The organism is Streptomyces sp. NPDC048442, assembly GCF_040651475.1.
GTDB lineage: Bacteria > Actinomycetota > Actinomycetes > Streptomycetales > Streptomycetaceae > Streptomyces.
The window spans coordinates 1-49,263 of sequence record NZ_JBEZKB010000046.1; the positions used below are offsets into that span (position 1 = coordinate 1).

The window sequence follows — 49,263 nt, forward strand, 5'->3', positions numbered from 1 at the left end:
GCCGGCGCCCGGCCCCCCCCCACCCCCCCCACCACCGACCCTCCCCCTCAGCCGACCTCCGGGTCCTGGGCGGGCGCGCCGGCGCCCCGCCCCCCCGCCCCCCCGCCCCCCCCCGCCCTTCCCCCTGCCCGTTTCGATGCCCGTGTCGATCCGCGCCGTTACGGCTCCGTCGGGGCCGGCAGCGGCTGCCCCGCGTCGAAGCGCAGGGTCTGCCGTACGCTCTCGGGGCCGCGCACCCGCGAGGCGAAGGCGACCAGCTCGCAGGCCCCCCTGGGCCGGCAGTCGACGTCCCGGCCGCCCTGGGTGCGGAAGCCGACCCGTGCGGTGACCTGGCGCTGGAGGCGGCCCTTGTCGTCGGTGGCAGGCGGGCGCGAGCTGGTCCTGCAGTCGGCGTAGGCGAGCGCCCCGGCGACGCACTGGAGCACGGCGAAGTGGTACTGCGGTTCGTAGCCGCGCCCGGTGACGGTGACGGTCTGCTCGTGCAGCAGTTTCCGGTTCGGCGTGATCCTGAAGGTCGGCGCGGCCTCCAGGAGGGCATCCGCCTTGAATTTCATGGGTGTTGAGGTCAGCACCCGCGTGCCGCTGCTGTCTAGCATCGCCAGCTCGCACGGGCTGGCGGCGGTCCGGCAGTCGACCTTGCCCGACGGGGTCTCCAGCTGCGCGTAGAGCTTCTTCGGCGACTCGCGGTACGTGCCGTCCGGAAGCACCCGGAACTGCCGCCGGGTGTCGTCGTCACAGGTCGCCTCCGACGCCCCTGCGGCGCACATCATGACCCACACGTACTGCTTGGCGGGCCCGCCGGTGATCCGGAAGGTCGCGATGTCGCCGTCCCGCAGCCCGGTGGTCTTCTGTACGTTCAGCTGCGGCCCGGCATCGTGGACCTGAGCTGCCCCCGGCTGCGCTCCCGTCAGGGAGAGCACGAGCGCTCCGGCCGCGAGCCCCGCCCCCGCGACGGCTCTCCGCGATCTCCCCCACTGCTTCGTACGCATACAGGCCCCCCTGTGGTCACGCTCACCCCCTCGGGCGAGACGGCCCCATAGTGACAGCCGGGAACGCCCCAACGCCCCCGGCCGTGGAGTGAGTTGTGGGCATCCGCAGACTGTGTCCTGATTCAGGCGCTGTACGCCTCCGGTTCGGCCGACAGGTCCCTTGCTGCTCCACGGCACACGTGCGATAGGTTTTGCGTCTCCTTTAACACGCGTGCCCCCGAGGTACGCCTCACCACGGGGACTGACTTCGCAATGGAAGACATCGTCAACGGAATTGGCCGTGCCTCCGCCTACGGCGCCCTCGGCGTCGTCCTCCTGACCCTCGGCATTTTCCTGGTGGACGCGCTGACTCCGGGCAAGCTCGGCCGACAGATCTGGGAGCAGCGCAACCGCAACTGTGCGGTGCTGCTCAGCTCGGCGCTGCTGGGTATCGGCGGGATCGTCTTCACGTCGATCTGGACGACGTACAACGACTTCGGCAAGGGTCTGGCGTCGACGGCCGCGTTCGGTGTGCTCGGCCTGGTGATGATGGCGGTGGCGTTCTGGGTGGTCGACGTGGTGACGCCGGGCAAGCTGGGCAAGACACTGGTGGAGCAGGAGCCGCACCCGGCGGTGTGGGTGACGGCTTCCTGCAACATCGCGGTGGCGGCGATCATTTCGGCGTCGATCGCCTGATCCGGCGGCCTTCGGCCGAAGCTTCGGGAAGCGGGTCCGGGCCACCCGGGCCCGCTTCCGCGCGTGAGGAGTGCGGGGCGGGTCAGTCCGTGACGCATTCGTGGCCGGTCGGGTCGCGAGGCGTGCTGCGCGGGTCAGTCCGTGAGGCGTGCGGGGCGGGTCAGTCCGTGAGGCGTTCGAGGATGCGGTCCATGCCGCTGTTCCAGTTCTCCTTGAGTGCCCGCACCGCGTTCGGCACGTCGCCGCTCATCAGGTGTTCGGCGATCCGCTCGTGCTCCTCCGCCGACCGTTCCAGCACGTCCTGGTCGCCGAGGGCGACCTGTTCGTAGCGGTGCATGGTCAGTTTGAGCGAGGCGATCAGACCCATCAGCCTGTCATTGGGGCAGCCGGAGAGCAGCAGGGCGTGCCAGGCGTCGTCGTACCGCTCGATGACGTCGTGCGGTGCCTGCGGGGCCGAGAAGGCGCGGGCCTCTTCGAGCAACTTCGGTGCGAGTTCCGCCAGTTGGACCGGATCCGTGGATTCGAGGGCGAGGGACTCCAGGGTCGCGACGATGGTAGTGAGATCGCGGAACTCCTGGGCGCTCAGCGGTGCGAAGCGGAAGCCCTTGCCGCGTTCGCTGGTGATGATGCCCTCGCGTTCCAGCGAGATCAGGGCTTCGCGGAGCGGGGTGCGGCTGACGCCGAGTTCGGTGGCGAGGCGGCCCTCGTTGATGGATTCGTCGGTCGGGATCGTGCCGCGTCCGAGCCGTCTGATCAGCTCTTCCTTGACCTGCTCGCGCAGTGGGCGGTTCTCGATCGGCATGACGGCGGCCCTTCCCTCGTTCGGCTCAGATTATCGGTCGCCCGGGGTACGGCCGTACCCCGGGTGGCCTGCGCGTGGACCCCGGCTACGCCGCTATGCGGTGCCGCCGCCGTCGACCGGGATGATCGCGCCGCTGATGAACGCGGACGCGTCGGAGGCGAGGAAGGCGACGGTCTGGGCGATGTCGCGGGGCCGGCCTATCCGGCCGAGCGGGCGGTCGGCGGCGTCCTCATAGAACGCGTCGGCGCATTCGCCGAGTTGGCGTGCTTCCTCGGCGAGCATGCCGGTGGCGGTGTCGCCGGGGCAGACGCAGTTGACGCGGACGAGGTCGGGGCCGTGGTCGATGGCCATGGCGCGGGTCATGTTGACGACGGCCCCCTTGGACGCGCAGTACGAGACGGCGCGCGATCCACCCGAAATGCCCCACCCCGAGCCGGTGTTGATGATCGAGCCGCCGCCCCGGGCCGCCATGCCGGGGATGACGAGGCGCGACATCAGCAGGACGGAGCGGATGTTGACGGCCATGACGAGGTCCCAGTCGTCGTCGCTGATCTCGCAGACGGTGGACCTTCGGATGATGCCCGCGTTGTTGAACAGGACGTCCACGCCGCCGAGTTGGTCGCGCGCGGTCCGTACAACCTTCTCGCAGTCGGTACGTTGCGAGACGTCGCACCGTACGAAGATGCCGCCCGCCTCCCTGGCGGTGGACTCGCCCGCCTCGGTGTCGATGTCGGCGACGACGACGCGGGCGCCGAGCTCGGCGAGGAGCAGGGCGGTGGCGCGGCCGATGCCCGCACCGCCGCCAGTGACGAGGGCGCGCTTGTCCGTGAGGTCGATCATGGTGCTCCTTCGGGCGGGAGGGATCAGTGCGGGAGGGATCAGTGGGTGAGCCGGTACAAGGCGGTGCGGCCTCTTCCGGTGAGGACCGTGACGTAGCCCGCGAGGGCGGCGTCGAGGTCGTCGTCGCCGGTGTCGACGAGGAGGGGGCGGCCGTGCAGGGCCGCGAGTTTGGCCTCGGTGGCGAGAACGAGGAGCTTGTCGGGGCCGACGGCCCTCAGGAGCTCGGGGGAGATTTGCTGGTTGCCCCGACCGAGGAGAAAGCCTTGGCCTCCGATCGGCGACAGGGCGATGACGAGGGGGTGGCGGTGGGCGAGGGCGAGGAGGGCGGCGGAGTCGAGGTGGGTGGCGACGGGACGGTACGAGGGCGTGGTGCGGCCGGTGGCGGCCGAGGAGTGGTCCCGGCGCCCACGGGGGCTACGCAGCAGGGAGGAGGCTGCGGGGAACACCCCAGGGGCGCGGGGAACTGCGCGACCAGCCACGCCGCACCCGCACGAACCGGCCCGCGACCCAGACCCAGACCCCGGCCCCGGCCCCGTCTCCGGCCCCGCAGCCCGCGCAGCGGAACCCGGGCACCCCACCACCCCACACCCGCCCACCCGGCCGGAAAGACCCGCCGCGTCCACACGGGCCAGAGCGCTCACCCCCGCACAGGTCAGAGCACTCGCGTCCGCACAGGTCAGGGCACTCGCGTCCGCACGGGCCAGAGCGCTCACCTCCGCACAGGTCAGAGCACTCGCCCCCACACGGGCCAGAGCGCTCACCCCCGTCAGCGGAGTGTCCGCCCCCAGCGCCGCCGCCACCATCCGGGTGGTGGTCCCGGGCCCCAGGATCAGCAGGTCCTCCGGTGACAGGCGGGAGGCCAGTTCGGCGGCCATGCCTCCCACCGCTTCCGGGGAAGCAGCCGTGCTGCCCGCCTTGCGCTGCTGGACGCGTACGGGGACGTACGGGACCGGCAGCCAGCCGTAGAGGCGGGAGCTCAGCCGGCCCTTGCGGAGCTGTTCCTCGTCGCGGTCCATGACCTCGGCGCCCCGGAGCTCCGGGCGGCCGTGCGGGGCGAGCCAGGCGGCTGCGACCTCACCCGCCGCACGCGGGTTCACGGCGAAGACCGCCGAGTGCATCTTGACCCCCGTCGGGATGCCGAGCACGGGCTGCGTGCTCCCCTCGCCCAGTGCGGTGAGCACGTCGCGGGCCGTGCCGTCGCCTCCGGCGAAGAGGAGCAGATCGACGCCGTGTGCGGCCAGCGCACGTACGGCAGCGACGGTGTCACTCGCGCCGGTCCCGCCCGGTCGCCACACGCGTACAGGTGCGGGAACGGCACGGTCCACGACCCGGCTCCGCAGCCCCGCCCCACGCGCCGCCTCGTCCCCCATCGCCCCGGAGGCGGTGAGCAGCTCGAACTCACCGCCTCTTGCCGTGAGTTCACGGAGTGCGGCCGTCGCCCGCTCCCCCGCGTGCGGCACCGCGCCCAGTGTCAGGGCCCGGCACTGGGTGTCCCTGCCGTCGCTGCCGCCCAGGCCGACCCGGCCGCCGAGACCGGCGACCGGGTTGACCACGAGGCCGAGGCGGATCACGTGGCGTCCGCGGCGCCCAGCACCTTGCGCCGGTAGGTGCGCCAGCTCGGGGACCAGACGGCGGGGTCGTCCAGGGCTTCCGGGCGGACCCGGTGGATGGTGGAGCGGTGCGGGGCGGCGCGTACCGTCTCCGGGTCCTCGTACGCCTCGCGTGCCACTTCGGCGAGGATCGCCGCGTACTCGTCCAGATCAGCCATGGAGTACGACTCGGTGGGCTCCAGGGTCATGGGTTCGGGGACGACGTACGGGTGGTGGCTGGTCCAGTAGTGGGTGGCGAAGTCGGCCGCGCGGACGCCCAGTTGCTCGCTGTGGATGCCGGTGTCGGCGTGGAGCTGCTCCCAGCTGTAGCGGACTTGCTCGACGCGCGGGCGGCCGGCGGCGTACGGGACGGTGACGCCGCGGATCTGCTGCACCTTGTGCAGGAGGTAGTTGTTGTTGAGGACGGCGGTCTCGGCGACCTCGCGCAGGCCGTCCGCGCCCATCGACATGATCCAGGCGTACGCGCGGACGAGGTTGGGGACGACGCCGTGGTACGGGCGGATCTTGCCGACGGAGTGCGGGCGGTCCTCGTCCAGCCAGTAGCGCTCGCGCTCGGCGTCGAACTCGACGGTGGGGCGCGGGAGATACGGGGCGAGTGCCGCCGTCACCGCGCAGGCTCCCGCCGCCGGACCGCCGCAGGCGTGCGGGGTGGAGAACGTCTTGTGCAGGTTGAAGTGGCACAGGTCGAAGCCCGCCTCGCGGGCCCTGGTGATGCCGAGGATGCCGTTGGCGTTGGCCTGGTCGTACGCGGCGAGGCCGCCCGCCTCGTGGACGACGCGGACGAACTCCACGATGCGCGGGTTGTAGATCCCGGTGTCCTCGGGGTTGGTGATGAGGAGGGCGGCGGTGCGCGGGCCGACGGCGGCGCGCAGGGCCTCGATGTCGGGGTAGCCGTCGGCGTCCGGGTGGAGGGTGATGACCTTGAACCCGGCGGTCTTGGCGCAGGCCGCGTTGGAGGGGTGGGAGAAGATCGTGGTGATGATCTCGTCCCGGGTGTCCGCCTCGCCGCGGTCGGCGAAGTAGCCGCGGATCATGGTGACGTTGGTGTAGATGGCGGCGGAGCCCGCGCCTGGCTGGAGCGAGACCCTGTCCATGCCGGAGATCTCGGCGAGGAGGCCTTCGAGCCGGTGCAGGACCGCGAGGACCCCTTGCACGGTGGACTCGTCCTGGCGGGGGTGCAGGCCTGCGATGCGTTCGTCCGTCACGAAGCGGTCGTTGACCTTGGGGCTGTACTTCATGGTGCACGTGCCTTGCCCCACATCGACGTTGAGGTCGGCGCCGAGGGTTTCCTGGGAGAGCCTGAGGTAGTGGCGCAGGACCTGCTGCTGGCCGATCTCGGGGAGTGCGGGCGGGGTGCGGCGGCGCAGCGCGGCCGGGATGTCGACCGTACCGACGGCTTCGGTGATCTCCGGGTCGACGGCGGGCACGAGGATGCCGCGCTCGCCGGGGGAGCCGAGTTCGAAGATGAGCTTCTCGTCCCAGGAGGCCTGGTGGAAGCGGCGCAGTGCGGGTTTTTCGGCGATCCGGGCGTCCTCGGGGGCGACCGGTCCTGCGGCGGGGTGGGCGCTCACTTGACGATCTCCTCCAGGGCTTGGGCCAGTTCGTCGATGTCGGCCTTGGTGTGGACTTCGGTGACGCAGAACAGGGCTTGGGCGCCGCCGAGTTGGATGCCGCCGAAGATGCCGCGTTCCAGCAGGTCGGCGTGGATCTCGGAGACCGGACGGCCACCCGGGTAGCGGACCGGGAAGTCGGCGAAGTGAAGGCCGTCGGCGTGCGGGATCCGCACGCCGGGGATGCGGGCCAGGCGCTGTTTCGCGTACGCCGTGTGGGCGAGGATCGTCTCGCCGATGTCCTGCATGCCCTGGGGTCCCATGAGGGCGAGGTACACGCCCGCGCCGATGCCGTGCAGGGCGGCGGCGGTGCCGACCCACTCCTTGCCCTCCTCGCGCACGGCGAAGGAGGTGCGCGCGTACGCGACGTCGCCGAAGCCGTACTCGCCTTCGACGTCGGTGGGGACGAGCCCGAAGAGCCGGGTGGGGTACTCCGCGACGAGGCGTTCCTCGTCGTTCGCGCCGATGAAGCCCGCGTTGCCGCCGCCGTAGCTCATCCGGATGCCGAGCGGCTGGATGTCGCCGCAGGTGAGGTCGGCGCCGTACGAGGAGGGCGGGGCCAGCACCCCGAGGGTCATCGGGTTGCAGCCGACGACGTACAACGCGCCTGCGTCGTGGGCGAGTTGCGCCAGGTCGGGCAGGGACTCGTCGATCAGGCCGAGGCGGGTCGGGGACTCCGCGTACAGGGCCGCCACATCACCTCCGGCCAGGGCTGCCTGTACGGCGTCGAGGTCCGCGCGCCCGGTCGCCGGGTCGGCGGGGACCAGGACCACCTCGTGGTCGGGGCGGACGTAGTCACGGATCTTGGAGATCTTGTCGGGGTCGACGTCTCCGCTGATCAGCAGTCTGCGCAGGCCGGTGACGCGGCCCGCCATGCGCAGGGCGGTGCCCGCGGCCTGGAAGCCGTCGTAGACGGGGACGTTGACGACGTCGACGTCGAGAAGCTCGGCCATCAGCGACTGGTACTCCCACATCGTCTGGAAGCGGCCGTGGTCCTCGTACGGCTCACCGGCGTACGCGGTGAGGAATTCGGCTCGTCCCATCACCTCGTCGACGACGGCCGGTACGTGGTGCGGGTAGCAGCCGCCGCCGAGGAAGCTCAGCGTGCGCGATGCGGGGGTGTTGCGTCGCAGCAACTCCTCCATGTGGCGCACCAGTTGCGCTTCCGAACGCAGCGGCTCGGGCAGGTTCAGGGGGCGGCGGAGCCGTAGCTCCCCGGGGATGTCGGCGTAGAAGTCCTGGACGCCGTCGGCGCCGATGGCGTCCAGCATCGCCCGCCGCACGGCGGGGACGGAGTTCGGGATGTACGGGTGGACGGGTGACTGCTCGGGTGGGGTCATGCCGCGCCTTCCGCGTGCGGTGAAGAACCCGGACCGACTCCGGGTTTTTCAGGGGCAGTTGACGTACGACCTCTTGACGCAGCGAGGCGTCATTCAGTGTTCTGTATACAGCATTAGGCATTCCGACGGCAGGAGACAAGGGTGTCAACTCGACCTGGACGACGCGCAGTTCTGGCATCCACTCTGGCGGCGGGAGCCACGGCCGCACTCGGCGGCTGCGCCACCGGGGGTGCCGGGGGCAAGGGCGGACCGGCCCCGGAGGTGAAGAAGGGCGACGGCAAGGGGCTCAAGGGGTCGATCACCGTCTGGTCCTGGGACGTCGCGGCCAAGGCGATGCAGCGGCTGGCGAAGGGCTTCCAGCAGAAGCACCCGGGGACCACCGTCAAGGTCACCGACATCGGCTACGACAGCGCCTACGACAAGATCACCGTCGGCCTGAAGGGGGGCAGCGGGCTGGCGGACGTGCTGACCGTCGAGGGCCCGCGCATGGCCACGTACATGGGGACCTTCCCGCAGGGCTTCTACGATCTGACCAAGCCGGCCGGTGCGTACGAGAAGGACTTCGACAAGGCCGCGTGGAAGACCGTGGTGAACCCGCAGGGCAAAATCGTCGCCCTGCCGTGGGACATCGGCCCGTGCGGACTGTTCTACCGGCGGGACTACTTCCGACAGGCCGGGATCAGGGCCGAATCGCTCGCCACCTGGGACGACTTCGTGCAGGCGGGCGAGCAGCTGAAGAAGCGCACGGGGCACAAGATGCTGATCCTCGACCCGGTGGAGGACTCCACCTTCGCGATGCTGCTCCAGCAGCAGGGCCAGCACCTCTACAAGGACGGCAGGGTCGCCGTCGACACGCCCGAGGCGCTGCGGGCGGCCACGCTGCTCAAGACGCTCGCCGACAAGGGGCTGGTCGACTACCAGAAGCAGTGGGACGGGCTGGTCACCGGCACGAAGCAGGGCAAAGCCGCCACCACCCCGACCGCCGCCTGGTGGATGGGCACGCTCACCGCCGAGATGCCCGAGCTGAAGGGGAGGTTCGGGGTGCTGCCGCTGCCCGCGTTCGCCCCAGGCGGTGTGCGCACCTCGAACAGCGGCGGGTCGGTGCTCACCGTCCCCGCCCAGAGCAAGAACCCCGAACTCGCCTGGGCCTTCGTCGAGTTCCTTCTCGCGAGCGTTCCCCACCAGATCTCGATGCTGAAGCAGGAGGGCCTCTTCCCCGCGTACCGGCCCGCGCTCGCCGACCCGTACATGAGCGGCCCGCAGGAGTACTTCGGCGGGCAGAGCGCGCTCAAGGTGTTCGCCGATCTCGCGCCGACGACGCCTCCGGTCGAGTACACCAAGGACGGCGCCAAGGCGACCGAGATCATGAACTCGACGATCACCGGCATCCTGCTGCGCGGCAAGGACCCGAAGCAGGCGCTGGACTCCGCCGCCGCGCAGATCGCCGCGGGCACCGGCCGCCCGCGGATCGCGGGCTGAGCGGGCCATGGCCACACCCACCAGCACCCCGGGCACTGCGGGCACCCCGGGCACCCCAGGGGCCCCGGGTACGCTCCCGCCCGCCCGCGCCGTGGTACCCACACCCCCGCCCGTGAAACGAAGGCGTCGAAGGCAGCGCCACCGGATCGTCCCCTGGCTGTTCGCGGGCCCGGCCGCCGTCCTGTTCGCCGTCTTCTTCGCGTACCCGCTGGGCGCGAGCCTCTGGACGAGCTTCACCGCGGAACGCGACGGCACCCCGGTGTGGGTGGGGTTCCAGCAGTACCAACGGATGCTCGCCGACCCGGCGTTCCTGGAGTCCCTGCTCAACGTCGGGCTGATCCTCCTCGTCCAGGTCCCCGTGATGGTGGCGCTCGCGCTGGTCCTGGCGGGCATCCTCAACCAGTCCTGGCTGCGTCTGCGCGGCACCTGGCGGGCCGTCTACTTCCTGCCCGCCGTGACCACCCTCGTCGCGTACGCCGTCGTCTTCCAGGTGCTGCTGAAGACGGACGGCGGGCTGGCCAACCAGTTCCTTTCCGTGTTCGGCCTCACCCCTGTCGACTGGCTCAACGACCCCACCTGGGCCCGGATTTCGCTCATCGCCTCGCTCACCTGGCGGTGGACGGGCTACAACGCGGTGATCCTGCTCGCCGGACTCCAGGCCATCGGCAAGGAGCAGTACGAGGCGGCCTCGCTGGACGGCGCCGGGACCGTCGCCACGTACCGCAGGGTGATCGTGCCGCAGCTGCGGCCGGTGATCCTGTTCTGCGCGGTCACCTCCACCATCGGCACGCTGCAACTCTTCGACGAGAACTACGTGTTGACCCGGGGCGGCCCCGACAACGCGACCCTCTCCCCGGTGGTCTACCTCTACAAGACCGGCTTCGAGCAGCTCGACTTCGGTTACGCGGCGGCGATCGCCTGGGCCGTCGTAGTGATCATCGCGCTGCTTTCGACCGCCCAGTACTTCCTGTTCGGACGGGAGAAGCGCCGATGAGCACGGTCACCCTTCAGACTCCCCTGGTCGGACGCAAGAGCCCCGCGCGGCGGTTGGCCGGCATCGCCGTCGCTCTGGTCCTGGTGGTGGGCGCGGCGATCAGTCTGGTGCCGTTCCTGTGGATGGCGATCGCGTCCACCCACTCCACCTCGGACCTCTTCCGCTCCCCTCCACCCTTCCTGCCCGGAGGTCAACTCCGCGACAATCTGGCCCGGTTGGAGGAGACCATCGGCTTCAGTCGGGTCATGCTCAACAGCGTGGGCATCGCCCTGGTGCACACCGCTCTGAGCACGCTGGTCTCCGCGATGTGCGGGTACGGGCTGGCGAAGTTCCGGTTCCGCGGGCGGGGGCTGCTGCTCGGGGTGATCCTGGCGACGATGATGATCCCGTTCCAGGTGCTGCTGGTCCCGCTGTTCCAGATGATGGCGAGCCTGGGCTGGGTCAACTCCTACCAGGCGGTGGTCCTGCCGTTCCTGGCCGGCCCGTTCGGCATCCTGCTGATGCGGCAGGGCTTCCTCGACTTCCCCGACGAGCTCATCGAATCGGCGCGGATCGACGGATCCGGCGAGCTGCGCACCTTCTACACGGTCGTACTGCCGTGTGTGCGGCCGCAGTTGGGAGCACTGGTCATCTTCACCTTCATGAGTGCGTGGAACAGTTTCATCTGGCCGCTGCTCATGCTGAACTCGGAGGACAAGTACACCGTGCCCGTGGCGCTCAACACCCTGACGGGGCTCTCCCGTGTCGACCATTCCGGGCTGATGCTCGGCTCGCTGCTCGCGACACTGCCGCTGATGCTCCTCTTCCTGTGCTTCCAGCGGCAGTTCGTGTCCGGGCTGCTCGGCGGGGCGGTGAAGCAGTGACCCGTCCCTTTCCCGAAGGCATCCAGTACGGCGGGGACTACCACCCCGAGCAGTGGCCCGAGGAGACCTGGGCCGAGGACGTCAAGCTGATGCGGGAGGCCGGCGTCACCATGGTGACGGTCGGGGTCTTTTCGTGGGCGAAGCTGCAACCCGGCCTGGAGCGGTGGGAGTTCGAGTGGCTGGACCGGTTGCTCGATCTCCTCGCCTCCCAGGGGATCGCCGTCGACCTGGCCACCGCGACCGCGTCCCCGCCCGCCTGGCTGGTGCGCGCGGATCCGGAGGTCCTGCCCGTGACCGCCGACGGCGTACGTCTGGAATTCGGCTCGCGGCAGCACTACTGCCCGTCCTCGCCCACGTACCGTACGGCCGCTCTGCGTCTGGTCCGCAAACTGGCCGAGCGGTACGGCGACCATCGGGCACTCGCGCTCTGGCACATCCACAACGAGTACGGCGACCACATCACCGAGTGCTTCTGCCCGCGCTCGGCTGCCCACTTCCGGCAGTGGCTGCGGGACCGCTACACCACGCTCGAAGGCCTCAACCACGCCTGGGGCACGGCCTTCTGGTCCCAGCACTACACCTCCTTCGCCGAGATCGAGCCGCCGCGCACCGCGCCGGGTCCGGTGAATCCCACGCAGGTCCTGGACTGGCGGCGGTTCTGCTCGTACGCCCTGCTCAAGCTGCACCGCAGCGAGCGTTCCATCCTGCGCGAGCTGTCCCCCGACGTCCCCGCCACCACCAACTTCATGTCGATGATGGAGTCCCTGGACTACTGGGAATGGGCGCAGCACGAGGACATCGTCTCCGACGACGCCTACCCCGATCCCGCCGATCCGCTGTCCCATGTCACCGCCGCGATGAACTACGACCTGATGCGTTCCCTCAAGGGCGGCAGACCGTGGCTGCTGCTCGAACAGGCTCCTTCGGCGGTGAGCTGGCGGCCGGTCAACGTCCCCAAACCCCCTGGTCTGCAACGCCTTTGGTCGTTCCAGGCGCTGGCCAGGGGCGCCGACGGGGTCATGTACTTCCAGTGGCGGCAGTCGAGGGCGGGCGCGGAGAAGTTCCACAGTGCGATGCTGCCGCACCGGGGCACCGCCTCGCGCGGCTGGCAGGAGACCGTGCGTTTCGGGGCGGAACTGGGGCGGCTCGCCGAGGTGGCGGGCGCCCGGATCACCGCCCGGACCGGGATCGTCCTGGACTGGGAGTCCTGGTGGGCGCTGGAGGGCACCGACCACCCCTCGGAGCGGATGCGCTGGCCCGATCTGCTCCGCCCCTGGTACGCGGCCCTGCACGCGCGCGGCGTCACCGTGGACTTCGTACCGCCGCACGCCGATCTCTCCCCGTACCGCGTCGTCCTGGCCCCGAACCTCTATCTGCTGCGCACCGCGCACGCGGAGCGGATCGCGGCGTATGTGCACGCGGGCGGGCATCTGGTGTGCGGACCGTTCTCCGGGATCGTCGACGAGCACGACCAGCTGCACGACGGCGGCGCGCCGGGCCCGCTGCGGCAGGCGCTCGGGGTGGTCGTCGACGAGTTCTGGCCGGTACCGGACGGGGAGTCGGTGCGGGTCGAAGAGCCGGTGCGGGTCGGGGAATCGGTGCGGGTCGGGGAGTCCGTGCAGGTCGGGGCGGTCGCCGCCGAAGCCACGCTGTGGAGCGAGTGGGTGGTGCCCGAGGGGGCGGACACCCTCGCCTCGTACACATCTGGCGTACTGGCCGGTCGGCCCGCGGTCACCCGCCACCGGTACGGCAGGGGCAGCGCCCGGTACGTGAGCTGCCACCTGGGCGCGGGCATCGCCACCGTGCTCGACGGGGCGCTGACCGAGGCCGAGGTGCTGCCGGTGCTCGGCGGGCCGATGCCCGACGGCGTGGAGGCCGTGCAGCGTGGCCCGTACCTCTTCGTCCTCAACCACACCCAGCAGGAAACCGAGCTCTCGGCGCTGCCCGGCACGGACCTGCTCACGGGCGAGCGGGTCCGGGACCGGATCCGGCTCGGGCCGCTCGGCGCGGCCGTCGTCAGAACCGACAGCGCCCTGTCGGACGCCACAGAAAGGTGATCATGAATTCTCGTTCCCGCGCCCTCGCGGTGGCCCTGCTCTCCGGCACGCTCGTCGCCGGGCTCACCGCCGTCCCCGCCTCCTCGGCGCCACCCGGACCGGCCGCCGACCGTCCCGGCGCAGGGCACATCGACTACGCGGACGTGCTGGACCGGCACGGCTCCCCCACCGTCGCCCTGCCCGGTGTCGGCGGCGACAACAACCCGGTGAACGTCTTCGCGGACCGGGGCGCCTGGCACGCGTACGCGCTCCCGAAGGACGGGGACACGGCCGCGTACGGCGGTTTCACCGGTCCGCTGTACCTCGCGCAGGAGTACCCGTGGTGGTTGAGCAAGGCTTTCAGCCGGATCCGACTCACCGATTCGGGACGTCCGTTGGACCTGGCGGCGGGCGGCCCGCCGCGCTTCACCTCGCAGCCTGGACGGCTGCTCCAGTCGTACGATCTCGGGCGCGGCCTGCGCCTGACGCTGGAGCTCCGCTTCTCCTCGCAGCGCACGGCGCTGGTGCGGGCCCAGGTCCGCAACACCGGGCGGGAGAGCCGTACGCTCGGCGCGGGCTGGACCGGGTCGCTGCTGCGGCCGGCCGAGGCCCCGATGAAGGACGCGCCCGCGCTGAGGGCGACCGCGCGCGGCGTGGACGTCGACTTCGCCAAGGTCCGGGAGACCTGGGAGTACCTCACCGACGGCACCGAGCGCTTCGAGATCACCCACCGCGAGCCGGTCCGCACGACCGTCGACGGCGACACGTACCGGACGGAGGCCGCCGCGCCCGTCACCCTGCGGCCCGGAGGCAGTCACTCCTTCGACTGGTCCGAGTCGTACACCTTCACCGCCGCCGAGCGTGCACGGGACGCCGCCGCGGTACGGTCCGCTCTCACGCGCCCCGATGCGGCGGCCCGCTCCGGGGACGCCCGGTGGCGTCGTTATGTCGACTCGGTGACGCGCGGGGTGCCCAAGGAGCAGCGGCGCACGGCCGTGAAGTCACTCGAAACGCTGGTCACCAACTGGCGCGGTGCGGCGGGGAGCATCGAGCACGACGGCATCACGCCGTCCCTCTCGTACAAGTGGTTCGCGGGCGGGGTGTGGTCCTGGGACACCTGGAAGCAGGCGGTCGGCACGGCCCGCTTCGAGCCCGCGCTGGCACAGGAGCAGATCCGGTCGATGTTCGACCACCAGATACGGGCGGACTCGGTGCGGCGCCCGCAGGACGCCGGGATGATCCCCGACGCGATCTTCTACAACGACACCTCGCAGGGCGGCGGCAACTGGAACGAGCGCAACTCGAAGCCGCCGCTGGCCGCCTGGTCGGTGTGGGAGGTGTTCACCAGGTCGGGGGACATTCGGTTCCTGCGCGAGATGTACCCGAAGCTGACGGCGTACCAGGCGTGGTGGTACCGCAACCGGGACCACGACCGCAACGGTCTCGCCGAGTACGGGGCGAGTGTCGACCCGCTGAACGCGACGCCCGAGGACCAGCGGCTCGCGGCGGCCTGGGAGAGCGGCATGGACAACGCGCCGCGCTTCGACAAGGAGCTGGGGACGGCGGTGCTCCCCAACACCGGCCCGGACGGGAAGGTGGTGGGCTACTCCGTCAACCAGGAGTCGGTCGACCTGAACTCCTATCTGGCCGCCGACCAGGGCTACTTGGCGAAGATCGCGGGTGAGCTCGGGAAGTCCGGCGAGGCGAAGCGGTGGACTGAGCGGTCCCGGGCGACGCACACCGCGGTGCGCGAGCAGATGTACGACCCTGCGTCGGGGTGGTTCTACGACAAGGCGCTGGGCGGCCGGGGGCTGCTGACCGCACGGGGGCGGGGCATCGAGGGCGCCGTCCCGCTGTGGAGCGGATCGGCGTCGAAGGCGCAGGCGGGGGCGGTGCGCGGGAAGCTGGTGGACCCGGCGGAGTTCGCGACGGCGGTGCCGTTCCCGACGGTGTCGAAGAGTTCGCCGTATTTCGCGCCGACCCGGTACTGGCGCGGTCCGGTCTGGCTCGACCAGGCGTACTTCGCGCAGGGCGGACTGCGGCGGTACGGGTACGGCCGGGACGCGGACGTGCTGATGGGCCGGCTCGTCGCCCGTGCGGGCGGTCTGAGCGGCAACGGTCCGATCATGGAGAACTACGACCCGACGACCGGGGCGCCCCTGAACTCCCCCAACTTCAGCTGGTCGGCGGCGCTCCTGCTGCCGATGCTGACGCGAGGAGAGTAGCCGGGCCCCCGCCAGCAGCCTTTTGTTTCCGGCCTGTTCGCCCTTCGGGGCGGGCAGGCCGGTTCGCGTTATCAAGCCCCACCGGTCACTGTCCTGCGCTTGCGGCATATTCCTTCCATTCGGTGACTCGTCGTGCACAACCGAGCGCCGAACGTACAAAGTCGGTGAGTGTATGCCTGGGACGACGATCGGTGCAGGGGGTTGAAGGAACCGGCCGACGCGCTGATCCCGCCGGGCTAAGCTCGCTGCGCAACAAGCCGAGTTGATGTGAATTCATCCACTTGTTCCCCTAGGTCGCACTTGTTTGAAATCGTCCCCCAATTACCGCCAGAGGCTCTCCATGGTTCGGGTTGATTCCCCCCCACGTCAGGCAGCACACCAGGCACGACAGACACGTCAGCAGGAGCCCCGTCTTGTCCGGCCGATCGTCCTGGCCGTCGTCCTGACGGTCGGGGCGACGGCCGCCGCCGCGTTCGCCGTCAGCGAGTCCGCCCGGATACCCGTCGTCTGGGCGGGTGTCGTGGCGACCGTGGTCGTCGCCGCCCTCACCGCCGAAATCGCGCGCCGCGGGCGGCTGTTGCACCACACGAGGGCGGAGCACGCCCGGCGGACCGCCACGCTGGAGCGGCGGCTCGCCGAGCACGACGACGAGACGGTGCGGCTGGCCAAGGAACTGATGCCGGCCGCGATCCGGCGGCTGCGGTCGGGCGAGTCGCCCGCCGAGGTGATCCGGGACGTCGTCGACGCCGACGAGCGCTACCGCGATCTGCCGTACGCACAGCGCGAGTTGCTCCGTACGGTGCTCGACATCATCGACCTCGAAGAGGCCCGACGGGAGTCCGCGCAGCGCGCGTTCGTCAACATCGCCCGCCGGGTGCAGGCCATCGTGCACCAGCAGGCCAGTGAGCTGCGGCAGATGGAGGAGGACCACGGGCGCAACCCGGAGGTCTTCGACGACCTGCTGCGGATCGACCACGGCACGGCCCTGATCGGCCGTCTCGCCGACTCCATCTCGGTGCTCGGCGGCGCCCGCCCGTCGCGTCAATGGCCGCGTCCCGTACCGCTGTTCAGCGTGCTGCGCGGCGCCATGTCGCGGATCCTGGAGTACCGGCGCGTCGACCTGCACTCGATCGCCAAGGTCGCCATCATCGGCACCGCCGTCGAGCCGCTCATCCACGCCTGTGCCGAGCTGCTGGACAACGCCACCCGCTACTCGCCGCCGCAGACCCGCGTGCACGTCACCGCGGTCGAGGTGCAGACCGGCATCGCCATCGAGATCGAGGACGGCGGCGTCAGCCTCAGCGAGGAGGCCCGCGGACGGGCCGAGAACATGCTCGCGCAGGCCCAGGCCGGCATCGACCTCAACGCGCTCGGCGACACCCCCCGCCTCGGCATGGCCGTTGTCGGCCGGCTGTCCCAGATGTACAACCTCCAGGTGTCGCTGCGGCAGTCCGCCTACGGCGGGGTGCGGGCGGTCCTGATCGTGCCCCGCGAGATCGTCACCACCGGTCCCGCCCCCGGCATCGCCCACGGCATCGGCGCCTCAGCCGTGCCGCGCGGCGGAACCAGCCAGGGAATGTCCCCCGAGGAGGCCCGGGTGCCGCAGCGCAAGCCCCGCCCGGCCGCACCGAAGCCTCCGGCGGCGACCCCGATCCCGACGCCGACCCCGCCGCCCGCACCGGGCCCGGTCTCCGTACCGAGGTCGGTCATGGAGGATGACGTCCCCGTGGTCACGGAATGGACCGAGAACGGGCTGCCGCAGCGCCGCAGCCGGGGCCGTGCGCCCCTCGGCTCCCACAACCTTCCGGCGCAGGAGCGCCAGGCCGCCGCCGAGGCGGCGGCAGCAGCAGCTGCCCGAGCGGCGGCGGCCGGTCAGCCGGTCAAGGAAGAACCCGAGCCGGGCATCTGGCTCGAAGCATTCACCAAGGCGGCCAACGGAGTGCCGCTGGATCCGCCGGCCGAGGCGGACGGCCCGCCCTCGCAGCAGGCCGGCCAATCAGCCGACGACACGTGGGACAAAGGAGATCTGAAGTGATCCAGCAGCGGGCCAATTTGGACTGGATTCTCAAGGACCTGGCCACCGGGGTGCCGCAGATCTACCAGATCGTGGTCCTCTCGGCGGACGGTCTGCGGATCGCCAGGCACGGCGGCGACCCCGACGTCGCCGACCGGCTGGCGGCGGCCTGCGCCGGGCTGCAGAGCCTGGCATCGGCGGTCGCCGCCGAGATCCCGGACAGCGACGGGCGGATGAGACTGGTCGTCATCGAGGTCGACGGCGGGTTCTTCTATCTGATGGCGGCGGGCGCGGGCGCGTATCTCGCGGTGCTCGCCGACGAGACGGTGGACGCAGGTCTGGTGGGTGCCCGGATGCGCGATCTGGTCGTACGGATCGGAGCGCACCTGACCAGTCCGCCCCGGCACGACGGGCACAGCGGATGAAGCACCCCCGCCGCGAACGCCGAGAGAAGCTGTCCGCCCCCTCCCCCGACGGTGCGTCGGCGAAGGGGGACCCGGAACGGCTGTACGTGATCACCGGCGGCCCTGACGGCGGGGAACGAGCCGCGCTCGACCTGGTCACCATGGTCGTCGCCTGTTCCACCCCGTCACCCACGGTGCAGCCCGAGCAGGCCGCGATTCTGCGGCTGTGCCGGGCCCCGCTGTCGGTTGCGGAGATCTCCGCGTACCTGCGCCTCCCGTTCAGCGTGGTCACCTCGCTGCTGACCGACCTCCTCGCTACCGAACTGGTCGAATCGCGTGCGCCCATCGTCCGCGCCGTACTCCCCGACCGGTCCCTCCTCGAAGCGGTGATGCATGGACTTCAACGGCTCTGACACCATCACGGGCCCCCGGACCGAGGACGTACTGCCGAGCACGGCCACCGCCGCGGTCAAGGTGGTGATCGTCGGCGGCTTCGGCGTCGGGAAGACCACCATGGTCGGCTCGGTGTCCGAGATCCGCCCGCTGACCACCGAAGAGACCATGACCCAGGCCAGTATCGGTGTGGACGACAACTCGCGGATCGAGGGCAAGACCGCCACGACCGTCGCCATGGACTTCGGCCGGATCAGCATCAGCGAGCAGCTGATCCTCTATCTGTTCGGCACGCCGGGCCAGGAGCGCTTCTGGTTCCTGTGGAACGGGCTGTTCGAGGGGGCGCTCGGTGCGGTCGTCCTCGTGGACACCCGCCGGCTGGAGGTCAGCTTCGACGTGATCGGGCGGCTGGAGGAGCGCGGGGTGCCGTTCGTGGTCGCCGTGAACACCTTCCCGGACGCCCCCGGCCACCCGATGGAGGCCCTGCGGCACGCGCTGGACCTGCCCGACGAGGTGCCGATGGTGCACTGCGACGCCCGGCAGCGGGCGTCCAGCCGCGACGTGCTGATGACGCTCATGCACTATCTGCACTCGCTCGCCCTCCAGCGGTCCTGAGCCGCCTCTCCACCTCCTCAACTTCCCTTTCGCTTCCAGGAGTTGCCGTGACCTCCCCCTTCGACCCCTCCCCCGTCCCGCCCCCCGAATGCCCCGCCCACGCCATGGGCGCCGGGGCCCATGAGATCGGCGAGATCGGCCCCGGCGGGCTGCGCCGGCTGTACGGGCCCGCGCACGAGAAGGACCCGATGGGTCTGTACGAGAAGCTGCGCGCCGAACACGGCCCCGTCGCACCCGTCCTGATCAACGGGGACGTCCCCGCCTGGCTGGTGCTCGGCCACAGCGAGAACCTGCACATGACGCGCACGCCGTCGCTGTACTCCCGGGACTCGCGGCGCTGGCGGCTGCTGCAGGACGGCACCGTCACCATGAACAACCCCCTCGCTCCGGTCTTCGCGTACCAGGCCGTCTGTGTCTTCGCGGACGGCGCGGAGCACGAGCGGCAGCGCGGCGCGGTCACCGACTCCATCGCCCGCATCGACCACCGGGGGGTGCGGCGCTTCATCAACCGGTTCAGTAACCGGCTGGTCAACGACTTCTGCCGCGACGGGCGCGCCGACCTGGTGAGCCGGTTCGCCGAGCACCTGCCGATGATGGTGATGTGCCAGATCCTCGGCATGCCCGAGGAGTACAACGAGCGGCTGGTGCAGGCCGCCCGCGACATGATCAAGGGCACCGAGACCGCGATCGCCAGCAACGAGTACGTGATGGGGGCGCTGGGCCGCCTGGTGGCCCGCCGCCGGGCCCAGCCGGAGGAGGACTTCGCGACCTGGATCGTGGAGCACCACGCCGGGTTCTCCGACGACGAGGCCGCGCAGCACCTGCGGCTGGTGCTGATCGCCGCGTACGAGACGACGGCCAACCTGATCGCCAACGTACTGCGCATGGTCCTCACCGACCCGCGGTTCCGCGCCCAGCTCAGCGGCGGTCACATGACGCTGCCGGAGGCGGTGGAGCAGACGCTGTGGGACGAGCCGCCGTTCACCACGATCCTCGGCCGGTGGGCGGCCGGGGACTCCGAGCTCGGCGGGCAGAAGATCAGGGCGGGTGACGCGCTGATCGTCGGCATGGCCGCGGCCAATGTCGACCCGGTGGTACGCCCCGACCCGTCGGCCTCGATGCAGGGAAACCGCGCCCACCTCGCGTTCAGCGGCGGGCCACACGAGTGCCCGGGGCAGGACATCGGGCGCGCCATCGCCGACACCGGGGTCGACGCGCTGCTGATGCGTCTGCCGGACATTCAACTCGCCGTGGAGGAGAGCGAGTTGAGGTGGCGCAGCTCACTGATGTCCCGTCACCTGATCGAGCTTCCGGTGTCGTTCGCGCCGCGCCCGCCGCAGGAGATCACCGGTCCCGCCACGCCGACGCCGCGCGGTGCGCCGCGCCAGGACTGGCAGGTCGGCTCGACCGGCCCGGCGGCGCCCGCTCCGGCCGCTGCCGGGCCCCTGCCGGCGGCCGCCCCCTCCGTACCGCAGCCCGGCCCTGTGCCTCCGGCGCCCGCGACCGCGCCTCCGGCGGCCACCATCCCGGCCCAGCGGCGGGGTTCCGCACCGGTACGGCTGTGGCGCCGGGTGGCGACCTGGTGGCGCGGCTACTAATCCGGAGCGCCCTGCTGCTGGCGCGGCTACTAGTCCGGAGCGCCCTGCTGCTGGCGCGGCGTGTCGGGTCGGTCCTGCGGTGCGCTCACGCGGCGTGTCGCAGGGCGGCTCCGCCGGAGTCCAGCTGGTCCCACCACCAGGCGATCGTCGGCAGCGGCAGCGGCTCTCCGCTGTCGTCGGCCGGCCGGTGCTTCCACCAGCTCACCGGTTGCGCGACGGCCCCGGGGGGCGGCGGGACGGTGTAGCGCGGGCAGCGCGCCGCCCAGTCGAGGTGGCCGCGCACGAACTGGCCCAAGTCGTGTACGTAACGGCGCAGTTCGGCGCCTCCCTCGCGGAGCACCTGCTCGCGCAGCCGCAAGAACAGCACCATGACGCGGTCGCGCATCGCGACCGCCTGCTCCAGGGCCTGCTCGGGGCCGCAGCCCAGTTCGTGGCGGAGTACGTCGATGAGGTTGAGGTCGTCATCGGCGCGCAGCAGTTCCTTGTTGCGCGAGTAGAGGTCGTTGTCCCAGCTCACAAGGGTCCAGGTGATCTCGGTGAGGGCCCGCACCCGGGGGTCCTCCATGTCCTCGTCGGGCACCGAGTAACCGGCGACGATCTCCATCATCGCCGTGGACGGCGCCATGCCGATGGCCCGCATCCACAGGGTGACGTAATCGTTCAGGGAAGGCTGTCCGGGACTGCGGCGGCACTCCGCCTCCCAGACGAGTCCGGAGGTGTAGACGCGCATGGCGTCGACCCAACGGCGCAGCTGGCGCGGCGTGGCGTACCTCTCCAGTTCGATCCTGAGCTCGCGCAGTGCCGCGACGTGTCGCGACTCGCCGGTCGCCAGAACGCCGGGCGCTTCGACGGCACGCATTATTCGGGCGGTCTCCCGGGCCAGCTGGCCCGCGGTGGGCCGGGCCTCGTCGCAGACGCCGTCGTCCAGCGAGAAGAGTACGGCGTGGAACTTCGCCATCAGGGCGAGCGGGGCGAGTCTGCCGTAGGGCATGGTCGCGGCGGTGAGGCCGCCGAAGTCACACAGGGCGAGGCGCCGTCGTTGTTCCTCTTCGGCGTCGAGGTGCTGTCGGAGCATCCAGTCGACTGTCAGCTCGTTCAGCACCCCGGCCGCCGGATGCGCGGCGGGCGGCACCGGGCAGTAGAAGGGAACGTGGGGCAACTGCTGAACCAGCCGGTGTTCCGAAGCAACGGTCATGGGAAATCCCCCTGGAGTCCAGGTTTCAACGTGCGGTGCGGTGTTCTGCTCTGTGCTGGGGCCTATATGCCCATGTCCGATCGTCAATAACGATGCAACTGCCCACGACCTGACTCAACTTGAGCGCCGGTTGTCCGGACCCGGCGCCGGAGCGGAATTCGGCCCTTCCGTGCGCTGTGGGTGGTCTGCGGGGGGCGTGCGGGGCCGGCGGGGCGGATCTTTACGCGTACACCTCTTGACATCAAGACGGAGTGGGGTGTTGAAACCTCCTGATCACACCGCCCGGCGCTTCCCGCCCGGAGTGCGCCCCTGCATAGTGCCCGCGCGCCCGGGAGAGGTCCCGCGGGCTGTCCGATCTGGCGGAAATCAGCCTTGCTGCGCACCGCGTGTTCGAAATATCCCGTCCCTTACCGCTGCGGCCCGCGCGGTGCGCGCGCCTCGTTGTGCTCCGTGAGCGCCTGCCGCGACCCCGCTTCGCCCCCACTGCTGCGTTCGAATGGTTTCGGATCGGATGGAATGTGTCCGCGGGCGCTTCCACGGTGTGCGAGCCAGGCGCGGCCGCGGACAGGTGTCAACAAAGACGCCCACCTCTGCGGCGTGTCCCGGGGTGCCCCGGGGCGCTCCCGGAAGGTCTCAGTCGGCTGCGAACCACGCCTGGGCCACCGAGTCCCACGTCTGCCCGTCGGGTACGGGCAGCTCGCGGAAGTACCAGGTGAAGTTCGAGTAGACGTGCAGCAGGGCGTACGCGAGGAGTTGGCGCGGGTCGAAGGTACGGCCGTACGCCTTCTGGAAGCGGGCCATCAGGCCCGGCTCGCCGCGGGTGACGAAGAGTCCGACGGCGACCAGGTCGTACGCCGGGTCGCCGATCATGGCGGGCTCGAAGTCGAGGAGGCCGGTGAGCCGCCAGGTCCGCGGGTCGACCAGGAGGTGCTGGCGCATGAACTCGGTGTGCAGCAGGACTCGCCGGGGGTCCGCGGGCAGCTCGACCGTGTCGAGGAATGCGGGGATCTGCGCGATCCACTCCTCGGGGAGGCCACGGCTGCGCTGCCGCTCGACGGCGCCCGCCCGCTGGCGGGCCAGGAAGTCGTGCCAGTCGCCGGGGCCGAGGTACGCGGCGAGCGGCGCGGGGTCGAGCGCGTGCAGTGCGGCGAGCGCCTCGCCCGCCTCCGTCACGAGGTGTTCGCGGTCGGCGACCGGGATGCGCGGCCAGGCAACTGCCAGGTCCTCGCCGGAGAGTTGGGACATCAGGACGTACCGCCAGCCGTGTTCGTACGCACCGGTGGCGTGCACCTGAGGGGTGCGGAGCGGCAGTCGGCCCGCGAGGTGGCCCAGGACGTGGCCCTCCCGGACGCCGTCCTGTGCGTCGACGCCGGGGTACAGCTTGAGGACGTGGTCGGCGCCGACGGCGTAGACCGGCTGCGAGCCCGCGGAGTAGCGGGTCAGCGGCGCTCCGGCGAGCCCGAGGCGGGCGCAGAGGTCCTCCGCGCCGGGCCGCACGACCGTGTCGTCCGGGACGACGGCGTCCCACTCTTCTTCAGTGTTCACCTCGGGAAGCATGGCGCGGACGATAAACCGATGATCAGCCCGGCTGCAACGGATTTCCTGGTGTGCTGCGCTACGCTGCGGGATAGATTTGCCGCTTTTACTCGCTTTTTGCCTGATTTTGCGTGCCGCTTCGGATCGACTCCTGGAGGTCCCCTTGCTGTCCAGCCGCCGTCGTCTCGCACTCGCCGCGCTGCTGGTGGCCTCGCTCGCCGCCGGTCCTTTCCCGGCGACCGCGGACGCCCCCGCCTCGTACACCCTCGCGCACGACAGCACGCTGTCCCCGCAGGCCAGGACGGCACCGGGGACGAACCTGCTGATCGTCGGCATCGACCGGCGCCGCGGGATGACGCGGGAGAGGATCCAGCAGCTGCACGTCGGCGGGGAGGGGTGCGACTGCACCGACGTGATGATGCTGGTGCACCTCACCGAGGACCGCAAACGGATGAGCGTGGTCTCCATCCCCCGTGATTCCTATGTGCAGTTCGCACCGCACGACCATCCGCTCCACGCAGGAAAGATCAACTCGGCGTTCAAACACGGCGGCCCCGACCTCGCGGTGCGGACCGTCGAGCAGGTGACGGGGCTGCGGGTCGACCATTACCTGGAGACCGACTTCTCCAGCTTCGCCGAGGCGGTCGACGGCCTCGGCGGCGCGCAGGTCTGCACCGACCGGCCCCTGCAGGACCCCAAGTCCGGCCTGCGCCTGGAGGCCGGCACCCATGTGCTCGACGGACGGCACGCACTGCGCTACGCGCGGGCCCGCAAGGTCACCCCGCCCGGTGACCTGGGGCGGGTGCGCCGCCAACAGCGGCTGCTGCTCGGCATGCTGACGCGGCTGTCCGACGCGGGCGCCTTCCGCGATCCGGTGGCTCTCGCCAGGACGGCCCGTACCCTGCTCCCGCATCTGCGTACGGACACCGGGACCGGCCTCGCCGCTCTGATCTCGCTGGGCTGGTCGATGCGTGAACTGCGCCCGGCGCAGATGGAGTTCGCGACGGTGCCGATGTCGGAGTTCGACCACCGGGTGCCGGATTGGGGCTCGACGCTGATCTGGGACAAGGCGCGGGCGGACCGGCTGTTCACCGCGGTGCGCGAGGACCGTTCCGTCGCCGCGGAAATCACCCTGCAGGCGGTGCCGGTGGCGATGGCGCCGAGCAGCGTGTCGGCACGGGTGGACGACCCCGATGTGGCGGAGGCGTTGCGGCGCAGCGGCTTCGTCGTCACGAACGATCAGCAGCCGGCGGGCCGGCCGCACGGCCCGACCGTGATCACGTACGACCCGCACTGGGAGCGGTCCGCGTCGACGCTGGCAGCCGCGCTGCCCGGGGCGAAGCTGCGGCCGGTCGCCGGGCACGGGCGCGTCATCCGGGTGGCGGTGGGTTCCGGGGGCCGTGCCGTGGCCCAGGTGACGTACGACAGGAGCATGGTGGAGGGGGCGCCGATGACCGGGGAGCAGTTGCGCTGCCGGTAGCGGGGAGGGAGAGGGCGGTGCGGGGGTGGGATTCCTTGGTCCAACTCTCCTTGCTGTCACGGGAGTCGGCAGGTAGGAATGGGCTCCATGACTACTCTCGGTGCGGTGTTCCGTCCTCAGCTGGCTCCCGAACGGCTTCGTGCTCTGGTGCGTACGGCGGAGGAGGCGGGGCTTGAGGAGCTGTGGCTGTGGGAGGACTGCTTCCTGGAGAGCGGCATCGCCGCCGCGTCGGCCGCTCTGGCGTGGACGGAGCGGCTGCACGTGGGAGTGGGCCTGCTGCCGGTGCCGCTGCGGAACGTGGCCCTCGCCTCGATGGAGGCCGCCACGCTGTACCGGCTGTTCCCCGGCCGGGTGTCCCTGGCCGTCGGGCACGGGGTGCAGGACTGGATGGGGCAGGTCGGTGCCAGGCCCGCCTCGCCGCTGACGCTGCTGGGCGAGTATCTGGCGGCGATGCGGGCGCTGTTGCGGGGCGAGCGGGTGACGGTCGACGGTTCTTACGTGACGCTGGACGGCGTGGCCCTGGACTGGCCGCCGGCCGAAGCGCCGCCGGTGCTCGCGGGGGGCGTCGGGCCGCGCACGCTGCGGCTGACGGGCGAGGCCGCGGACGGCACGGTACTCGATGCTTCGGTGTCGGCGGACGGGGTGCGCCGGGCGCTCCGCCTGATTGAGGAGGGCCGGGCCTCGGCAGGCCGGACGCACGAGGGGCACCACAAGGTGGTGGTGTACCTCCTCGCGGCGACCGGCCCGGGGGCGGCGGAGCGGCTGCACGACGAACTGGTGCGGGACGGACGGGAATCGGTCCCCGGCCTCGGGGTGGCCGGGGACGCGGCGGCGGTCGCGAAGGCGGTGCAGGAGCTGGTGGTCGCGGGGGCGGACACGGTGGTGCTGCAGCCGACCGCGGACGAGCCGGATCCGGAGGGGTTCGTACGGTTCGTGGCGGAGGAGGTGCGGGGGCTGGTGCCTTGACTTGGGGTGGGGACTCAGCGCCTGGGCCGGCTTGGCTCCCTAAACTGGCACTTGGCCCCCCTGAGCTGGTGCCTCCCTCAACTCCTGGGCTGGTGCTCCTTGTACAGGGCGCGGACCGCCGCACCGCACTCCGCGCCCTGGCAGTGGCCGGCCTCCGCTCGGGTGCGGCGGCGCAGGCCGCCCGGGGAGCGGGCCGGGACCGTGGCGGTGAGGGCGTCGCGGATCTCGCCACGGGTGACGGATTCGCAGGGGCAGACGATGTCGCCGTAGGCGGAGTCCCGGGCGATGAGGTCGGGGCGCTGGTAGGGGCGGGGAAACGCCTCGCCGATGTTGGGCATGTGGGGTGCTTCCAAGTCCCTGGGATTGTCGGCCAGTTCGAGTTCCCCTTCCTCTTCGAGGAGGCTGACGACGTAGGAGGCGATGCCCATCGAGGCACTGAGCCCGGTGGAGCGGATACCGCCGACGGTGACGTACCGCCGCCCGGGGTGGAGGCGGATCCGGTAGTCGTCGCGCTCGGTGGCCGCGCGCAGGCCCGCGTACGAGGTGATGACCTGCTCTTCGAGGAGGGCGGGCATGATGCGGCGGCCGTGGTCGAGGAGGTGTGCGATGCCTTCGGCGGTGGTGTGGTTGGCCGTCTTGGCGTCGGCGCTGGTGAGGTCTTCGGCGGTCGGGCCGAGGAGGACGTTCCCGAAGACGGTGGGCGCGACGAGGACGCCCTTGCCGAGGGCGGTGGGGACGGGCAGCAGGATGTGCCGGACGAGCGCCCGGGACGGCTTGGCGAAGACGAGGAGCTGGCCGCGGCGCGGGGTGACGGTGAAGTCGGCGATGCCGAGGAGGCGGTCGATGTCGTCGGCGTGGAGCCCGGCGGCGTTGATGAGGTGGCGGGTGCGGAGGGGGCCGCGGGTGGTGTGCAGGAGGTGGCCCTCTGCGGATGAAGTGACCTTCTGTACGCGGGTGTTGAGGTGCAGGTCGACTCCGGCGCGGACGGCTTGGGTGGCGTATGCGAGGGTGGTCGTCCACGGGCAGACGATGCTCTCGTCCGGCACTTCGAGCGCGCCGAGGGCGCCGGGGCCGAGGTGCGGCTCGCGGGCGTAGAGCTCGGCCCGGGTGAGGGGGTGGGTGGTGCTGTACCCGTTGCGCGCGGCCTTGTCGGCGAGGGCGGGCAGTGCGGCGAGCTGTTCGTCGGTCCAGGCGACAAGGAGGGCGCCGACCCTTTCGACGGGGATGCCGGACTGGGCTGCGTAGGCGTGGAGTTGGCGCTGTCCGTCGCGGACGAGCCGGGATTCGAGGGTGCCGGGGGTGGCGTCGAAGCCGGTGTGCAGGATGGCGGTATTGGCTTTGGAGGTGCCGTTGCCGACGTCGTCGGAGGCGTCGAGGAGGGCGATGCGGAGGTGGGGGTGACGGGCGAGCTCGCGGGCGATGGCTGTGCCTACTACTCCGGCGCCGATGATGGTGAGGTCGTGGGGGGCGGGGGGCGGCATGTGGCTCCTTGGGAGGGTGGAGGGTTAGGGGGCGGTCGGCCGGGCCGACGGGGCGCCGGGTGGTCGGGGCGTCGGTCGGTTGGGACGTCGGCCGGTTGGGACGTTGAGCGGGCGGGACGTCGGGCGGGCGGCGGCCGGTCGGGCGGGGCAACGGGGCGTTGGGCGGGCGGGACGTCGGCCGGTCGGGACGTTGAGCGGGCGGGACGTTGGCCGGTTGGGACGTCGGTCGGGCGGCGGCCGGTCGGGCGGGGCAACGGGGCGTCGGGCGGTCGGGCCGTCGGGACGTTGAGCGGGCGGGACGTTGGCCGGTCGGGCCGTTGAGCGGGCGGGACGTCGGGCGGGCGGGGCGTCGGGCGGGCGGGGCGTCGGGCGGCCGTCCGGGGCGGCGGGCGGGACGTCGGGCGGGGCGTCGGGCGGGCGTCCGGGGCGTCGGGCGGGACGTCGGGCGGGGCGTCGGGCGGGCGGGGCGTCGAGTCGGCAGGCGCGGTCGAGGGTTTGTGCGGGTGTGTTCGTGCCTGTGGCGGGCCGTGCCCCTCTCCGCCCCTTCCCTGAACCGCTGGCCGCGGGGCTGGGGAGCAGCACGGCCGGCGCGGGTGGGGGCTGATGTCCGGGGCCGCGCCCCGTGCACGGACTGCGTCCGCGCGTGCTCGAACGCCGGACGGGCTGAAGAATCCGCCCCCACGGGCACATGGGGTCCGGGGGCGAAGCCTCTGCTCAGAGCTCACCCACCGCCGCCCGGAACGCCGCCCTTCGGTCCGCCGCTTCCGTCGCCGAGATCGTCGGTTCGTACACCGCCGACGCCTTGCCCCGTCGGGGCAGCGCGTCCGTGACGCTCAGGTGCGGGTTCAGGCCGAGGCGGGCGGCCGACGCCACTCCCAGTGCCGTCGCGTCGGGCAACTCGGCCACGAGTACGGGTAGTTGGAGCAGATCGGCCTGCGTCTGCATCAGGAGGGCCGAGCGTGTCAGGCCGCCGTCCACCCGCAGCTCCCTCAGCCCCACTCCCAGGTCGCGTCCCGCCGCGTCCGCCAGTTCCGTGACCTGGGCTGCGATTCCCTCGCACAGTGCCCGCACCAGGTGCCCCGCCGTCGTACCCAGGCCCAGGCCGGTGAGCGAGCCCCGTGCGTCGGGTCGCCACCACGGTGCGGCCAGTCCTGCCAGGGCCGGGACGAAGGTCACTCCCCCGGCGTCGGGGACTCGCGAGCCCACCCGGTCCAGGTCCCCCGCTCCCGCGATGACGCCGAGGTCGGTCAGCCAGCGCACCGCCGACGCCGCCGTGTAGACCTGGCCGTCGAGGCAGTACGACGTGTGTCCGCGCAGTTGCCAGGCCACGCAGCCGACCAGGCCGGAGGTCGGACGTACGGGCTGTGCTCCTGCCTGGGCAAGCAGGAACGCCCCTGTTCCGTAGGTGCACTTGGCGGATCCTGCTTCCAGTGCGCGCTGCGCGAGGAGTGCTGCCTGTTGGTCCACCAGCAGTCCCGTCAGGGGGAGTTCGCCGCCGAAGACGGTCGTCGTACCGATGCAGCTGTCGGAGGCGACCACCTCCGGGAGGCGTTCCTGTGCGAGCCCGTAGATGTCGAGCGCGGCCGGGGACCATGCCGCCCGGTCCAGGTCGAGGAGCTGGGTGCGACCCGCGGTCGACGCGTCGGTGACGAAGGCTCCGGTGAGGCGGTGGGCGAGCCAGGCGTCGCTGGTGGTGACCACTCCGGCGCGGGTGAGGTGGCGGCGTATCCACGCCATCTTGGGGGCGGCGAAGTAGGGGTCGAGGGGAAGGCCGGTGAGGGTGCGCAACTCATCGGCGTACGCGGAGAGTTCGGTGCATATCTCCGTGGCCCTGCGATCCTGCCAGACGATCGCTTCGGTGAGCGGTTCGCCCGTCGCCGGATCCCAGGCGAGCACCGTCTCACCCTGGTTCGCGAGACCGACAGCCGCGACCGGCTCGCCCGCCTGGGCCAGCGCCTGCCGGCCGGCGTCCAGCACCGAGGCGTACAGCTCGGCCGGTGCGACCTCGACCCGGCCGCCGGGCAGATGGCGGGGGCGGACGGCTGCCCCGCCCGAGCCGATCACCCCGCGCTCGGGGCAGACGACCAGGGCTTTGGTCCCGGAGGTTCCCTGGTCGACGGCGAGTACCGGGCCGTCCGCCGCCGCCCGGTGCGTAGCCGTATTGCCGGTCTTCGCCATCCCCGTACCGCCTCGTCTTGATCGCCACTCGGAAGCCAGCAGCCTGATCGAGTCCCGCCGTCGCAGTCAAGAACATCCGGTCTCCGCTCTTCCTTCACCCGGGGAAAGCTGGACCGGAATACCGCAGTCATGGTCAACTACACGTCGACCACGGTGGGTTGACCGGAGCTGACGCACAGCGAAGAGGGCCCTGCCGGATTTCCCCCGTTTCGCCGAACGCACCAGAGGACCTGTAACGATGCCCAGCGACGAGTTCCGCCCGGTGTACCACCCGGCGGGCCATGACGCCGAATTACGGGCCGTCGTACAGGAGTTGCGTGCCGGAAGGTGGGTGGCGATGCGGAATCTGCTGGAGGAGACCGCGGACTGGGCGTCGTGGACCCGGCGCACCCAGGTCCTGGCAGCGGTGGCGGCCGGCACGGACACGGTGCGCATCTGGCGCGCCGAGGAGCCCCGCAGTGCCGCGGCGACCGTGATGCACGCGCGGGTCGCGGTGGAGCGTGCGACCCGCGCCCACCACCGGAGCCACCCGCAGGTCTCCGAGCTGTGGCGGGAGGCGTGGGAGGCCTGCCAGATCTGCGTCCAGCAGGTGCCCGACGACCCGGTGCCGTGGGTGTGCCTGCTGGCCCTCTCGCCCCTCGACCGGGACCAGCGGATGGCGGAACACCGACTGCCGCCGCCGGGCCCGATGCTGTTTCCCGGCCCCTGGGGGCTGCTCGACCAGGTCGCCGAGCGCGATCCGGCCAACCGCGAGGCCCATCAGCGCATGCTCCAGTTCGTGTGCGCCAGGAATCCGCGCGGCTCGCTGCCCGAAGCCGTCAACTACGCGCGGTGGGCGGTCGCTTCGACACCTCCCGGCTCCCCCGTACAAGCACTCCCGCTGTACGTGCGGATGGAGCGCTACCGTCGCGAGCGCGGCCAGGACAGGGCGCTCGACATGCACTGGGTCACGGACGACGCGATCCGGGACGCACGGTGGGCGCTGGAGAACTGGTTCGACCTGGCCGACCCCGCCGCGTCCTCGCTGCTCGACCTCAGTCACCTCGCCCACGCCCTGTGGGGCGCCCACCAGTTCACCGAGGCCGCGCGGGTGTTCCGCACGCTCGGTCCGTACTACGCCCCGCTCCCCTGGACGTACCGGCTTCACGACGACCACGGCGACGCCACGCACGGGGCGCAGGAGCTCTTCCTGCGAGCCCGCTCCCGGTGCCTCGGCGCACCTCCCCCGTAACCCGCTTCCCTTCCCCCGTCCCCCATCGAAGGAAGAACGATGTCCATCTCCCCACCGAGGCAGTCCCGTTCGGGCCCGCTCGTCCCGCGCGACGAGGAGCAACGGCTGCGTGAGCTCGGCTATCAGCCGGTGCTGGCGCGCCGGATGGGCGGCTTCGGCAACTTCGCGATCAGCTTCTCGGTCATCTCGGTGCTGTCCGGCTGCATGACGCTGTACGGATTCGGCCTCGGCACCGGCGGCCCCGCCGTGATGATGTGGGGCTGGATAGGCGTCGGCCTGTTCGTGCTGTGCGTGGGTCTCGCGCTCGCCGAGGTCACCAGTGCGTACCCGACGTCCGGCGCGCTCTACTACATGGCCGACCGGCTCGGCGGCCGCAAGTGGGGCTGGTACACCGGGTGGTTGAACCTGCTGGGCCTGCTGGGTGCGATCGCGGGCATCGACTACGGGGCCGCGCTGTTCACCGGCGCGCTCCTCAATCTGCGGTTCGGGTTCGAGCCGACGCCCGGCTCCACCATGCTGATCTTCATGTGCATCCTGCTGCTGCACGCGGTGCTGAACCTGTTCGGGGTGCGGCTGGTCAGCGTGCTCAACTCGATCAGCGTGTGGTGGCACATCGCCGGCGTCACCGTGATCGTCGGCGCGCTGGTGATCGTCCCCGACCACCACCAGTCGGCGAAGTTCGTCTTCACCGAGTTCGTGAACGACACCGGCATCGACAGCCCGGTCTATGTGGCGGCCATCGGCCTGCTGCTCGCGCAGTACACCTTCTCCGGCTACGACGCCTCCGCCCACCTGTCGGAGGAGACCTCGAACGCCTCGGTGGCCGCCCCGCGCGGCATCGTGCGCGCCATCTGGGTGTCGTGGATCGCGGGCTTCGCCCTGCTGGCCGGCCTCACCTTCGCCATTCAGGACTACGCGGGCACCGTCGGCAGCGAGACGGGGGTGCCGCCGGCGCAGATCCTGCTGGACGCGCTGGGTTCGGGCGGTGCGACGGCGCTGCTGCTCGTGGTGATCGTGGCGCAGTTGTTCTGCGGCAACGCGGAGGTCGCGGCGGCCAGCCGGATGGTGTTCGCGTTCAGCCGCGACAACGCGCTGCCCGGCTCGAAGCTGTGGCGCAGGGTCAGCAGCCGCACCCGGACGCCTGTTCCCGCGGTGTGGCTCTCGGTCGGTGTGGCGTGCCTGCTCGCCGTGCCTTCGCTGTACTCGGCGACGGCGTACGGCGCGGTCACCGCGATCAATGTCATCGGCATCACGCCCGCGTACGCCATCCCGGTCTTCCTGCGGCTGCGGGCGGGCAACCGTTTCGAGCCGGGGCCGTGGAACCTGGGCCGCTGGAGCAAGCCGGTCGGCTGGACCGCCGTGTCGTGGGTGGCCGTGGTGACGGTGCTGTTCCTGCTGCCGCAGAAGTCCCCGGTGAACTGGGAGACGATGAACTACGCGGTGATCGCCCTGGCCGTGGTGCTGATTCTGGCGACGGTGTGGTGGTACGCGGCCCGCACGTCCTACGGAACCCCCTCGGAAGCGGCCTACGGCACCAAGCGGGAGCGGGAGGAGATCTCGGAGGGCATCGTCTGAGACCCGCCGTCCGCCTGCCCTTCTCACAGCCCTCCCTTTCGCGTCGTCTTGACGATAATGGGTAACCCTCTTATCGTCGTGATGACGAGAAAGAGGGGGCTGTTCTCATGGCCGACATCACCCGGCGCTTCGGCTGGCGCCATCTGCGATCCGCGCCCACCGCTCACGTACGCCACCACAGGCGCGGCAGGCTCGTCCACGACGGTCCCGGGCTGAGCTTCTGGTTCCGGTCGCTGACCGCCGCACTCTCCGAAGTGCCGGTCAGTGACCGTGAGTTGGCGATGGCCTTCCACGCCCGTACGGCGGACTTCCAGGACGTGACCCTGCAGGCCACGGTGACGTACCGGATCAGTGATCCGGCGGTCGCCGCCGCCCGGCTGGACTTCTCCGTGGACCCGGACACCGGCGCCTGGCGCGGTGCGCCCCTGGAACAGCTGGCGACGCTGCTCACCGAGACGGCGCAGCAGCACGCGCTGGACACCTTGGCCCGTACTCCCTTGTCCGAGGCACTGGTCGACGGGGTGTCGGCGGTACGGGAGCAGATCGCGGGCGCTCTCGCGGCGGAGCCCCGGCTGCCCGCCACCGGCATCGAGGTCGTCGCGGTGCGCGTGGTGGCCATCCGCCCCGAGGCGGACGTGGAACGGGCGCTGCGCACACCGGCCCGGGAGCAGATCCAGCAGGAGGCAGACCGGGCGACGTACCAGCGGCGGGCCGTGGCCGTGGAGCGTGAGCGGGCGATCGCCGAGAACGAGCTCGCCAGCAGGATCGAACTCGCCCGCAGGGAAGAGCAGTTGGTGGATCAGCGCGGCACCAACGCCCGCCGCGAGGCGGAGGAGCTGGCGGCGGCCGACGGGGTGAAGGCCGAGGCGGAGGCGGCTCGTACGGTACGGCTCGCCCGCGCCGAGGCCGAGGCGGCGCGCGAGGTCGGCGAGGCCCGCGCCCAGGCACAGGCCGCCTGGCTGCGGGTGCACGGCGAGGTCGACCCGGCCACCCTGCACGCCCTGGCGACGACCCGGCTCGCGGAGAACGTGCCGCGCATCGAGAGCCTCACCCTGTCGCCCGACGTACTGACCGGCCTCCTCGCAAAGCTCGGCGGCGGCCGGACCGGCGGCGGCGCGTCGTGAGTCTCGCGCCGCGCGCCGTGCTCGTCCACCGCACCAGTGAGTACGAGGAGTTGCTCGCCCGGCACGGTACGCGCGGTCAGGCCGAGTTCTTCCTCGCCTCGCGCGGCCGCAGTATCCGGGAGGCCGAGGAACGGCACGGGCGGACCCGGCGGGCCCTCGCCGAGGTGGCGGGGGCGGTGCCGTTGCAGTGGCGGCAGGCCCGGGTGGAGCGGGCGGACCTGGACCGGTTCCTGTTCGGTCCCGAGGACGTCGTGGTGGTGGTCGGGCAGGACGGTCTCGTCGCGAACACCGCCAAGTACCTCGACGGACAACCGGTGTTGGGGATCGACACGGACCCCGGCCGCAATCCCGGCGTACTGGTGCGGCACCGGGCCGCGGACGCGGCGAAGCTGCTGCGGTCGGCGGTGAGCGGCGGGGCGGCCGACGCGCTGACCATGGTGGAGGCCGTCGCCGACGACACGCAGCGGCTGCTCGCCCTGAACGAGATCTACCTCGGCCCGCCCGGCCATCAGACGGCCCGCTACCGCATCGGCCAGGACCGGGAGCGGGCCGCCGCCGAGGCGCAGGCGTCGTCCGGCGTCCTGGTCGGCACCGGTACGGGGGCCACCGGGTGGCTGCGCTCACTGTGGCTGGAGCGGGGGTCCGCGCTGCGGCTGCCGGACCCGGCGGACCACCGGCTGGTGTGGTTCGTACGGGAGGCGTGGCCGTCGCCCGCGACCGGTACGTCCCTGGTGGAGGGCGTGCTGTCCGGGGACGAGCGGCTGCGGCTGACGGTGGAGTCGGACCGGCTGGTCGCATTCGGCGACGGGATGGAGGCGGACGCACTGGAACTGACGTGGGGGCAGACGGTGCGGGTGGGGCGGGCGGCGACGGCGCTGCGGCTGCTGGGGTGAACACCCTGCCCGGCGGACCTCCTTTTCATTGACATGCACCCATCCCGGACGGACACTCATGCCACCTGTTCGGCGAAGCAAAGTTCACTGGACGAACTACACTCGCGCCGGCCCCCTCAACTCCCCCTCCTGGCAAGGACATTGCATGACATCCTCCGGAGCCCGCGCCCCGTCCCCGCAGCGCGCCCACACCTTCCGCTCGGTTCTGCCCGTACTCGCCCTGTGCTGGCTGGCCGTCTTCTTCGACGGCATGGACGTCAACATCTACGGCGCCGTCATGCCGCACATGCTCGACGACCCGGCCCTCGGCCTGACCCAGTCGAGTGCGGGCACCATCGGCAGCTGGACCACCTTCGGCATGCTCATCGGCGCGCTCACCGCCGGGAACCTCACCGACTGGCTGGGGCGGCGGCCCATGCTGGCGGGCAGCGTGGCCCTGTTCTCGCTGGGTTCGGCGCTGTGCGCGCTGGCGGGGACGCCGGGGCTGTTCGGCGCGGGCCGGTTCGTCGCCGGGCTCGGGCTCGGCGGACTGATGCCGCTGTGCCTGGCGATGGTGATGGAGTTCGCGCCGCCGCGCCGGGTCGCGCTCACCACGGGGCTGCTGATGACCTCGTACCACGCGGGCGGCATGGTCGCCACGGCGCTCGGTCTGACGCTGGCTCCGGCGGCGGGCTGGCGCTGGGTGTTCTGGGCGGGTGTGCTGCCCGCCGTGATCGCCGTACCGCTGCTGCTGAAGCTGATGCCGGAGTCGCCCGGGGTGCTGCTCGCGCGCGGCGAGCGGGCGAAGGCGGATGCGGTCGCGGACCGGTTCGCACTGGTGCGTCCGACGGCGGTGGCGGCTCCGGCGGCCGGGGCGAAGGGCCGCTGGGCCGCCGTACTGGCACTGTTCCGGCCGGAGTCCCGGTGGGCGACGCCGCTGCTGTGGCTGGCTTCGTTCTGCGGACTGCTGCTCGTGTACGGGGTGTCGACGTGGCTGCCGCAGATGATGCGCGCGTCGGGGTACGGCATGACGTCGTCGGTGAGCTTCCTGCTGGTCATCAACGCGGGCGGCATCGTCGGCATGCTGATCGCGGGCCGCACCGCGGACCGCTTCGGGGCGGTGCGGGTGTCCGCGATCTGGTTCGTACTGACGGCGGTGGGCGCGCTGCTGCTGAAGTCGCACCTGTCGCTGGGGATGACGTACGTCGTCGTGGCAGTCACCGGCGTGTGGCTCTTCAGCGCACAGGTGATGGTGTACGCGGCGAGCAACACGGTCTACCGGGACAGCGAGCGGGCCGCCGGGCTCGGCTGGGTGACGGGTGTCGGCCGCACGGGTGCGGTGTTCGGGCCGTGGCTGGGCGGGGCGCTGGCGTCGAGCGGCAACCAGAGCTGGGGGTTCACCTCGTTCGCGCTGGCCGGGCTGCTCGGCGCGGTGGCCATCGCGCTCGTACCGCTTGCCGGGAAGCTCGGAGGGCGGCGCCGTGCGGCACCGCCCTCCGCCGGTGCGGCTGCTCCGGTTCAGCCGGTTCAGCCGGTTCAGCCGGTGAAGGGCAAACCCGTGTAGTTCTCGGCCAGTTCGGCCGCGGCGTTCTCCGAGGAGGCGATGCGGTCGAGCTGGGAGAGCTGGAGCCGGGTCTGGAACGCGGACTGCTCGGGGTCCGTGTGCAGCGTCGTCGTCATGAAGTACGAGAAGTGCTCGGCGCGCCAGACCCGGCGCAGTGCCGCGTCCGAGTACGCGTCGAGGAGGTCCGCCCTGCCGGTGGTGTGCAGCAGGGTGAACGCCTCGGCGAGCCGGACGACGTCGGCGGCGGCCAGGTTGAGGCCCTTGGCGCCGGTCGGCGGGACGATGTGGGCGGCGTCCCCGGCGAGGAACACCCGCCCGTACCGCATCGGTTCCGTGACACAACTGCGCATCGGGAGAACGGACTTGGAGGTGACGGTGCCTCGCTCCAGCTTCCAGCCGGGGTCGGCGGCCGTCGCGAACCGGGCGTCCAGCTCGTCCCAGATCCTCTCGTCGGGCCAGTCGGCGGGGTCCGTGCCGTTGGGGACCTGGAGGTAGAGGCGGCTGACGGTGGGCGACCGCATGCTGGCGAGGGCGAAGCCGCGCTCGTGGTGGGCGTAGATCAGCTCGTCGTAGACGGGGCGTGCGTCGGCGAGTATCCCGAGCCAGGAGTAGGGGTACGTACGCTCGTACGTCGTGCGGACGGGCTCGGGGACGGCCGTCCGGGTGACGCCGTGGAAGCCGTCGCAGCCGACGACGTAGTCGCAGGTGAGGGTCTTCTCCTCGCCCTCGTGGACGTAGCGGATGGTGGGCCGGTCGGTGTCGGCGCCGTCGACGGCGGTGACCTGCGCGCCGAACAACAGCGGCCCGCCGTCGGCGACTTGAAGGGTGATCAGGTCCTTCACCACCTCGGTCTGGGCGTACACCATGACGCTGCGGCCGCCGGTGAGGGCCGGGAAGTCGAGGCGGTGGGCGCGACCGTCGAAGCGCAGCTCGATGCCGTCGTGCGGCATGCCGTCCACGTCCATGCGGGTGCCCGCCCCGGCGGCGCGGAGGATGTCGACGGTGCCCTGTTCGAGGATTCCGGCGCGCTGGCGCTGTTCGACGTAGGCGCGGTCGCGGCTCTCCAGGGCGACGCTTTCGATGCCGGCGTTGTGGAGGAGACGGGCGAGGAGGAGGCCGGCCGGGCCGCCACCGATGATGCCAACTGTGGTGTGCATGGGGTTAGTTGTCCGTTCCGATGACTTCTTCGATGTCGTTCAGGACTCGCTGGGCGATGCCGAAGGCGGCGTTGGCGGCGGGTACGCCGCAGTAGACGGCGGACTGCAGGAGCACTTCGCCGATCTCCTCGTGGCTGAGCCCGCCTCGCACGGCCGCCCTGACGTGCATGGCCAGCTCGTCGTGGTGGCCGCCGGCGACGAGCGCGGTGAGGGTGATGCAGCTGCGGGTGCGCCGGTCGAGGGTGTCGCCGGTCCAGATCTCGCCCCAGGCGTAGCGGGTGATGAAGTCCTGGAAGCGGGCGGTGAAGGGGGTGGTGGCGGCGATGGAGCGGTCCACGTGGGCGTCGCCGAGCACTTCCCGTCGTACCACCGTGCCGTCGGCGTGCGTACTGCTCGCGGTACGCACTCCGGGGCCGAAGTGCCTTTGCAGCGCTGCGAGTACGGCACCTGGCTGCTCCACGCCGGCGAGGTGTGCGGCGTGCGGGATCTCGACGAGTGCGGCGTCGGGGATCGAGTCGGCGAGGAGGCGGGCGTCGGCGGGCGGGGTCGCGGTGTCCGCGCGCCCGGCGACGACGAGGGTGGGGGCTGCGATCCTGCCGAGTTCGTCACGCAGGTCGAAGGCGGCGAGGGCGTCGCAGCAGGCGGCGTACGCGGCCGGGTCGGCGGCCCGCTGCGCGGCGGCCAGGTCCCTCACGGCCGGCCCGTCGAACCCGGGCGTGAACCAGCGCGCGGGCGCGGTCGCCACGAGCGGCCCGACTCCCTCGCGACGCACCAGCTCGGCGCGCTCGTGCCACCTCTCGGGCGTACCGAAGCGGGCGGCAGAACAGACGAGGGCCAGCCTCTCGACACGCGCGGGATGGTGCACGGCGAGCCACGCACCGACCGCGCCACCGAGCGAGATCCCCGCGTACGAGAACCGCTCGACGCCGAGCGAATCGGCGAGCGCCAGCACGAGCCGCCCGAGATCACCCACACTCGCCCCGGCCCGGACGAGCTGCGCGGCGGATCCGCCGTGCCCGGGAAGGTCCCACCGAACAACCTTGAACTGCCTCGCCAGGGCGCCCACTTGGGGCTCCCAGACGGCAAGGGAGGTACCGAGGGAGGGCCCGAGAAGGAGGGGCGGGGCGTCGCCAGGGCCGTCGGAACGATGGTGGAGGAGGGGTTGGTTCATCGGGGGTCCTGACCGGGGTTATGGGTCTGACGAGATTCACGGGGCTGACGGGCAAGGGCACGGTCGACGAGGGCGGGCGCGGAGCCGAGGTAGCGCGTGGGGTCGATGAGGCGGAGGAGCAGGGCGCGTACGGTGCGCACGGTCTCAGCCCCGGGGAGGACGCCTGCTGCGGGCTGAGGACCCGGGGCGGGGCGGGGGTCCGCCGCACCGGGACCGCCGCTCTGGGGGGCCTGGGGGAAGCCGGAGCCTGCCCCAGGCCCGTCGCCCGGGGCGGGGCCGGAGGCCGGCTGTCGGCTCTGAGGGGCGCCCCCGGCCGGCCAGGCCCCTTCATCCCGTTCGGCAGCCTCACCCTCGCGCCGCGTATCCGCATCGCTCCCGGGTGCCAGCGCCGTCAGCACCTCCGGTTCGCGGGCGAGGGCCTCTGCCAGGTCCGTGTCCTGTTCCGTTGCGTACCGGGCGGCCCTCGTCAGGGCCGCTTTGGCCGCTGTTCGACCGAGCAGCGGCGCGAGGGTCGCGCTGAGACGTTCGGAGACGATCAGGCCGCCGGTGGTGTCCAGGTTGGCGCGCATCCGGTCCGGGTGGACCGTCAGGCCCGTGACGAGTTCCGCCGCGTCGCGGGCTGCGCCGCCCGTGAGGCGCAGTGCGTCGCGCAGTGGCAGCCACTCCGCGTGCCAGGCGCCCGCGGGACGCTCGTCCTCGGCGGCGAGGGAGGTGAACAACACACTTGCCAGCGCGGGGAGTTGCCGGGCGGTGGCGGCGATCAGGGTGGCGCGGACCGGGTTGCTCTTGTGCGGCATGGCGGAGGAGCCGCCGCCGGCGCCTTCCGCGAGCTCGCCGATCTCCGTACGGGAGAGGACGAGCACATCGGCGGCGATCTTACCGAGAGCGCCCGCGGTGAAGGCGAGTGCGCCGGCCAGGTCGGCGACCGGGGTGCGGAGGGAGTGCCAGGGCAGGTGGGGTGCGGCCAGGCCGAGTTCGCAGGCGTAGGTCGCGGGCAGGTCGATCGGGTCCGTGCCCTGCGGGGCGTACTCGCCGAATGCGGCCAAGGTGCCTGCGGCCCCTCCCAGTTGGGCCGGGAGGGCATCGCGTACCGCTGTCAGCCGGTCGTATGCGTCCAGGACGAGGGAGCGCCAGCCGGCCGCCTTCAGGCCGAAGGTGGTCGGCACGGCGTGCTGGGTGAGCGTGCGGCCCGGCATGGGAGTGGAGCGGTGCGTTGCGGCAAGCGCGGCCAGTGTCGTGGCGGTGCGGGACAGGTCGTCGAGGGTGGGGGCGAGCGCGCGTGCCGCCATCAGCATCAGGGCCGTATCGAGGATGTCCTGGCTGGTCGCCCCGCGGTGTACGAACTCGGCGTGGGAAGGCGCGAGTTGGTTGACCTGTGCGGTCAGGTCGGCGATCAGGGGGATCACCGGGTTGCCGCCCGACCTGGCCCGCAGCGCCAGGTCTCGCACGTCGTAGCGGGACGCGTCGGCCGCCGTCGTCACCGTGTGCGCGGCGCTCGCCGGGGCCGCGCCGACCCGTGCCTGTGCCCGGGTCAGTGCGGCTTCTGCGTCGAGCAGGGCCTGGAGGAAGGCCCTGTCCCCGGTCGCGGCCTCGGCTGCCCCGCCCACCGCTGAGGGCGAGAAGAGGTCGGCGGAGTCGGAAAGGGAGTCGGCGGAGGTCTCAGCGGAAGTCAAGGAACACCGTCTCCCGCTTCCCCTGGAGGTGGATGTCGAAGCGCCGTGCGCCGTCCGGCTCGGGCGTCGCGAGCAGCGTGCCCCGGCGGGGCTCGGGCAGGTCGGCGAGCGGACCCTCCCGTACGTCGTCCGTGAAGTACGCGCGGGTGTGGAGGTGGTGCATCAGGCCGCGCGCGAAGACGCAGACCGCGAGGTACGGAGTGCGGGCCGGCGGGACCAGCGTACGGACCGCCCAGTGGCCGTCCGCGTCCGTGGCGACTCGGCCGAAGCCGGTGAAGTCGACGCCGTTGCGGCCGAGGAAGCCCCCGGTCACCGGGTCACGGCGGAGTGAGCCCGGCCGGCCGGCGAGGGAGCCGTCGGGGGCCGCCTGCCAGGTTTCGACGATCGCGTCCGGGACCGGTGCGCCGTTCCCGTCGCGTACGTAGCCGTGCACGGTGACGGTGTCCGGGTGCCCGGCCGGGGCGATGTCGCCGCCGCCCGCGAAGGGCAGCGCGTAGCCGTAGAACGGGCCGACGGTCTGGGACGGGGTCGGGGGGAGCACGGGAGCGGCGGCCATCAGTGGTTCTCCTCGGGGTCGGGCAGCGTGGCGGCGGGCCCGTCCAGGACGATGTCCCAGCGGTAGCCGAGCGACCACTCGGGGCGGGAGAGGGTGTGGTCGTAGGTGGCGACGAGGCGGTCCCGGGCGGCCTGGTCGGTGACCGACTGGAGGATCGGGTCGTACGGGAAGAGCGGGTCGCCGGGGAAGTACATCTGGGTGACCAGGCGCTGGGTGAAGGCGGTGCCGAAGAGCGAGAAGTGGATGTGCGCGGGCCGCCAGGCGTTGAGATGGTTGCGCCACGGGTACGCGCCCGGCTTGACGGTGGTGAAGGAGTACGCGCCCTGATCGTCCGTCAGGCACCGTCCCACGCCCGTGAAGTGGGGGTCGAGCGGGGCGGGGTGCTGGTCGCGCTGGTGGGCGTACCGGCCGGATGCGTTGGCCTGCCAGAGTTCGACGAGCTGGCCGCGCACGGGGCGCCCCGCACGGTCGAGGACGCGTCCGCCGACGGTGATGCGCTCGCCGAGCGGCTCCCCCTGGTGCTGGCGGGTGAGGTCGGAGTCGAGGTCGGTGATGTCGGTGACCCCGAAGACGGGGCCGTACAGCTCGGCGGCCTCCGGGTCGGCTGCACCGGCGAGCGCGACGAGGGGCTGCTGCGGGTGGCGCAGCACGCTGCTGCGGTACGGGGTGAAGTCGCGCGGCGGGTGGTGCGGGGCGGGGGCGCCTTCCGCGACCGCCTTTGCGACGGCCTCGTGCGCCTCCGCTATCTCGACACTGATGTGATGTTGCGTCAGTTGCTGTGTGGGCATGAGTTGTTCACCTCTCCAGTACGAGTGCGAGGCCCTGGCCGACGCCGATGCACAGGGTGGCGAGGCCGGTGCCGGAGCCTGCGGCGGCGAGCTGGTGGGCGACTGCTCCGGTGATGCGGGCGCCGGACGCGCCGAGGGGGTGGCCGATGGCGAGGGCGCCGCCGCGCGGGTTGACGACGGCGGGGTCAAGGCCTGGCCACTGCGAGAGGCAGGCGAGGGCCTGTGCGGCGAAGGCTTCGTTGAGTTCGACGGTGCTCAGGTCGCCCGGCTCGCGGCCGGCCTTCTTCAGGGCACGGTGCACGGCCTCGACGGGGCCCGCGCCGAAGTGCTGCGGTGCGATGCCGGTGACGGCGCAGGCGCTGATCCGGGCGAGGGGCTCGCGGTCGGTGGCGCGCAGGCCGTCCTTGTCGACGAGGAGCAGGGCGGCGGCGCCGTCGTTGAGCGGGGAGGAGTTCCCTGCGGTGACGGTGCCGTCCTTGCGGAAGACGGGCCCCAGCCTGGCGAGGGCTTCGGGGGTGGAGGACTCCCGGATGCATTCGTCGCGGGCGAGGTCGATACCGTCGACCGGGACGACCTCGCCGTCGTACAGGCCCTTCTCCCAGGCAGCAGCGGCTTTTTGATGGCTGGTCAGGGCGAAGGCGTCCTGGGCCTCGCGGTCGATCCCGTACCGCTCGGCGACGAGTTCGGCGCCCTCGCCGAGGGCCACCGTCCACTCCTCGGGCATCCGGGGGTTGGTCATCCGCCAGCCGAGGGTGGTGGAGTACATCTGCTGGTGTCCGGCGGGGAAGGCGCGCTCGGGCTTGGGCAGCACCCAGGGGGCGCGGCTCATGGATTCGACGCCGCCGGCGACGGCGATCGACGCGTCGCCGACGGCGATGGCGCGGGCCGCCTGGATGACGGCTTCCATGCCGGAGCCGCAGAGCCGGTTGACGGTGACGCCGGGCACGGACACCGGCAGGCCGGCGAGCAGCACGGCCATGCGGGCGACGTCCCGGTTCTCCTCGCCCGCGCCGTTGGCGTTGCCGAAGAACACGTCGTCGATCCGGGCCGGATCCAACTCGGGTGAGCGCGTCACCAGTTGGCGCAGCACGGTGGCGGCCAGGTCGTCGGGCCGCACGCCCGCGAGCGCGCCGCCGTACTTGCCCACCGGCGTGCGGACGGCATCCACCACATACACGTCGCGGAGCGTCGTCATCGGCCCACCACCTCCCCGCGGGCGACGGGCGCGCCCGTCTTCCCGATCAGCTCTTCGGCGCCCACACCGGGCGCGGTCTCGACGAGTACGAGCCCGGCGTCGGTGACGTCCAGTACGCCGAGGTCGGTGATGATGCGGTGCACGCACCCCTTGCCGGTGAGCGGCAGGGTGCACTCCCCCACGATCTTCGGGGTGCCGTCCTTGGCGGTGTGGTCGGTGAGGACGAGGACACGGCGGGCGCCGTGGACGAGGTCCATGGCACCACCCATGCCCTTGATCATCTTGCCGGGGACGGACCAGTTGGCGAGGTCGCCGGTGGCGGACACCTGCATGGCGCCGAGGATCGCGGTGTCGATGTGGCCGCCGCGGATCATCCCGAAGGAGAGCGCGGAGTCGAAGAACGAAGCCCCGGGGAGGACGGTGACCGTCTCCTTGCCAGCGTTGATCAGGTCGGGGTCGATCTCGCCCTCGGTCGGGTACGGGCCGACACCGAGCAGTCCGTTCTCGGAGTGGAGGACCACGTCGACGTCGGCGGGGAGGTGGTTGGGGACGAGGGTCGGCAGGCCGATGCCGAGGTTGACGTAACTGCCGTCGGTCAGCTCGGCGGCGGCGCGGGCGGCCATCTCCGTTCGGGTCCAGCTCATGAACGTACCGTCCTCTTCTCTATTGCCTTGTCAGAGGCCTGAGTCGGGGTCAGGGCCACCACCCGCTGCACGAAGACGCCCGGCACGTGCACCGCGTCCGGGTCCAGGTCACCTGGCTCCACCAGCTCCTCCACCTCGGCGATCGTCACGCGCCCCGCCATCGCGGACAGGGGGTTGAAGTTGCGGGCCGAGCGGTGGAAGACGAGGTTGCCGTGCCGGTCGCCCTTCGCTGCCCGTACGAGCGCGAAGTCGGTGGAGATGCCGCGCTCCATGACGTACTCCTGCCCGTCGAAGACCCGCACCTCCTTCGCCGGGGACGGCAGTACGACCGAGCCGTCCGCTCCGTAACGCCACGGCAGTCCGCCGTCGGCGACCTGTGTGCCGACGCCCGCCGGGGTGAAGAACGCCGGGATGCCCGCGCCGCCCGCGCGCAGCCGCTCCGCGAGGGTGCCCTGCGGGATCAGCTCGACCTCCAGTTCGCCGCCCAGGTACTGGCGCGCGAACTCCTTGTTCTCGCCCACGTACGAACCGGTGACGCGGGCGATGCGGCCCGCGGCGAGCAGGATGCCGAGGCCTCCGCCGTCCACGCCGCAGTTGTTGGAGACGACGCTCAGGCCGTCGGGCCCCGACTCGTGGATTGCCTGGATCAACACGTTCGGTACGCCGCTGAGTCCGAAGCCGCCGACCGCGAGGGACGCTCCGGCGGGGATGTCGGCGACTGCTTCGGCGGCAGTGGCCCTGATCTTGTCCATGAAGGAATTCCTGACCCCAGGCTGTTCGCCTGATGAACTAGAGTTCACACTCGACTCGTCCAGAGTCTGCTGCGGCCGTTCCGGCCTGTCAATGCCCGGTCGGTGCCCGATCGGCGCCCGGATAGATTTGCCCCGAGTTCAGCCTTTGGAGAGTGGATGTCAGACACGAACGCCGTTCCCGCCGAAGCCGTCGGCCCGCTGCTGCGCGGTCTCGACGTGCTGCGCCGGCTCACCGACGCGGGCGGCCGGCTGAGCCTCGGCGATCTCGTACGCTCCACCGGCCTGGCCCGTTCCACCGTCGACCGCGTCACCCAGACCCTGGCCCGGATGGGCTACCTCCGGCTGGACGGCCGGGATGCCGCGCTGACCCCGCGACTGATGGAGCTCGGCAACGCCTACCTCGCCGCGATCCGTCTCCCCGACCTGCTCGGCCCGCACGCGGAGCGTCTCGCGGACGCGCTCGACGAGTCGGTGTCCCTGGCGGTGCCCGACCGCGACGGGATCCGCTTTGTCCACCAGTCGACGCGGCGGCGGGCCATGTCGCTCAGCTTCCGCATCGGCGACCTGCTGCCCGCCGAACGGACCGCGCCCGGCGCCCTGTTCGCCGCCGACTGGGACGCGGACGCGTGGACGCACTGGCGGGAGAGGCGCGCGGCCGATCCGCAGGGGCTCGGCTTCCACCCCGTGCCGCCCCTGACGGACACTCAGGAGGCCCCGGACGAGGCGCACTTCGCGGACCGTACGCACCGGGCGCAGGACCAGGGGTGGGCGCTGGACGACCAGTTGATCGAGCCGGGGCTCGTCGCGCTCGCCCTGCCGGTGCGGGACCCCGACGGGCGGCCGGTGTGCGCGGTGAGCGTGGTCAGCCACACCAGCAGGCACGGCGCGGCCTCGCTGCGGAAGGCGATGCTGCCCCGGCTGCGCACCGCGGTGGCCGGCATGGAGCGCGCGCTGCGCGAGGCACCGGCGGCGGAGCCGGTCAAGTCGGCGACGGCGCTGGCGAGTTGGACCGCCGCTTCCAAGCAGGAGCTGGGCGCAGGTTTCGTGGAGTCGCTGGCGCGCGGGCTGACCGTACTGACCGCGTTCGGCGAGGGCAGGTCGGCACTGACGCTGTCCGGTGTCGCACAGGCGTGCGGGCTGGCGCGGGCGACTGCCCGGCGCGCGCTGATCACGTTCGAGCACCTGGGGTACGTGGAGGTGCGCGCGGGACTGTTCCGGCCGACTCCGCAGGTGCTGGGGCTCGGCTTCCCGCCGCTGTCGCGGCTGACGCTGCCGCAGTTCGCACAGCCGCACCTGGCCGCGCTGGCGCAGCAGGTGCACGATTCGACGTCGCTGTCCGTACTGACCGGCACGGAGATCCAGTACACGGCACGGGTCGCCACCAGCCGTGTCATGAACGTCAACATCACGGTGGGCACCCGGTTCCCCGCGTACGCGACCTCCATGGGCCGGGTGCTGCTGGCGGACCTGCCCGACGGTGCACGCGCGGAGCGGCTCGCCGGGGCGGAGCTGCGGGCACTGACCCGGCACACGGTGACCTCGACCGAGGAGCTCGGCGCACTCCTGGAGCGCGTACGGGAGGAGCAATTCTCCATGACGGACGGTGAGTTGGAGGAGGGTCTGCGGTCGGTGGCCGTGCCGGTGCGGGACCGCGCGGGCCGGGCGGTGGCTGCTGTCAACGTCGCCATGCACAGCAGCCGGCGCAGTGCCGCGCAGTGCCGCAGCGAGGTGCTGCCCGCGCTGCGGGCCACGGCCGCGCGGATCGAGGAGGACCTCGCCGCGACCGGAAGGTTCACCCGTACCGCGGCCTGCTGAACCAGGAACGAGGAGCGCGCCGGACAGGACCCGGGGGGCGCCCGGCAGGGCCGGAGGGTGCGCCCCGAATGGGTGCGCGGCACCCCCGTGGCGGCTGCGGCGGACCCGTTGTCGGTGGAGGATCGGAAAGATGTGGGGGATTTGTCCGTATGCTCCTCTTTTCGGTTCCTTCTCTGCGTGTTACCGGAGGTGAGATGCGGCATGGCCCGCACCTCTGTCGTCAGGCCCCGGCTGCGGTACTGGTTCGACACGACCATGACCCGCGGCACCCCGGCCCTGATCGGCTGGCTCTCCATGATCTGCCTGGCGATCGTCGTCCCGGTGAGCGCACTGCTGGTCTGGGCGGACCGGAGGAGGCCCACCACGCTGCACAACCAGGTCATGGAGATCTGGAAGAACGTGAGCTGGGCGTTCAAGCTGGGCGGCGCGGTCGGCGCACCGGTGTTCGTGGCGCTTTCCATCCTGCTGGCGCTGGTGGGACTGCTCTTCGCGAGCACCCTGGTCGGGCTGATCGCGGCCGGCGTCAACCGCAAGATCCTGGATCTGCGGCGCGGCACGTCCGTGATCATGGAGGACCACCACACGGTGCTCCTGGGCTGGTCGGAGCAGATCTACCCGGTCCTCGCGGAGCTGGTGGAGGCGAATGCCCACAAGCGCCGGGGGGCGGTCGCCCAGAGGCGCCGGGGGGCGGTCGCGATCCTCGCCCCCATGGACAAGGTCGAGATGGAGGAGCTGGTCCGGGACCGGGTGCCGGGTGCCCGCTCCATCCGGGTGATCTGCCGTACCGGAAGCCCGGTCGACCCCGCGGACATCGAGCGGGTCAACCCGAAGGGTGCCCGCGCGGTGATCGTGCTGACGCCGGGCGGCGAGGACGGTGACGCCGACCTCGTGAAGACGCTGCTCGCCGTCACCAAGAGCCCCGGCATGCAGGACCAGCCGCACCTCGTGCTGGCCGCCGTGCAGGACGTACGCAACCGGGAAGCGGCCCGGCTCGCGGCCGGCCCGGGGGCGTGCGTGCTCAGCATCGACGACATCGCCGCCCGGCTCGTCGTGCAGACCTGCCGGCAGCCCGGTCTCTCGCTGGTCTACATGGAGCTCCTCACCTACGAGGGCAACGAGTTCTACCTCACCGAAGAGCCGGAGCTGGTGGGCCGCAGCTACGCCGAGGCACTCATGTCGTACGCCACCTCCGCGGTGATCGGGCTGCGGCGGGCCGACGGTTCGCTCGCCCTCAACCCGCCGTCCGACACCCGGATCCTGGCGGGCGATGAGATCATCGCGATCTCCCAGGACGACGGCACGGTGATCCTCTCCGACCGACCGGGGACGATCGACACGGCGGCGGTCGTCACCCCGGCGCCGCGCGTCCCGCAGCCCGAGCGGACCCTGATGCTGGGCTGGAACCGGCGGGCCGCCCTGGTCATCACCGAGCTCGACCAGTACGTCGCCAAGGGCTCGACCCTCGACGTGATCGCCCGGGAGCCCGAGGTCGCCGACACGGTCGCCTCGGTGCCGCTGTACCGGGACGCGCTGACGGTCGGCTTCCGGACGGGCGACGTGACGGAGCCCGCGGTGCTGCGCGGCCCGGACCTCGGTGCGTACGACCACGTGATCGTGCTCAGTGACGACGCCGACGGCACGATGGGGCTGCGCGCCGACAACCGCACCCTGGTCACCCTGCTCCAGCTGCGGCACATCGCGACCGGTCTCGGCTGCGGGCTGCCGGTGGTCGCGGAGCTCAGCGACGACCGCAACCGGGCGCTTGCGCCGATCAGCGAGAGCGACGACTTCATCGTCAGCGACAAACTGATCAGCCTGCTGATGACCCAGGTGTCGGAGAGCCGCCACCGGGCCGCGCTCTTCGAGGACCTCTTCCGGACGGAGGGCAGCGAGATCTACCTCAAGCCCGCCCGCGACTACGTGCTGCTGGAGCGCGAGTTGGACTTCTACACGGTGGTGGAGTCGGCCCGCCTGCAGGGGCAGTCGGCGATCGGCTACCGGCTGCTGTCGGAGGCGGCCCGGCCGCCTGGGTTCGGCATCCACCTCAACCCGGACAAGAAGCGGACGATCCGGTTCACCGAGGGCGACAGCGTGATCGTGATGGCGGAGGACTGAGCCCGCAGCCACCGGCCGCCGGGCGCGGGCCGCGCGTCACGGAGGCGTACGGGATGCGGTGGCCGCCCTGGAAGTGATGTAGTTGGCACCGCAATTGGCCGTACTCCCGCACTGAAGGAGCCCCTCGTGGCACTCTCTCGCGAAGAACGCGCACGCTTCCTGGCCGAGCCGCACATCGGCGCCCTGTCCGTGGACGACGGCCCCGGCCGCGCCCCGCTGACCGTGCCCATCTGGTACCAGTACGCCCCGGACGGCGACCTGTGGATCCTGACCGGCGCCACCTCCCGCAAGGCGGAGCTGATCCGGGCCGCCGGCCGCTTCACGATGATGGCCGACACCACGGAACCGACCGTCCGCTACGTGTCCGTGGAGGGCCCCCTCGTCTCCTCGGAGAAGGGGACCCGGGAGCACCTGACCGAGATGGCGGCCCGCTATCTGCCCGCCGACAAGGTCGAGGGCTACGTCGACTGGTCGTGGAAGGAGCACGGCGAGGTCGTCGTCCTCCGGATGCGCCCCGAGCGGTGGCTGAGCGCGGACATGGGCTCGGTCTGAGGTCCGCGCGTGACGGGTGGTTCTGACGGGACCGCCCGCCGTGACGCGGTGATCCAAACAGGACGCCCGGGTTCCGGATCTCAGGGCTGGCCCTGATGCCAGGCCCGTCCGGGCTGCCTATGGTTGTCCACACCAGCACCGTTCCGGGAACGACGACGGGGGAAGCACGGGGGATCTCGGGGGAGATGTCTTCCCGGAACGGCTTGCTGGTACCTCTTCCTGCGGGTTGTTCAAGCCGCCCGCAGATGTGCCAAGACGCCGGCCGCATACGCCCCGCCCACCGCGAGTGTCTCCAGCACCTCGCCGGCTGCGGGTTCGAGGTCTCCTTGCGGGCGACCCCGCGATCTCGGCCCGATCGTCAACACCCGCCGCCGCAACGACCGTTGACGGCCATGCCCACTCGCCACTCTCGCGTTCCGCACCACCGGCACGGAACGGTGGGCGCGCACTCGACACCGCCGGCATCTCGACACCGACGAGACGCCGCCCGCGCGAGACCTCTTACCTCACTTACCTCGCTGCCGAGCATGCGGAAATCTATGCCAGCCGGAGTAGACATTGGGTGGCGGTGTGGTTATGGTTTCTCTCGTAGCCGAGATCAGCAGCCCGGCAGAGACGAACTGGCGGGCAGCAGTACACGCAGTCGCAGTACGCAGGACGGTGCGGTGGTGGAGTTTCGAAGCCAGAGCGGTTGCAGGACGGCGACGGGACTGACGACCGGACCGGGTGGCCCGCAGTGATCAGGGGCCGCCGTGAGCAGTACCGCAGTTTCCGCAGTGGCAGTACCCAGCAGTGAAGGCAAGTGAGCAGTACCCCGGTGAAGGCGTCGGCTGCGGACGCGCGCACCGGGAGGTTCGGCATACGAAGAAGGCAGTTCATCCAGAGGGAAAGATCGGAGGAACACCAGCGCCATCAGGATCGCCCGGGTCGAAATCTGAACCCGGGTACCGCAGGACATCGATAGTGAGGTGGTCTCCGGTCAAGCAACCGCGATCCCCGCACCCCCGACAGCAGTCACGTCGGGTCGGCGGATACAGAGGGCCGGCGCAGTACCACGGCCGGCAGATGGTGTAGCAGTTCCTTCGGGGCCCGGGTGCCACATGGCACCCGGGCCCCTCCAGTGCGTTCGCAGAGAGGTGCAAATGACAGCAGAGAA

Annotated in this window: 38 protein-coding genes and 1 pseudogene; 21 read left to right on the top strand and 18 right to left on the bottom strand. The window is 71.5% G+C overall.

Annotated elements, in window-relative coordinates; translation table 11 throughout:
• Positions 1-158: 158 nt before the first annotated feature.
• On the bottom strand, positions 159-989 hold the full coding sequence (locus AB0D18_RS39040; RefSeq protein WP_362430262.1) for a neocarzinostatin apoprotein domain-containing protein: 831 nt from the start codon (positions 987-989) through the stop codon (positions 159-161).
• Between the two features lie 252 nt (positions 990-1,241).
• On the opposite strand from AB0D18_RS39040, the gene AB0D18_RS39045 reads away from it, so the two are divergent.
• Positions 1,242-1,664 carry a DUF350 domain-containing protein gene (locus AB0D18_RS39045; RefSeq protein WP_362430265.1) on the top strand — a complete coding sequence of 141 codons (423 nt, stop codon included), beginning with the start codon at positions 1,242-1,244 and terminating at the stop codon, positions 1,662-1,664.
• 160 nt (positions 1,665-1,824) lie between these two features.
• Here AB0D18_RS39045 and AB0D18_RS39050 read toward each other — a convergent pair whose 3' ends face one another.
• The 5 genes from AB0D18_RS39050 to gcvPA form a co-directional block, all read right to left on the bottom strand.
• Positions 1,825-2,466 carry a GntR family transcriptional regulator gene (locus AB0D18_RS39050; protein WP_362430268.1) on the bottom strand — a complete coding sequence of 214 codons (642 nt, stop codon included), beginning with the start codon at positions 2,464-2,466 and terminating at the stop codon, positions 1,825-1,827.
• Between the two features lie 93 nt (positions 2,467-2,559).
• Positions 2,560-3,306, bottom strand: coding sequence for an SDR family oxidoreductase (locus AB0D18_RS39055; RefSeq protein ID WP_362430271.1), 747 nt, complete (start codon positions 3,304-3,306; stop codon positions 2,560-2,562).
• A 38-nt stretch (positions 3,307-3,344) separates the two neighbouring features.
• A complete protein-coding gene (locus tag AB0D18_RS39060; protein WP_362430273.1) occupies positions 3,345-4,877 on the bottom strand; it encodes an NAD(+)/NADH kinase in 1,533 nt (510 codons plus the stop codon).
• Positions 4,874-6,487, bottom strand: coding sequence for an aminomethyl-transferring glycine dehydrogenase subunit GcvPB (gcvPB, locus tag AB0D18_RS39065; protein ID WP_362430276.1), 1,614 nt, complete (start codon positions 6,485-6,487; stop codon positions 4,874-4,876). The genes AB0D18_RS39060 and gcvPB overlap by 4 nt, the downstream gene beginning before the upstream one ends.
• The gene (gcvPA, locus tag AB0D18_RS39070) at positions 6,484-7,866 is read right to left on the bottom strand and encodes an aminomethyl-transferring glycine dehydrogenase subunit GcvPA (RefSeq protein WP_362430279.1); all 1,383 of its coding nucleotides are present in this window, start codon (positions 7,864-7,866) and stop codon (positions 6,484-6,486) included. The genes gcvPB and gcvPA overlap by 4 nt, the downstream gene beginning before the upstream one ends.
• A gap of 141 nt (positions 7,867-8,007) precedes the next feature.
• Between gcvPA and AB0D18_RS39075 the strand changes: the two genes are divergently transcribed.
• The 10 genes from AB0D18_RS39075 to AB0D18_RS39120 all read left to right on the top strand — a co-directional run bounded on the left by AB0D18_RS39075 (position 8,008) and on the right by AB0D18_RS39120 (position 20,487).
• Entirely contained in the window at positions 8,008-9,345 is a 1,338-nt protein-coding gene (locus tag AB0D18_RS39075; RefSeq protein ID WP_362430282.1) for a sugar ABC transporter substrate-binding protein, read from the top strand.
• Between the two features lie 112 nt (positions 9,346-9,457).
• On the top strand, positions 9,458-10,339 hold the full coding sequence (locus AB0D18_RS39080; protein ID WP_362430285.1) for a sugar ABC transporter permease: 882 nt from the start codon (positions 9,458-9,460) through the stop codon (positions 10,337-10,339).
• Positions 10,336-11,202, top strand: coding sequence for a carbohydrate ABC transporter permease (locus AB0D18_RS39085; RefSeq protein ID WP_362430288.1), 867 nt, complete (start codon positions 10,336-10,338; stop codon positions 11,200-11,202). Before AB0D18_RS39080 ends, AB0D18_RS39085 begins: the two co-directional genes overlap by 4 nt.
• A complete protein-coding gene (locus tag AB0D18_RS39090; protein WP_362430290.1) occupies positions 11,199-13,259 on the top strand; it encodes a beta-galactosidase in 2,061 nt (686 codons plus the stop codon). The genes AB0D18_RS39085 and AB0D18_RS39090 overlap by 4 nt, the downstream gene beginning before the upstream one ends.
• A gap of 2 nt (positions 13,260-13,261) precedes the next feature.
• Positions 13,262-15,463 (top strand): trehalase family glycosidase, encoded by a 2,202-nt coding sequence (locus AB0D18_RS39095; protein ID WP_362430292.1) that lies wholly within the window; start codon positions 13,262-13,264, stop codon positions 15,461-15,463.
• 340 nt (positions 15,464-15,803) lie between these two features.
• The gene (locus tag AB0D18_RS39100; protein ID WP_362430295.1) at positions 15,804-17,498 is read left to right on the top strand and encodes an ATP-binding protein; all 1,695 of its coding nucleotides are present in this window, start codon (positions 15,804-15,806) and stop codon (positions 17,496-17,498) included.
• Positions 17,495-17,902, top strand: a complete 408-nt coding sequence (locus tag AB0D18_RS39105; protein ID WP_362430298.1) for a roadblock/LC7 domain-containing protein — start codon at positions 17,495-17,497, stop codon at positions 17,900-17,902. The genes AB0D18_RS39100 and AB0D18_RS39105 overlap by 4 nt, the downstream gene beginning before the upstream one ends.
• Complete coding sequence (locus AB0D18_RS39110; protein WP_362430301.1) at positions 17,899-18,294, top strand: DUF742 domain-containing protein; 396 nt, start codon at positions 17,899-17,901, stop codon at positions 18,292-18,294. Before AB0D18_RS39105 ends, AB0D18_RS39110 begins: the two co-directional genes overlap by 4 nt.
• A complete protein-coding gene (locus tag AB0D18_RS39115) occupies positions 18,275-18,889 on the top strand; it encodes an ATP/GTP-binding protein (protein ID WP_362430304.1) in 615 nt (204 codons plus the stop codon). The genes AB0D18_RS39110 and AB0D18_RS39115 overlap by 20 nt, the downstream gene beginning before the upstream one ends.
• Positions 18,890-18,936: 47 nt before the next feature.
• A complete protein-coding gene (locus tag AB0D18_RS39120; RefSeq protein WP_362430306.1) occupies positions 18,937-20,487 on the top strand; it encodes a cytochrome P450 in 1,551 nt (516 codons plus the stop codon).
• Positions 20,488-20,572: 85 nt separating this feature from the next.
• On the opposite strand, the gene AB0D18_RS39125 is transcribed toward AB0D18_RS39120, so the two are convergent.
• Positions 20,573-21,682 carry a terpene synthase family protein gene (locus tag AB0D18_RS39125; RefSeq protein WP_362430308.1) on the bottom strand — a complete coding sequence of 370 codons (1,110 nt, stop codon included), beginning with the start codon at positions 21,680-21,682 and terminating at the stop codon, positions 20,573-20,575.
• A gap of 633 nt (positions 21,683-22,315) precedes the next feature.
• A complete protein-coding gene (locus AB0D18_RS39130) occupies positions 22,316-23,239 on the bottom strand; it encodes an aminoglycoside 3'-phosphotransferase/choline kinase family protein (RefSeq protein ID WP_362430310.1) in 924 nt (307 codons plus the stop codon).
• A 142-nt stretch (positions 23,240-23,381) separates the two neighbouring features.
• On the opposite strand from AB0D18_RS39130, the gene AB0D18_RS39135 reads away from it, so the two are divergent.
• Both AB0D18_RS39135 and AB0D18_RS39140 read left to right on the top strand, forming a co-directional pair.
• Positions 23,382-24,698 (top strand): LCP family protein, encoded by a 1,317-nt coding sequence (locus AB0D18_RS39135; RefSeq protein ID WP_362430313.1) that lies wholly within the window; start codon positions 23,382-23,384, stop codon positions 24,696-24,698.
• 87 nt (positions 24,699-24,785) lie between these two features.
• Complete coding sequence (locus AB0D18_RS39140) at positions 24,786-25,664, top strand: LLM class flavin-dependent oxidoreductase (RefSeq protein ID WP_362430316.1); 879 nt, start codon at positions 24,786-24,788, stop codon at positions 25,662-25,664.
• Positions 25,665-25,741: 77 nt separating this feature from the next.
• Here AB0D18_RS39140 and AB0D18_RS39145 read toward each other — a convergent pair whose 3' ends face one another.
• Both AB0D18_RS39145 and AB0D18_RS39150 read right to left on the bottom strand, forming a co-directional pair.
• Positions 25,742-27,145, bottom strand: coding sequence for an NAD(P)/FAD-dependent oxidoreductase (locus tag AB0D18_RS39145; protein WP_362430319.1), 1,404 nt, complete (start codon positions 27,143-27,145; stop codon positions 25,742-25,744).
• A gap of 714 nt (positions 27,146-27,859) precedes the next feature.
• Positions 27,860-29,323, bottom strand: a complete 1,464-nt coding sequence (locus AB0D18_RS39150; protein WP_362430322.1) for an FGGY family carbohydrate kinase — start codon at positions 29,321-29,323, stop codon at positions 27,860-27,862.
• A gap of 238 nt (positions 29,324-29,561) precedes the next feature.
• Between AB0D18_RS39150 and AB0D18_RS39155 the strand changes: the two genes are divergently transcribed.
• From AB0D18_RS39155 to AB0D18_RS39175, 5 genes are all read left to right on the top strand, one after another.
• On the top strand, positions 29,562-30,554 hold the full coding sequence (locus AB0D18_RS39155; RefSeq protein ID WP_362430325.1) for a hypothetical protein: 993 nt from the start codon (positions 29,562-29,564) through the stop codon (positions 30,552-30,554).
• Positions 30,555-30,593: 39 nt separating this feature from the next.
• On the top strand, positions 30,594-32,129 hold the full coding sequence (locus AB0D18_RS39160) for an amino acid permease (protein ID WP_362430328.1): 1,536 nt from the start codon (positions 30,594-30,596) through the stop codon (positions 32,127-32,129).
• A 107-nt stretch (positions 32,130-32,236) separates the two neighbouring features.
• Positions 32,237-33,253 (top strand): SPFH domain-containing protein, encoded by a 1,017-nt coding sequence (locus AB0D18_RS39165; protein ID WP_362430330.1) that lies wholly within the window; start codon positions 32,237-32,239, stop codon positions 33,251-33,253.
• Complete coding sequence (locus AB0D18_RS39170) at positions 33,250-34,146, top strand: hypothetical protein (RefSeq protein WP_362430333.1); 897 nt, start codon at positions 33,250-33,252, stop codon at positions 34,144-34,146. Before AB0D18_RS39165 ends, AB0D18_RS39170 begins: the two co-directional genes overlap by 4 nt.
• A 145-nt stretch (positions 34,147-34,291) precedes the next feature.
• Positions 34,292-35,689: an aromatic acid/H+ symport family MFS transporter gene (locus tag AB0D18_RS39175; protein ID WP_362430336.1), complete on the top strand. Its 1,398-nt coding sequence runs from the start codon at positions 34,292-34,294 to the stop codon at positions 35,687-35,689.
• On the opposite strand, the gene AB0D18_RS39180 is transcribed toward AB0D18_RS39175, so the two are convergent.
• From AB0D18_RS39180 to AB0D18_RS39215, 8 genes and pseudogenes are all read right to left on the bottom strand, one after another.
• On the bottom strand, positions 35,662-36,846 hold the full coding sequence (locus AB0D18_RS39180) for a 4-hydroxybenzoate 3-monooxygenase (protein WP_362430339.1): 1,185 nt from the start codon (positions 36,844-36,846) through the stop codon (positions 35,662-35,664). The two genes, AB0D18_RS39175 and AB0D18_RS39180, sit on opposite strands and share 28 nt — an antisense overlap.
• 4 nt (positions 36,847-36,850) lie before the next feature.
• A complete protein-coding gene (gene pcaD / locus AB0D18_RS39185) occupies positions 36,851-38,017 on the bottom strand; it encodes a 3-oxoadipate enol-lactonase (protein ID WP_362430342.1) in 1,167 nt (388 codons plus the stop codon).
• A 395-nt stretch (positions 38,018-38,412) separates the two neighbouring features.
• Positions 38,413-39,624, bottom strand: a pseudogene (pcaB, locus tag AB0D18_RS39190) (3-carboxy-cis,cis-muconate cycloisomerase); the annotation flags it as partial.
• Between the two features lie 52 nt (positions 39,625-39,676).
• Positions 39,677-40,246: a protocatechuate 3,4-dioxygenase subunit alpha gene (gene pcaG / locus AB0D18_RS39195; protein WP_362430345.1), complete on the bottom strand. Its 570-nt coding sequence runs from the start codon at positions 40,244-40,246 to the stop codon at positions 39,677-39,679.
• Positions 40,246-41,034 carry a protocatechuate 3,4-dioxygenase subunit beta gene (pcaH, locus tag AB0D18_RS39200; protein ID WP_362430348.1) on the bottom strand — a complete coding sequence of 263 codons (789 nt, stop codon included), beginning with the start codon at positions 41,032-41,034 and terminating at the stop codon, positions 40,246-40,248. Before pcaH ends, pcaG begins: the two co-directional genes overlap by 1 nt.
• Before the next feature lie 7 nt (positions 41,035-41,041).
• Positions 41,042-42,229, bottom strand: coding sequence for a thiolase family protein (locus tag AB0D18_RS39205; RefSeq protein WP_362430351.1), 1,188 nt, complete (start codon positions 42,227-42,229; stop codon positions 41,042-41,044).
• The gene (locus tag AB0D18_RS39210; RefSeq protein ID WP_362430353.1) at positions 42,226-42,873 is read right to left on the bottom strand and encodes a CoA transferase subunit B; all 648 of its coding nucleotides are present in this window, start codon (positions 42,871-42,873) and stop codon (positions 42,226-42,228) included. Before AB0D18_RS39210 ends, AB0D18_RS39205 begins: the two co-directional genes overlap by 4 nt.
• A complete protein-coding gene (locus AB0D18_RS39215) occupies positions 42,870-43,625 on the bottom strand; it encodes a CoA transferase subunit A (protein WP_362430356.1) in 756 nt (251 codons plus the stop codon). The genes AB0D18_RS39210 and AB0D18_RS39215 overlap by 4 nt, the downstream gene beginning before the upstream one ends.
• Before the next feature lie 156 nt (positions 43,626-43,781).
• On the opposite strand from AB0D18_RS39215, the gene AB0D18_RS39220 reads away from it, so the two are divergent.
• From AB0D18_RS39220 to AB0D18_RS39230, 3 genes are all read left to right on the top strand, one after another.
• Positions 43,782-45,440 carry an IclR family transcriptional regulator C-terminal domain-containing protein gene (locus AB0D18_RS39220; protein WP_362430359.1) on the top strand — a complete coding sequence of 553 codons (1,659 nt, stop codon included), beginning with the start codon at positions 43,782-43,784 and terminating at the stop codon, positions 45,438-45,440.
• A 201-nt stretch (positions 45,441-45,641) separates the two neighbouring features.
• Positions 45,642-47,555: an NAD-binding lipoprotein gene (locus tag AB0D18_RS39225; protein ID WP_362430362.1), complete on the top strand. Its 1,914-nt coding sequence runs from the start codon at positions 45,642-45,644 to the stop codon at positions 47,553-47,555.
• Between the two features lie 126 nt (positions 47,556-47,681).
• Positions 47,682-48,107 carry a pyridoxamine 5'-phosphate oxidase family protein gene (locus AB0D18_RS39230; RefSeq protein ID WP_362430365.1) on the top strand — a complete coding sequence of 142 codons (426 nt, stop codon included), beginning with the start codon at positions 47,682-47,684 and terminating at the stop codon, positions 48,105-48,107.
• Positions 48,108-49,263 lie beyond the last annotated feature (1,156 nt).

What these genes read in the sequence shown, in the direction of transcription:
- AB0D18_RS39040 (WP_362430262.1), bottom strand. Translation starts at nt 989, where the DNA reads ATGCGTACGAAGCAGTGGGGGAGATCGCGGAGAGCCGTCGCGGGGGCG.
- AB0D18_RS39045 (WP_362430265.1), top strand. Translation starts at nt 1,242, where the DNA reads ATGGAAGACATCGTCAACGGAATTGGCCGTGCCTCCGCCTACGGCGCC.
- AB0D18_RS39050 (WP_362430268.1), bottom strand. Translation starts at nt 2,466, where the DNA reads ATGCCGATCGAGAACCGCCCACTGCGCGAGCAGGTCAAGGAAGAGCTG.
- AB0D18_RS39055 (WP_362430271.1), bottom strand. Translation starts at nt 3,306, where the DNA reads ATGATCGACCTCACGGACAAGCGCGCCCTCGTCACTGGCGGCGGTGCG.
- gcvPA (WP_362430279.1), bottom strand. Translation starts at nt 7,866, where the DNA reads ATGACCCCACCCGAGCAGTCACCCGTCCACCCGTACATCCCGAACTCC.
- AB0D18_RS39085 (WP_362430288.1), top strand. Translation starts at nt 10,336, where the DNA reads ATGAGCACGGTCACCCTTCAGACTCCCCTGGTCGGACGCAAGAGCCCC.
- AB0D18_RS39095 (WP_362430292.1), top strand. Translation starts at nt 13,262, where the DNA reads ATGAATTCTCGTTCCCGCGCCCTCGCGGTGGCCCTGCTCTCCGGCACG.
- AB0D18_RS39100 (WP_362430295.1), top strand. Translation starts at nt 15,804, where the DNA reads ATGGTTCGGGTTGATTCCCCCCCACGTCAGGCAGCACACCAGGCACGA.
- AB0D18_RS39110 (WP_362430301.1), top strand. Translation starts at nt 17,899, where the DNA reads ATGAAGCACCCCCGCCGCGAACGCCGAGAGAAGCTGTCCGCCCCCTCC.
- AB0D18_RS39115 (WP_362430304.1), top strand. Translation starts at nt 18,275, where the DNA reads ATGGACTTCAACGGCTCTGACACCATCACGGGCCCCCGGACCGAGGAC.
- AB0D18_RS39125 (WP_362430308.1), bottom strand. Translation starts at nt 21,682, where the DNA reads ATGACCGTTGCTTCGGAACACCGGCTGGTTCAGCAGTTGCCCCACGTT.
- AB0D18_RS39130 (WP_362430310.1), bottom strand. Translation starts at nt 23,239, where the DNA reads ATGCTTCCCGAGGTGAACACTGAAGAAGAGTGGGACGCCGTCGTCCCG.
- AB0D18_RS39140 (WP_362430316.1), top strand. Translation starts at nt 24,786, where the DNA reads ATGACTACTCTCGGTGCGGTGTTCCGTCCTCAGCTGGCTCCCGAACGG.
- AB0D18_RS39145 (WP_362430319.1), bottom strand. Translation starts at nt 27,145, where the DNA reads ATGCCGCCCCCCGCCCCCCACGACCTCACCATCATCGGCGCCGGAGTA.
- AB0D18_RS39150 (WP_362430322.1), bottom strand. Translation starts at nt 29,323, where the DNA reads ATGGCGAAGACCGGCAATACGGCTACGCACCGGGCGGCGGCGGACGGC.
- AB0D18_RS39155 (WP_362430325.1), top strand. Translation starts at nt 29,562, where the DNA reads ATGCCCAGCGACGAGTTCCGCCCGGTGTACCACCCGGCGGGCCATGAC.
- AB0D18_RS39160 (WP_362430328.1), top strand. Translation starts at nt 30,594, where the DNA reads ATGTCCATCTCCCCACCGAGGCAGTCCCGTTCGGGCCCGCTCGTCCCG.
- AB0D18_RS39165 (WP_362430330.1), top strand. Translation starts at nt 32,237, where the DNA reads ATGGCCGACATCACCCGGCGCTTCGGCTGGCGCCATCTGCGATCCGCG.
- AB0D18_RS39175 (WP_362430336.1), top strand. Translation starts at nt 34,292, where the DNA reads ATGACATCCTCCGGAGCCCGCGCCCCGTCCCCGCAGCGCGCCCACACC.
- AB0D18_RS39180 (WP_362430339.1), bottom strand. Translation starts at nt 36,846, where the DNA reads ATGCACACCACAGTTGGCATCATCGGTGGCGGCCCGGCCGGCCTCCTC.
- pcaD (WP_362430342.1), bottom strand. Translation starts at nt 38,017, where the DNA reads ATGAACCAACCCCTCCTCCACCATCGTTCCGACGGCCCTGGCGACGCC.
- pcaG (WP_362430345.1), bottom strand. Translation starts at nt 40,246, where the DNA reads ATGGCCGCCGCTCCCGTGCTCCCCCCGACCCCGTCCCAGACCGTCGGC.
- pcaH (WP_362430348.1), bottom strand. Translation starts at nt 41,034, where the DNA reads ATGCCCACACAGCAACTGACGCAACATCACATCAGTGTCGAGATAGCG.
- AB0D18_RS39205 (WP_362430351.1), bottom strand. Translation starts at nt 42,229, where the DNA reads ATGACGACGCTCCGCGACGTGTATGTGGTGGATGCCGTCCGCACGCCG.
- AB0D18_RS39210 (WP_362430353.1), bottom strand. Translation starts at nt 42,873, where the DNA reads ATGAGCTGGACCCGAACGGAGATGGCCGCCCGCGCCGCCGCCGAGCTG.
- AB0D18_RS39215 (WP_362430356.1), bottom strand. Translation starts at nt 43,625, where the DNA reads ATGGACAAGATCAGGGCCACTGCCGCCGAAGCAGTCGCCGACATCCCC.
- AB0D18_RS39220 (WP_362430359.1), top strand. Translation starts at nt 43,782, where the DNA reads ATGTCAGACACGAACGCCGTTCCCGCCGAAGCCGTCGGCCCGCTGCTG.
- AB0D18_RS39225 (WP_362430362.1), top strand. Translation starts at nt 45,642, where the DNA reads ATGGCCCGCACCTCTGTCGTCAGGCCCCGGCTGCGGTACTGGTTCGAC.